The sequence below is a fragment of the Dermacoccus sp. NHGro5 genome (genome assembly GCF_017565385.1).
Taxonomy (GTDB): Bacteria; Actinomycetota; Actinomycetes; order Actinomycetales; family Dermatophilaceae; genus Dermacoccus; species Dermacoccus nishinomiyaensis.
On sequence record NZ_JAGEKQ010000006.1, the window covers coordinates 170216 to 226955 of the forward strand.

Sequence of the window (56740 nt, forward strand, 5' to 3'; positions counted from 1 at the left end):
GGTGAATTCGCCGGCCTCGGCCCGGGCGTACAGGCCCTTGACGTCGCGTCGCGCGCACTCCTCGAGCGACGTTGCGACGAAGACCTCGAGGTAGCGACTACCGCTGCGCTCGTGGCGTGCGCGGTTCTCGGCGCGTGCATCGGCGTACGGGGCGATGACCGGCACGATCGCCCACACACCGTTGCGGGCGAGCAGGTCGGCGACGAAACCGACGCGCGTCACGTGGGTGTTCCGGTCCGCCCGGGAGAACCCGAGGCCGGCGCTGAGGGAGGTGCGCAGTTCGTCGCCGTCGAGCAGTTCGACGCGTTCGCCCCGCTCGCGCAGGGTGGCGACGAGGCGCTCGGCGAGCGTCGACTTGCCCGCTCCGGACAGGCCCGTGAGCCACACGGTCGCGGCGCTCATGTGTTGATCCCGCATTCGACCTTGTCGCGGCCCGCCCAGCGTCCGGCGCGCGCGTCCTCGCCCGGCGCCACCCGGCGGGTGCACGTGGCGCACCCGATCGAGGGGTAGCCCTGGGTGAGCAGCGGGTTCGTGACGATGGCGTGCTCGGCGATGTAGGCCTCGACGTCGGCGTCGCTCCACGCGACGATCGGCGCGACCTTGATGCGTTCGCGGCGCTCGTCGAAGCTGACGACCGGTGTGTCGCGCCGCGTGATCGCCTCGCTGCGACGCACCCCGGTGGCCCACGCCTCGTAGCCGTCGAGGGCCTCGTCGAGCGGGTGGGTCTTGCGCAGCGTGCAGCACAGATCGGGATCGCGTTCGAAGAGGTTCGCTCCGTACGTCGCGTCCTGCTGCGCGACACTCTGGGACGGTTCGAGGGTGCGCAGCGTGACGTCGTACGTCGAGGCGACCGCGTCGCGGGTCTGCAGCGTCTCTTCGAAGTGGTACCCGGTGTCGAGGAAGAGCACGTCGACGCCGGGCAGGCTGCGCGACGCGAGATGCGTCAGCACGGCGTCCTGCATGGAGGTGGCCACGGCGAAGCGTTCCCCGAACTCCGCGGCCGCCCAATCGAGCACGGCGTCCGCCGGTGCACCGTCGAGCTGGCCAGCGGCCCGAATGGCGATCCGACGCAGCTCGTCGGGCTCGCGCACGACCTGCGTCATCGCAGCTCCTCCTCGTCGGCGCGGCGGGCCCAGTCGCCGAAGCTCTCGCCGCTCTCGCGTGCGGCTATGTACCGCGTCACGACGCGCTCGACGTAGTCGCCCAGCTCGCTCGCGGCGACCTTGTGGGCGCGCAGCTTGCGCCCGACGACGAGGTCCTCGCCCAGGCCACCGCCGAGGTGGACCTGGTAGCCGGGCACCTGCTCGCCGGCGGTGTCGGTGATGATCTGGCCCTTGAGACCGATGTCCGCCACCTGGATGCGGGCGCAGCTGTTGGGGCAGCCGTTGAGATGGATCGCGATGGGGTGCTCGAGCTGGTCGTCGAGGTGAGCGAGACGCTCTTCGAGCTCGGCGACGAGGTCGTGGGCTCGCTGCTTCGTCTCGACGATGGCGAGCTTGCAGAACTCCAGGCCCGTGCACGCCATCGTCGCGCGGCGCCACGGCGACGGACGCCCGTCGAAGCCCAGCGGCCGCATCGTCTCGAGCAGCGGCTCGACGGCGTCGTCGGGCACGTCGAGGACGACGAGCTTCTGGTAGGCGGTCAGGCGCAGCCGGTCGCTGCCGGCGGCCTCCATCGCGTCGGCGACGCCCGCGAGCGCCGCGCCGCTCGTGCGCCCTGCGATCGGCGCGAACCCGACGAGGTTGCGTCCGTCCTTCTGACGATGCACACCGACGTGGTCGATCGTGTGCTTCGGCGTGGGCGCGGCGGGCCCGTCGAGCAGGGGGCGCCCGAGGTACTCGCGCTCCAGCACCTCACGCGTCTTGTCGGCGCCCCAGTCCTCGACGAGGTACTTGAGACGCGCGCGGTTGCGCAGCCGGCGGTAGCCGTGGTCGCGGAACAGCTTGACGGTCGCGAGCCAGACCTCGGGCACCTCTTCGAGCGGCACCCAGGCACCGAGGCGCAGCGCGAAGAACGCCTTCGTCGACAGCCCTCCCCCGATCTGCAGATCGAAGCCGGGGCCGTGGTCGGGGTGGACGACGCCGACGAAGCTGATGTCGTTGATCTCAGGGGCGGCGTCGGGCAGCCACGCGATCGACGACTTGAACTTGCGCGGCAGGTTCGCGAGATCCGGGTCGCCCACGTAGTTGGCCTTGATGAAGTCGATCGCGGGGGTCGCGTCGATCACCTCGTCGGGGTGCACGCCGGCCACCGGCGAACCGAGCGTGGTGCGCGTGCAGTCACCGCAGGCCTCGAGCGTGTCGAGACCGACGGCCTCGAGACGGCGCCAGATCTCCGGCACGTCCTCGATCGCGATCCAGTGGTACTGGATGTTGTTGCGGTCGGTGATGTCGGCCGTACCACGTGCGAAATCGGTGGAGATGCTCGCGAGCACCCGCAGCTGCTCGCGGGAGAGCTGCCCGCCGTCGATGCGCACGCGCATCATGAAGTACTCGTCGTCGAGCTCCTCGGGCGCCAGCGTCGCCGTCTTGCCGCCGTCGATGCCCTGCTTGCGCTGGGTGTACAGGCCCATCCAGCGCATGCGGCCGCGCAGGTCAGTGCCCGAGATGCTGTCGAAGCCCTCGCGGGCGTACTGCTCGAGGATGCGGGCGCGCACGTTGAGGGGCGCGTCCTCGGCCTTGAAGACCTCGTTCGGGTTGAGCGGGTCGAACTCGCCCTTGGCCCACTGCCCCTCGGGCTTGGCCGTGCGCTGCGTGGCGCGGGGACGTTCACTCGTCGTCGTCATCGTCCGCTCCTTCGTGGTTTCTCTCGGGCTCGAAGTACATAACCTTGTCTTCGGTTCAGCAAAACTGCAAATGATGGATCACGGGGTGTTCATCCTGTGGGAAGGCACGTTGAGCCTGACGCGCCCACGGTGCGTGTGGCGTCACCGCCCGCCGGAACGCGCGGCCAGTGCGTGCCAGACTGTGCCCATGCCCGATGCTCGTCTCACCCGCCGCACCGCGCTCGCCGCCGTCGTCCTCACCACCACGAGCGCATGCAGGCTGCGCGTGGAGAAGGACGCGCCCCTGCCGGGGCCGACGGCGGCACCGGCGCCCGATTCGGGCCCCCTCGAGGCTGTGCGTCGTCACCTCGTGGTCGCGATGAGCGCGGCGAGCCAGGAGACGAACCACCGCCGGGAGGCCGCCGACGCGCAGGGCGCCCACGTCGCCGAACTCAAACGACTCGACGCGACGCTGCGCGGCATCGGCGCGACGTCGCTGCCCAGCGTCAGCGCCACTGCGGCGCCCAGCGTGTCGGCGTCAGCGTCTGCGTCGCCATGGGCGTCGGCGTCCGGAAAGAGCTCCCGCGCGAGCGCCCCGGCGTCGTCGCCCTCGGCGAGCAGCAGCCCCGCCGCGACGGCGTGGACCCGCGCCGAGAGCGACTGGGTCTCCCCCGCGCTGTGCGCGAGCCTGCAGAAGGTTTCGGCGACATCGAGGCCTCTCGCCCTGTCGATCGCCGCGCGCGGGCTCAGCTCGCTGCCGGGCGGCGTTTCCGTGCCGTGGTCCGCGACGGTGTCGGTGCCCTCGTCGTCGGCGCTGCTCGAGGCGAACGCGGTGACGATCCACGCGCTCGAGTGGTGGGCGGCGCGCACCGATCCCGACGATCGCGGCGACGTCCCCGGCCTGCTCGACGACCTCTACGCCGTGCGCTCGCTCGCGGAATCGTCGGCGTCATCGGGGTCGCCGTCGTCGTCATCGTCTGCTTCCGCGAGCCCCGCTGCGCCCGCGCGCCGCTACGACTCGCTCGCCGCGGCCCGCGCCGATGCGGGCAAGGCGGCCGCGGCTGTGATGTCGGCGTGCGCCGTCGCGGCGACGGGCACGCGCAGCGCCGATGATGTCAACGGGCTGCTGCTCGCGTGGTCGAGCGCGGCCCGCACAGTGCGCTTCGGTGGGGGCAGCGTCTCGCCGTTCCCCGGCCTCGCGACCTGAGCACGCCCGCGGAGAATAAACTCGTCCGCATGCGCATTCGGGGACGCGCGGCCGCCGCCGCACCACTGATCTCGCTGCTCGCTCTCACGGCCTGTTCGGGCAGCTCGCACGACACGGGCGGCGCTTCGAGCTCCGGGGCGTCATCGAAGGCCGGCGCGTCGAGCAGTTCCGGTGGGAGTGCGAGCCCCTCGGCGAGCTCTTCGGTCGCTCCCCCGGAGCCGGTCAAGAACAAGCCGGGCAGCATCACGATCGGCGCGTCGGGCGACCTCATCGTCCACCCGTCGATCACGCAGATGGCCCGTCGTGCCGCAGGCGGCACGGGGTACCGCTTCGACCAGTTCTTCGGCCAGATCTCCCCCGTCACGAAGGCGGGCGATCTACGCATCTGCCAGATGGAGAACCCGCTGTCGCGTGACGACACGAACCTGGCGCGCGAGCTGAGCTTCAACGCGCCCCACGAGTTCGCGACGACGGTGAAGTCCATCGGGTTCGACGGGTGTTCGACGGCCAACAACCACGCCTACGACCGCGGCCTCTCCGGGCTGGCGAGCACGCGCAGCGTCATGGCCGCGAACGGTCTGCAGGCGGCCGGCCCGGCCGCGTCTGCCGGCGAGAAGGGCCAGCCCGTGTTCTACGAGGCCAAGGGGTTCAAGGTCGCGCAACTGTCGTACAGCTACACGCTCGACAACCGCATCAACGGCGACCAGACGGGCACTCCCAAGGACGCGCCCTGGGTCGCGGACAACCTGTACGCGGTGCGCACCCCGGAAGGCATCGAGGCCGATGCCGCCGAAGCACGCAAGCAGGGCGCCGACATCGTCGTCGTGTCGATGCACTGGGGACGTGAGTACAAGCCGGTCTCGGCGGAGCAGAAGAAGTACGCGGACGCGTTGCTGCGCTCCGGGCAGGTCGACTGGATCATCGGCAACCATCCGCACATCGTGCAGCCGTGCCAGAAGATCGACGGACGATACGTCTCCTACGCCCTCGGCAACCTGTTCTCCGGCCAGCAGGCCGCATATCTGCCGGGCACGGCGGACGGCGCGTACGCGAGCGTCACCTTCACGCGCGACGCGGGCGGCAAGATCAGCCAATCTATGACGTACCAGCCCACCTATCAGGACCAGAAGACGCGCGTCGTCGAGCTGGCCACCCCGTCGCAGAACCCAGCATCCTACGCCAAGACGACCGCGACGATGGGTGCGTTCGGCTGCGACGCCAAGCCGGCGTCCTGACGGGTGACGGCACCCGCCGCCGTCGCCGGACGCTCGAGCCGTGGTAGCCGGTGAGGCGCCGGGCGCGGCTGAGCATCAGAGCAGGCCGAACTGCGCGGCGGTGTCGTAGCTGAGCTTGACGACGAAGGCCCCCACGACGACGACGAACACGGCGCGCACGAACCCGGCCCCCTTCGAGACGGCGGTCCGGGCGCCGAGATAGCCGCCCGCGAGGTTCGCGACGCCGAGCACGAGGCCGACACGCCAGGCCACCGCACCTGCCGGGATGAACACGACGAGGGCGGCGAGGTTCGTCGCGAAGTTGGCGAGCTTGGCCTTGGCGGAGGCCTCGAGGAAGCGGTAGCCGAGCAGGCTGACGAGCGCGAAGACGAAGAACGAGCCCGTCCCCGGGCCGAGCGCGCCGTCGTACAGGCCGACGCCCAGGCCGACGGCGCCCGCCGTCGCGTAATGGCGCCGGCTGCCGGCGTGCCGCAGGTTCTCGAGCTGCCCCATCGACGGCTTGAACAGCGTGTACGCGCCGACGGCGACGAGGACGACGAGGATGATCGGGTTGAACGCGCTGCGCGGGATGTGACTGGCGAGCGCCGCACCCGCCATCGAGCCGGCGAACGCCATCACGGCGAGCGGCAGCGCGGTGCGCAGATCGGGACGCACCCGCCGAAGGTACGTCGCCGAGCTCACCGACGTGCCGCAGATCGAACCCAGCTTGTTCGTCGCGAGCAGCTGGGCGGGCGCGGCGTGCGGAAACGCGACCATGAGGGCCGGCAACTGCACGAGCCCGCCTCCGCCGACGACGGCGTCGATCCATCCCGCGCAGGCCGCCGCGAGCGCCAGCAGGGTGAGGGTCAGGGTTCCCGGGTCGTTCACCCCGTCATCCTGGGCCGCGCGCCGCGTGCCCGCAAACGTCTCTCAGTTCGTGACCGTCGCGCCCGCGCCGCTCGTGACCGGGGCGGCGGCCGTTCGACGCGCGAGAGCCACCACGTCGGGCCGTGGTGGCTCTCGTGAAGCAGGGTCGGATCAGGCGCCGCGCACCTCGGAGAGCACCTCGGCCGCCACCTCGTCGACGCCGACGTCACGCGAGGTGCCCGAGCGGCGGTCCTTGACTTCGATCGTGCCGTCGGAGAGGCCGCGCCCGAGCACGACGATCGTCGGGACGCCGATGAGCTCGGCGTCCTTGAACTTCACGCCGGGGCTGACCTTCGGACGGTCGTCGAACAGGACGCCGAGCCCGGCCGACTCGAGGTCGGCGACGACCTGCTCCGCCTTCTCGAAGACCGCGGCGTCCTTGCCCGTGGCGACGACGTGGACGTCGAAGGGCGCGATGTGACGCGGCCAGATGAGGCCCTTGTCGTCGAGGTTGTCCTCAGCGATGGCGGCGACGGCGCGAGAGACGCCGATGCCGTAGGAGCCCATCGTCACCGTCACGAGCTTGCCGTTCTCGTCGAGCACCTTGAGCCCGAGCGCCTCGGCATACTTCGTGCCGAGCTGGAAGATGTGACCCATCTCGATGCCGCGCGCGAGCGTCAGGGGGCCCGAACCGTCGAGGGCCGGGTCGCCCTCCTTGATCTGCGCCGCCTGGATCGTGCCGTCGGCGGTGAAATCGCGGCCGTGGACGAGGTCGATGACGTGCTTGCCGCTGACGTCGGCGCCCGTCACCCACGCCGAGCCCTCGGCGATGCTGGGGTCGAGCAGGTAACGGATGCCGGAGGCCTTTTCCTCGCCGAGCACGCCCGGGCCGATGTAGCCCTTCGCGAGCATCGGGTAGGCGGCGAAGTCCTTCTCCTCGAACGCCTCGACGTCGGCCGGAGCGACCTGAGCCTCGAGGCGCTTGGCGTCGACCTCGCGATCGCCGGGCACGCCGATCGCGAGCGGTTCGCGCGTGCCGTCGGGGTGGACGAGCATGACGATGACGTTCTTCAGTGTGTCGGCAGCCGTCCACTCGCGTCCGTCGTCGCGCGGGTGATTCGCGTTGAGGGCCGCGACGAGCGTCTCGATGGTCGGGGTCTCGGGGGTGTCCTCGATGTGTGCGGGGCCGACGCTCACCTCGACGGGCTCGGCCTGCGGCACGACGACGGCCTCGACGTTCGCGGCGAAACCGCCGGGCGAGCGGACGAACGTGTCCTCACCGTGGCGGCTGACGGCGAGGAACTCCTCCGACGCCGAACCGCCCATCGCGCCCGAGTCGGCGTGGACGACGACGTACTCGAAGCCGAGGCGGTCGAAGATCTTGACGTACGCGCCGCGGTGCTTGGCGTAGCTCTCCTCGAGGCCCTGCTTCGTGTGATCGAAGGAGTACGAGTCCTTCATGATGAACTCGCGCCCGCGCAGCAGGCCGGCGCGCGGGCGGGCCTCGTCGCGGTACTTCGTCTGGATCTGGAACAGCGTCGTCGGCAGGTCCTTGTAGCTCGAGAACATGTCCTTCACCGTGATGGTGAACATCTCCTCGTGCGTCGGGCCGAGGAGCATGTCGACGCCCTTGCGGTCCTGCAGGCGGAACAGGTTGGGGCCGTACTCGTCCCAGCGGTTCGTCGCCTCATAGGGTTCGCGCGGCAGCAGCGCGGGGAAGCTCAGCTCCTGCGCGCCGATGGCCTCCATCTCCTCGCGGACGATGGTCTCGACGTTACGCAGCACCTTGAGCCCGAGCGGCAACCACGTGTACACGCCGGGCGCGGCGCGTCGGATGTAGCCGGCGCGCACGAGCAGCTTGTGGCCCGGCAGCTCAGCGTCCGCCGGATCCTCGCGAAGCGTTCGCAGGAACAGGTTGGACATGCGCTGGGCCACGGTCTCTCCTCGGGTCGTGTCGCGGTCGCTCCGCGTGACTCGGCCCCACACTATCCCGGCCCGCCCAGGGCGTGCACGGCCCGCATCCACCCGACGCTCGGGCCGCGAGGCCTTCCTGAGATCCATGCAGATTCGACGACGTCACAATCCGTCCTTCGCCGTCTCCCGTCTCCTGCGCACTCGCCCGGCGTGCAGATCTCCAGCAAGGCCGCCAGCGGCGGCATCATGAAGGGGCTCAAGCGCTCCGTGCTCTGCGGTGAGTCCTTCTTCTCGACGACGTACACCGCCCCCGCCGAGGGCGGGTGGGGCGACATCGCCGGCGTCCTGCCCGGCGGCATGCTGGCGCTCGAGATCCAGCCCGATCGCCCCTGCTTCGTCGCCCGCGGCAACTGGATGGCCAACAGCGAGGGCACGGAGGTCACCTCGCAGTTCGGTGGCATGACGAACCTCTTCGGCGGCGAGGGCGGCTTCGGCCTCGAGGCCAGCGGTCAGTGCCTCAGCGTCTACGGCGCGGTCGACGTCATGGACCTCGCTCCGGGCGAGCGTGACGTCATCCACACCGGGCACGTCATCGCCTACGACCTGGGGATGCAGTTCACAACGCGTCGGGCGGTCGAAGGACGCTCGATCCAGTCGATGAAGTCCGGTGAAGGGCTCGTTTCAACTTCGTCGGGCCCGGGCGCGTGCTCCTGCAGTCACGCAACCCGCAGGCGTTCGCGGAGTGGGCCGCCAAGCTCATGCCCTCGACGAACGAGCAGGGCGGCCTCGGCGGGCTGTTCACCTGACCGCCAGGGCGTCAGGGCCGCGGCGTCGCGCGTCGGGCGATGGCGGCGCTCGCGGCCGACGTGCCGAGGGTGCCGAACACGCCGCCCCACTCCCCCTGCACGCGGCTCGCGATGAACGCGTCGCTGACGCTCGACGGCGCGCTGCGCAGCAGCAGGCTCGCCTGGAGGACGACGGCCATTCGAGCGCTGATGTCGCGGGCGCGGTACTCCGCGTCGTCGGGCGTCAACGACACGACGTCGGCGAGCACCTGTTTCGTCGCGACGTCGAGCCCGGGGTGGTCGCCGCGGGTCACGTCGAGCTCGCGGCTGAAGGCCTCGAACGCCTCCGGCGAACGCGTCAGGGCGCGCAGGACGTCGAGGGCGTTGACGCTGCCCGAGCCCTCCCAGATCGAGTTGAGCGGCGACTCGCGGAACAGCAGCGGCATGCCCGACTCCTCGACGTACCCGTTGCCGCCGAGGCATTCGAGGGCCTCGGCGACGTGCATCGGCGTGCGCTTGCACACCCAGAACTTTGCGAGCGGCAGTGCGAAGCGACGGAACGCGCGCTCGTGCTCGCTGCCGGGATCGCCTGATTCGATACGGTCGACGCTCGCCGCGAGGCGCATGCCGAGCGCCGTCGCGGCCTCCGACTCGATCGCGAGATCGGCGAGGACGTTCTGCATCGCGGGCTTGTCGGCGAGGACGCCGCCGAAGGCATGCCGACGCGCGGTGTACCAGGCCGCCTCGCTCGTCGCGCGACGCATGAGCCCGGCCGAGCCGAGGACGCAGTCGAGCCGCGTCGCGCTCACCATCTCGATGATCGTGCGCACGCCCGCACCCTCGTCACCGAGGCGAGTGGCGTAGGCGTCGTGGAACTCGAGTTCGCTGCTCGCGTTGGAGCGGTTGCCGAGCTTGTCCTTGAGCCGGACGATGCGCAGCGCGTTGCGAGTGCCGTCAGGGTGCACGCGCGGCACGACGAAGCAGGTCAGCCCGCCGGGAGCCTGCGCGAGGACGAGGAACAGATCGTTCGTCGGCGCGCTCGTGAACCACTTGTGCCCGCGCAGCGAATAGACGGCGGCGCCGTCGTCGTCGAAACCCGACGGGGTGGCCTCGGTGACGTTGGTGCGCACGTCGGAGCCGCCCTGTTTCTCCGTCATCCCCATCCCCGCGAGCAGCCCCTCCTTGCTCGCCGCGGGCAGATCGCCGGGCTCGTAGACGCTCGCCGCGAGGCCGTCGGCGTAACGCTGCGTCAGCGCCTCGTCCGCGCGCAGGGCGGGGACGGCGGCATGGGTCATCGTCAGCGGACAGACGTGCCCGGGCTCGACACCGGACCACGTGATGAAGCCCGCTGCCCGCCGCAGGTGAGCGTCCGCCGACGCGTCCTGCCAGGGCGCGCCCGCGAGACCGAACTCGACGCCGCGGCGCATGAGCCAGTGCCAGGACGGGTGGAACTCGACGGCGTCGGTACGCGCGCCGAACCGGTCGACGGCGCGATGCCGCGGCGTGAACGTGTTCGCAGCCATGCCGTGTTCGCGAGCCTCCTCGCTGCCGGCCATGACACCGAGCTCGCGCAGGGGGCCGAGAACGTCGGCATGCTCGTGCGAGGCGAACGCGCTCGCCGCGTCCTTGAGCGCCTCGTCGGCGTCGACGGCGTCGAACCCGGCCATGACGTCGGCCTGATTGGTTGGTGTGAGCGCGAACACGTCAGTCATGCCGCCACTGTAGATCGCCGGCCCGGTGCCCGGGCGGCGTCTGCGCGCAGGAGTCTACGCCGACCGCACGGCGCGGGCCCGCCAATGCGGCGCGGGCCCATCAGTCCGGCGCGAACCGTCACCCACAGTGACGGCGACCCACGCACGGCGCACGGTCGGCCTCGCGAGCCCTCGTCAGCGGCGAGCGATGTCGAGGCTCGCCTTGATGAGCGGCCACTGCGCCGGGACCCGCGCGAGCATGCCGGCGAGGCGCGCCTGCTTGCCCGGCGTGGAGCGGCGTCGGACACTCGCCTGCGCCTGACGCGCCATCTCGACGTTCGCGGGCAGCACGGCGACGAGCAGGGCGGCAGAGGCGTAACCCGCGGCTCGGCGCGTCGCAGGGTTGACGAGACCCGCGGCGCAGACGAGTTCGGCGACACCGCTGAGGTAGACGAGTTCGCGCGCCTTGGGTAGCTGCGGCGGAATGGTCGGCTCGAACACCTGCGGGCGCACGAGGTGCGTCACGCCGGAGACGACGTACGCGCCGACGAGCCCGCGCATCAGGGGCGGAAGTTCACGAAGACCGGTGACAGGATTCATGCCCCCACCCCATCACATCGCCCTGACAACGCCGTTGAAACGGGTCGAAGTGCGGGGGCAGGGCGCTCGTCCCATCGATAAGCGGTGCCACCGCGTCGCCTCTGCGACGGCGCCGCCGCATCAGAGGATGACGGTCGCGAACGTCCCGACGCGTTCGAACCCGGCGCGTTCGTACGCACGCAGCGCGGGGGTGTTGTACCCGTTGACGTAGAGGCTGACGGTGGGCGCGAGCTCCGCCTCGACCAGGTCGACGACGCGCGCCATGCACGGTGCGGCGAGCCCGCGGCCGCGCCAGGCGGGGTCGATCCACACACCCTGAATCTGTGCCACGCCCGAGGCGAGCGATCCGACGTCGGCCTTGAACCGTACGCGCGCACCGTCCATCAGGACGAAGGTGCGCCCACCCATGACGAGGCGCTGCACCCCGGCGCGGTAGGCCGCGGCACTGCCGACGTAGGGCGCGTAGCCGATCTCCTCGGTGAACATCGCCGCGGCCGCAGGCACGATGGCGTCGACCTCGTCGAATCGGGCCAGGCGCACGCGCGGTTCGGGCTCGATGCCCTGACGCTCGCGCGCCTCCCGCGAGGCGACCATGAGCGGCTGCTCGGGGCGGAACGAGCGCGCCGGCGCGTACGAACGCGACACGAGCTGCCACAGCGGCAGCACCTGCTCGGCCGGCCCGAACAGCGAACTGACGCGGCGTCGCGCACACTTGACGCGGGCCGCGTAGCGTTCCAGATCGTCAGGGCTCGCCTCGACGGGGACGAGATTCGCCGACGCCCACAGCATCGAGCGCAGCGGCCGTTGACTGGACTCGAGCGAGCGAGCGCCGCCTCGACCCAGCCCGTCGGCATCGAACCCCGAAGAGTCCGCCCCTGCCGCGAGTGGCTGGCCAACGTCACCGTCGAGACCGAAGGCAGCGCTCGTCGAACCGAGCGCGCCCTCGTCGAGGCGGGCGGCGACGAAGACGTTCGTCACCGGGTCGAGGTCGCACAACGCCCGCGCGCCGGCGCGGTCGCCGGCGTCGAGGGCTCGCACCCCCGAACGTCGCAGCATGCCGGCGTCAGCCGACCGAGACGGTGGGGCCGGCGCCGTCGGCGCCCGCGTCCTCGCCCATCTCCTCGGCGATGCGCATCGCCTCCTCGATGAGCGTCTCGACGATCTGGCTCTCCGGCACCGTCTTGATGACCTCACCCTTGACGAAGATCTGGCCCTTGCCGTTGCCGGAGGCGACGCCGAGGTCGGCCTCGCGCGCCTCACCGGGGCCGTTGACGACGCAGCCCATCACGGCGACGCGCAGCGGCACCTCCATGCCCTCGAGGCCCTTCGTCACCTGCTCGGCGAGGGTGTAGACGTCGACCTGCGCGCGCCCGCAGCTCGGGCAGCTGACGATCTCGAGCTTGCGCGGCTTGAGGTTGAGCGACTGCAGGATCATGTTGCCGACCTTGACCTCCTCGACCGGCGGGGCCGAGAGGCTGACGCGGATCGTATCGCCGATGCCGCGGCTCAGCAGCGCGCCGAACGCGGTCGCCGACTTGATCGTGCCCTGGAACGCGGGCCCGGCCTCGGTCACACCGAGGTGCAGCGGCCAGTCGCCCCGCTCGGAGAGCATCTCGTAGGCGCGCACCATGACGACGGGGTCGTTGTGCTTGACGGAGATCTTGAAGTCGTGGAAGTCGTGCTCCTCGAACAGCGACGCCTCCCACACGGCCGACTCGACGAGCGCCTCGGCCGTCGGCTTGCCGTACTTCTCGAGCAGTCGCTTGTCGAGCGAACCGGCGTTGACACCGATGCGGATGGAGACCCCGGCGTCCTTCGCCTCCTTGGCGATCTGCTTGACCTGATCGTCGAACTTGCGGATGTTGCCCGGGTTGACGCGCACACCCGCACACCCCGCCTCGATCGCCGCGTAGACGTACTTCGGCTGGAAGTGGATGTCGGCGATGACGGGGATCTGCGCCTTGCGAGCGATGGCGGGCAGCGCCTCCGCGTCGTCCTGGCTCGGGCACGCGACACGGACGATGTCGCACCCGGTGGCCGTCAGCTCGGCGATCTGCTGGAGCGTGGCGTTGATGTCGGTCGTCGGCGTCGTCGTCATCGACTGCACCGAGATGGGGGCGTCTCCCCCGACCTCGACCTTGCCGACCTTGATCTTGCGCGTCTTGCGACGAGGAGCGATGACCGGCGCGGGCGCCGAGGGCATACCGAGAGAAACCGACATGAGCCCATCTTACGACTGCCGCGCGACGCCCTGGGCTGGGCCGAGACTCACTGGATGGTGATGGGTTTCACGACGTCGGCGTAGATGAGCAGCACCGACATCCCGATGAGGACGAGCGAGACGGCGTACGCGACCGGCAGCGCCTTCGTCACGTCGACGTAGACGGGGCCGGCGACGCCGCGCGCCCGCGCGATGGGCCGCTTGATCGCCTCCCACAGCGCACCCGCGATGTGGCCGCCGTCGAGGGGCAGCAGCGGGATGAGGTTGAACACGAACAACGCGAGGTTGAGGGAGGCGAGCAGGTTGAGCAGCAGCAGCACCTTCTGGCCGAGTTCGACCTTCGACGACTCGGCGACGTCGCCCGCGATGCGCGTCACCCCGACGACGGAGATCGGCCCGTTCGGATCGCGCGCCTCGTCGCTGAACGCCGCCTGCGCGACGCCCTTCATCTTCTCCGGTATGTGCAGCACGACGCCCGCCGTCTGCTTGATGCTCGTGCCGAGCATGCCGGGGACAGCACCCGGGCCCTGACGCTGCAACGTGTACTGACCGATCGACAGCCCGACGTACCCGGCGTCGATCATGACGTTCTGGCCACCCGCGTCGGTGACGGGGTTGCCGTCGGCGTCGAGTTTCGCCACCTTCGTCGTCCTCGGCGTGACCTGCAGCGTCTGCTGCCGGCCGTCACGCTCGACGACGAACGGGATCTTCTCGCCGCCGTGCGCGCGGATGACGCGGGTCGCCTCGAGATTGCTGTTCACCTTCTGCCCCGCGACCGAGATGATGACGTCATCGAGCTTCAACCCGCTCGAGGCCGCCGGCGCCTCCTGCCCCGTCGGGCACTTCTGACCGGGTTCGACCTTCGTCAGGCACGTCGTCAGCGACGTCACCTTCGTGCCGGTGAGCTTCGGCAGGCCGACGCCGCACACCATGACGGTCATGACGACCGCAGCGATGACGAGGTTCATGAACGGCCCACCGAACATGACGGTGACCTTCTGCCACGTCTTGAGCTTGTAGAAGACGCGGTTCTCGTCACCGGGGCGCAGCTCCTCGAAGGTCTGCTCACGCACCTCGTCGGCGAGCTGGCTGAACCGACCGGTCGACGAGGCGCGCACGGAGCCGTCCGGGTCGCCCGCCTTCGGCGGGTACATGCCGATCATGCGCACGTAACCGCCGAGCGGGATGCCTTTGACGCCGTACTCGGTCTCGCCGCGCTTCTTCGACCACAGCGTCGGGCCGAAGCCGATCATGTACTGCGGCACGCGGACGCCGAACTTCTTCGCGGGCACCATGTGCCCCATCTCGTGCAGCGCGATCGAGGCAGCCACGCCGACGATCATGAACAGCACCCCGAGGACGAACAGCATCAGCGCAGCCCCTTCTCGATCAGCGTGTGCGCGGTGCGGCGCGCCCATGTCTCTGCGGCGAGGACGGCGTCGACGTCAGGTTCGCCGCTCTCGGGCGCGTGCTGGTCGACGACCTTCTCGACGGTTTCGACGATGTCGAGGAAGCCGATGCGCCCGTCGTGGAAGGCCTCGACGCACTCTTCGTTGGCCGCGTTGTAGACGGCCGGGTACGTCGAGCCGGCCTCACCCACCTGACGGGCGAGGCGAACGGCGGGGAACGCCTCGTCGTCGAGAGGTTCGAACCGCCAGTCCATCGCCTTCGTCCAGTCGATCGGTGTCTCCACGCCCGCGATGCGGTGCGGCCAGTCGAGGCCCATCGCGATCGGCACGAGCATCGTCGGCAGGCCGAGCTGCGCGACGACGGCGCCGTCGACGAACTCGACCATCGAGTGGATGTACTGCTGCGGGTGCACGACCGTCTCGACACGATCGATCGGGATGTCGAACAGCAGGTGCGCCTCGATCACCTCGAGGCCCTTGTTGACGAGCGTCGCCGAGTTGGTGGTGATGACCTTGCCCATCGCGAAGTTGGGGTGCTTCAGGGCTTGTGCGGGTGTGACGTCGGCCAGCTCGGCGCGGCTCATGCCGCGAAACGGCCCTCCACTGGCGGTGACGACGAGTTTGCGCACCTCGTCGTGCGTACCGGAGGTGAGCGCCTGCGCGATGGCCGAGTGCTCCGAGTCGACGGGCACGATCTGCCCGGGCCTTTCGAGACGCTTGACGATCGGGCCACCGACGATGAGCGACTCCTTGTTCGCGAGCGCCAGTGTGCTGCCCGCCTCGAGCGCTGCGATCGTCGGGCGCAGACCGATCGAACCGGTGATGCCGTTGAGAACGACGTCCGCACCGACGCTCGCGACCTGCACCGACGCGTCGTCACCACTGACGACGCGGCTGACAACCTGCTTGCCTGCGCCCGACGCCGCATCGGCGATGAGCGTCTCGAGCCGTGCCGCGTCACCGGAGGCGATACCGACGAGCTCGACGTCGAACTCGACGGCCTGACGCGCGACGAGCTCGAGGTCACGCCCGCCGGAGCTGAGCGCGACGATGCGGAAGCGCTCGGGGTTGTTCCGCGCGATCTGGCACGCCTGGGTGCCGATCGAACCGGTGGAGCCGAGCAGGGAGACGGTGCGCTGGGTGGTCACGCCCCCATTGTGTACGAGACGTCTGACAACCGCCCCCGAGGCCGCTGCGACGAACCATCGCGCACGACGCGAGGCGTCGTCCCTCAGCGCCTCAGTGAGACGCGGTGACGGCCGCCGCTCGCCCGGACGTCAGCACTCGATGACGTTGACGGCCAGCCCGCCGCGTGCCGTCTCCTTGTACTTGACGCTCATGTCTCGGCCGGTCTCGCGCATCGTCTTCATCGCCTGGTCGAGGCTGACGGTGTGCTTGCCGTCACCGCGACGCGACAGGCGAGCGGCGTTGATCGCCTTCATCGAGGCGATCGCGTTGCGTTCGATGCACGGGATCTGCACGAGCCCGCCGACGGGGTCGCACGTCAAGCCGAGGTTGTGCTCGATGCCGATCTCGGCGGCGTTCTCGACCTGCTCGGGGTTGCCGCCGATGACCTCGCACAACGCACCGGACGCCATCGCGCACGCCGAACCGACCTCGCCCTGGCAGCCGACCTCGGCGCCCGAGATGGAGGCGTTCTCCTTGAACAGGATGCCGATGGCCGCAGCCGTCAGCAGGAACCGGACGATGCCGTCCTCATCGGCGCCGGGGACGAACTTGACGTAGTACTTGAGGACGGCGGGGATGATGCCGGCCGCACCGTTCGTCGGCGCGGTGACGACGCGGCCGCCCGCGGCGTTCTCCTCGTTGACGGCCATGGCGAACAGGTTGACCCAGTCCATGACATCGAGCGGGTCGATCGGGTAGCCGGGCTCGACCTGCTGCTGCAGCGCACGGTGGATGGCGGGGGCGCGGCGCGGCACCTTGAGCCCGCCGGGGAGGGTGCCCTCGGTCGAGAAACCGTTGGTGATGCACTGATCCATGACCGACCACAGGTGCAGCATGCCCGAGCGCACCTCCTCCTCGGTGCGCCACGACAGCTCGTTGCGCATCATGACCTCGCTGATCGGCAGACCCGTGCGCGCACAGATCTCGAGCAGTTCCTTGCCCGTGTTGAACGGGAACTCGACGGGCGTCGTGTCCTGCACGACACGGTCGGCGCCGAGCGCGTCCTCGTCGACGACGAACCCGCCTCCGACGGAGTAGTAGACGCGCTCGAGAAGCACCGATCCGTCAGCGCCGAGCGCCCGAGCGATCATGCCGTTCGGGTGCCCGGGCAGCGTCTTGCGGCGGTGCAGGACGAGGTCGTCGTCGTCGAGGGGCACCTCGCGCAGGCCGCCGAGCAGAAGGCGGTGGGTCTCCTTGACCGCGTGGAAACGCGCGTCCGCGGTGTCGGTGTCGACCGTCTCCGGGTCCTCACCCATCAGGCCGAGGACGACCGCCTTGTCGGAGCCGTGCCCGTGGCCGGTCTGCCCGAGCGACCCGCACAGTTCGACCTGGACGCGCGCGACGTCGTCGAAGAGCCCTGCCTCGCGCAGAGATTCGAGGAACCGCCCCGCGGCTCGCATGGGACCGACGGTGTGGGACGACGAGGGTCCGATACCGATCGAGTACAGTTCGAATGCACTCAGCGCCATGCCACACCATCCATCATGCGGACAGATTCGCACACAATGTGGCCACACGAGTAATCGAGGCCCCCCTCAGGTATGTGGGCAGCGCAGGTGACTCACCGGTAGCCTGCGGAGCATGACTGATACGACGCGAGAATTCGACATCGTCCTCTACGGCGCGACCGGGTTCGTCGGCCGGCTCGTCGCGAAGCACCTCGCCGAGCACGCGCCGAATGACATCCGCATCGCCCTCGCCGGACGCACCGCCTCGAAGGTCGAGAAGGTGCGCGACGACCTGAGCACCGAGGCCGCAGCCGCCGCCGGTTGGGGCATCGTGACAGCCGACTCCGGCGACGAGGCGTCGCTGCACGCCCTCGCGAACCGGGCACGCGTCGTCATCTCCACCGTCGGCCCGTACGCGCGCCACGGCCTGCCGCTCGTCGGCGCCTGTGCCGAGGCCGGCACCCACTACGTCGACCTCACCGGCGAGGTGCTCTTCGCCCACGACTGCATCGACCGCTACGACGCGACGGCCCGCGCGAACGGCGCACGTATCGTCAACTCGTGCGGCTACGACTCGGTGCCCTCCGACCTCGGCGTCTTCCTGCTCGCCCAGACGGCGCGTGAGGCCGGTGACGGGGAACTCACGGCGACGACCGAGTACGCGTCGATGAAGGGCGGCATGAGCGGCGGGACGATCGCCTCGGCGATGCAGCAGGCCGACGACATCGCCGACGACCCCGCTCGCCGCAAGATCGCCGGCGACAAGTTCTCCCTCTCCCCCGACCGCTCGCGCGAGCCGAGCGGCGAGTTCAAGGACTCGCTGTCGGTGTGGTACTCCGACGACGTCGACGCGTGGGTCGCGCCGTTCCTCATGGCCTCCTACAACACGCGCATCGTGCGCCGCAGCAACGCGCTGCTCGGCCACGTGTACGGCTCGGGTTTCCGCTACCGCGAGGTGATGAAGGCCGGCAAGGGCGTCAAGGGTCGCGCGATGGCGTACGCCGTCGCGGGTGCGCTGGGGGCGGGCTTCGGCGCGATGGGCGTCAAGCGTCTGCGCCCGCTGCTCGAACGCCTCGTCCCCGCGCCGGGCAGCGGCCCGAGCGAGGAAGCGCGCGAGAAGGGCTTCTTCCGCATGGACATCCGCTCGACGACGACGAGCGGCGCCCGCTACCGCTCGATCGTCGCCTCGCAGGGCGACCCGGGCTACAAGGCGACGGCCGTCATGCTCGGCGAGGCGGCCGTGACGCTGGCGCTCGGCGACCTGCCGACGCTGCCCGGCGAGGCGGACGGCGGCGTCCTCACGCCCGCAGTCGCCCTCGGGGCGCCGTACGCCGAGCGCCTGCGTCAGCACGGCGTGACGCTCGAGGTGACGAAGCTCGGCTGATTTCGAAAGCTCGGCTGAGTTCGAGTGACGTAGCGTTCGTCCCCGGGACCGATGCGGTGCCGGGGACGAACCGTTCTCGGCATGCGCCGAGATCGGCAGCCGCCGCGCCGAGGTGCAGCACCAGCTCGTCATAGCCGGCGCGGACGACGCCGCGCGGCGTCGCGAACGTCACGAGTGGTGGCGCAGCACCTCACCGAGAGCGTCGAGGACGCTGGCATCCTCGATCGTGCCGGGCACCTGGGGCGTCTCACCGTCGGCCATCTGGCGCATCGTCTTGCGCAGGATCTTGCCCGATCGCGTCTTCGGCAGGGCCTGGACGACGTCGACGTCGCTGAGCGAGGCGAGCGCCCCGACCTCGGCGCGCACGCGCGCCTTGAGTTCGTCGCGGACGGTGAGCAACTCGTCGTCGGTGTACTCCCGCCCGGCCTTGAGCACGACGAGCGCCCGCGGCACCTGGCCCTTGAGCTGGTCGGCGACCCCGATGACGGCGCACTCGGCGACGGCGGGGTGCCCCGCGAGCGCGGCCTCGAGGGCGCCCGTCGACAGGCGATGCCCCGCGACGTTGAGCACGTCGTCGGTGCGGCCCATGACCCACACGTACCCGTCGTCGTCGATGTAGCCGCCGTCACCGGTGAGGTAGTAGCCCTCGAACGCGGACAGGTAGGAGCTGACGTAGCGCTCGTCGCCACCCCACAGCGTCGCGAGCGTACCGGGCGGCAGCGGCAGCTTGAGGCACACGGCACCCTCGACGCCTGGTTCGACGGGCGAGCCGTCGGGCGCGAGCACCTGCACGTCGTAGCCGGGCAGGGGCTTGGTCGCCGATCCGGGCTTCGGCGCGAACGACTCGATGCCGACCGGGTTCGCGACGATGGGCCACCCCGTCTCCGTCTGCCACCAGTTGTCGACGACCGGCACCCCGAGCTTGTCGTGCGCCCAGGCGTAGGTGTCGGGGTCGAGGCGCTCACCGGCGAGGAAGAGCGTCCGCAACGACGACAGGTCGTGCCCGGCGATCAACGAGCCGTCCGGATCCTCCTTCTTGATCGCGCGGATCGCCGTCGGCGCCGTGAACAGGCCCGCGACGCCGTACTGCTCGACGATGCGCCAGAACGCGCCGGCGTCCGGGGTGCCGACGGGCTTGCCCTCGTACAGCACCGTCGTCAGGCCCGCGAACAGCGGCGCGTAGACGATGTAGGAGTGGCCGACCACCCAGCCGACGTCGCTGGCCGTGAACCACACGTCACCGGCCTCCATGCCGTAGACGTGCTTCATCGACCACGTCAGGGCCACGGCGTGGCCACCGTTGTCACGCACGATGCCCTTCGGCCGCCCCGTCGTGCCGGAGGTGTAGAGGATGTAGAGCGGGTCGGTGGCCGCGACGGCGACGCAGCCGGCGGGCTGCACCGCACCGGGCGCCATGACCTGCGCCCAGTCGAAGTCCTTCTCTCCCAGGCTCGCCTCGCACTGCGGGCGCTGCACGATGACGCAGTGCCCCACCTCGTGCGACGCGCGGGCGAGTGCCGCGTCGAGCATCGGCTTGTACTCGATGACGCGGGTGCGCTCGACGCCGCAGCTCGCGGACAGCACGACCTTGGGCTGGGCGTCGTCGATGCGTGCGGTCAGCTCGGTGGGCGCAAAGCCGCCGAACACAACCGAGTGCACCGCCCCGATGCGCGCGCAGGCGAGCATCGAGATGACGGCCTCCGCGATCATCGGCATGTAGATGACGACCCGGTCGCCCTTCTCCACCCCGAGCGCCTGGAGCACCCCGGCGAGGCGGGCGACCTCGTCGAGCAGTTCGGCGTAGGTGTACGTGCGGCTCGTGCCGGTGACGGCGCTGTCGTGGATGAGCGCCGGCTGATCGGCGCGGCCGGCGATGACGTGCCGGTCGAGCGCGTTGTAGCAGGTGTTGAGCCGCGCGTCGGGAAACCAGCGGTACAGCGGGGCGCTCGAGGCGTCGAGCGCCCCCTTGGGTCGGGTGATCCAGTCGACGCCGCTGGCGGCCTCGAGCCAGAACCCCTCGGGGTCGTCGAGGCTGCGCACGTGGAGTGAGGCGTGGTCGAACGTGACGTCGGTCATACACCCATCTTGCCTCGTGATCGCGAGGTTCCGGGTGAGTTCGCCGCCGTGCTCGGCGACGAATCGCTCGTGTGCCACGCTTGGCCTCATGCTTCGTGAGATCCACTCGGCCGACGAGCTGCTCGCCCATCTGCAGGACGGCGGAACCGTCAGCGGTCTGCGGCTGCAGGGCGTCGACCTCGCCAGCGCTGCCGGCGAGGCGTTGATCGCTCTGCCGAACCGCTTCGACGGTCTCGTCGTGCTCGGCGGCCACGTGCCGGCGTCCACGGCTCGGACGTTGACCGACCGCGGCGCCATCCTGTTTCCCAGCGATCCGCACCTGCCGATCGACCCCTACCGCGCGCGTCTCTACTCCGCCGGCGAGCTCTATGCTGGCCTCGAGCGCGGCTACGAACACACCCCTGACGCGCAGGCGTATCGCTGGTCGCGTGACTGCCGCGTGGCGCATGACGCCTATGCGGGCGCCATGCGCGGGCTGCACGACGAGTCGATGCGCGACGCCCTGCACGAGAGCCTCGAGGGCCGACGCACCGTCGGCATCATGGGTGGTCACGCGATGGGACGCACGAGTACCGCGTACGCCGAGATCGCCCGGTTGGCGCGCGATCTCGCCGACGGCGGCCACGTCGTCCTGACCGGCGGCGGGCCCGGCGCGATGGAGGCTGCGAACCTCGGCGCGGCTGACCGCGTCGGCGGCCTCGACGCGGCGCTGGAGTGCCTGGCGGGCGTTGAGTCGTTCCGTCCGAGCATCGACGCCTGGGCGCACAGCGCTTTCGCGGCGCGGGAGCTGCTGGGCGTGGCTGATGGCGCCGGTGACGACGTGCGCAGCGTCGGCATCCCGACGTGGTTCTACGGCCACGAGCCGCCCAACGTCTTCGGCGACGTCATCGCCAAGTTCTTCTCCAACGCCCTGCGCGAGGACGGCCTGCTCGCCGGCGCCAGCGGCGGCATCATCGTCCTCGAGGGCGCCGCGGGCACCGTGCAGGAGATCTTCCAGAGCGTCACGCCGCTGTACTACGCCGCCGACGACGTGCCGCTGCCGCACCTCGTCCTCGTCGGGCGCGCACAGTGGACGGACGTCGTCCCCGTCTGGCCGGCGCTCACCGCGCTCGCGGCGGGGCGACGCTTCGCCGACCACCTCCACCTCGTCGAGACGCCCGCGGAGGCGTTCGCAGTGTTGACGGGCGCCTGAGCTCATCGCAGCCTCAGGCTTGACGCATCATCGGCCCAAACGCATCACGAATGACGCATTTGGGGCGATGATCGGGGCGAGCTGCTCGTGTCAGGCCGTCTTGGCGGCGAGCTGCCCGCACGCTCCGTCGATGTCGGAACCACGCGTGTCGCGCACCGTCGTCGGGATGCCGCCCGCGCGTAGGCGCTCGACGAAGTTCTGCTCGACGCCCTTGCGCGACGCCGTCCACTTCGAGCCCGGCGTCGGGTTGAGCGGGATCGGGTTGACGTGCACCCACCCCTTGCCACGCGCGTTGAGCTTCTTCGCGAGCAGATCCGCGCGCCAGCCCTGGTCGTTGATGTCCTTGATGAGCGCGTACTCGATGCTGACGCGACGCCCCGTCGCCTCGAAGTAGCGATGCGCCGCATCGAGGGCCTCGTCGACGCTCCAGCGCGTGTTGATGGGCACCAGCTCGTTGCGCAGTTCGTCGTCGGGCGCGTGCAGCGACAGCGCCAGCGTCACCGGAATGCCCTCGGCCGCGAGCTTGTCGATGGCCGGCACGAGACCGACCGTCGACATCGTCACGCCGCGAGCCGACATGCCGAGCCCCTCCGGGGCGGGCGAGACGAGCCGCTTGATCGCGTCGATCGCCTGGCGGTAGTTGGCGAGCGCCTCCCCCATGCCCATGAACACGACGTTGCTGACGCGCAGCGGCGTCTCGCGCTCGTCGTCGTCGAGGCCGGGCAGCTCGCCGGAGCGCAGCAACCGCGCGCCGGCGACGACCTGCTCGACGATCTCCGCCGTCGTGAGGTTGCGCGTCAGCCCTTCCTGCCCGGTCGCGCAGAACGGGCAGTTCATGCCGCAGCCGGCCTGGCTGGAGATGCACATCGTGACGCGGCCGGGGTAGCGCATGATGACGCTCTCGACGAGCGCGCCGTCGAACAGGCGGTGCACCTGCTTGAGCGTGTTACCGCCGTCGGCGACGAGCGTCTTGATGCTCGTCAGCAGCGTCGGCATGAGCTGCGCGACCATCTCCTCGCGCCCGTTCTTCGGCAGGTCCGTCATCTCGGCAGGGTCGGCGACGAAGCGTTCGAAGTAGTGGTTCGACAGCTGCTTGGCGCGGAACGCGGGCAGCCCGAGCTCCTTCGCTAACGCCTGACGCCCGGCGAGGTCGAAGTCCGCCAGGTGCTTCGGCGGCTTGCCGCGCCGCGGCGCGGTGAACGTCAGCTGGCCCGGAACGGGACGCTTCGCCGTCGGCTCGGGCAGGTCGGTCGTGGTCGATTCGGTGGTGCTCAATGGAAGAACTCCTCGCCTCAGCTGGCGAACGCGGTGAGAACGGCCCAGGTGACGGGGGCCGCGAGAACGAGCGAGTCGAGACGGTCCATGAGACCGCCGTGACCCGGGATGAGGTTGCTCATGTCCTTGATGCCGAGATCGCGCTTGATCATCGACTCGCACAGATCGCCGACGGTGGCCGCGACGACGACGATCGAGCCGAGCAGGATGCCGACCCAGAACGGCGCGTGCAGGATGAGGGTCACCGTCAGCACGCCGATGACGACGCAGCTCAGCCACGACCCGGCGAAGCCCTCCCACGACTTCTTGGGGCTGACGGTCGGCGCCATCGGGTGCTTGCCGAACAGCACGCCGGCGACGTAGCCGCCGATGTCACTGCCGATCGTCACGAGGATGAACGTGATGATGCGGCTGACGCCGTCATCAGCATGCAGGAGCATCATCGCGAACGACACGAGCGCCGGCACGTACAGCGCGATGAGCGCCGCCGACGCGGTGTCGGGCGCGAGGCGGTTGCTCGCCGCACCCCAGACGATGAAGACGAGGACGCTGCCGACGAGCGCCGCGAGCATCGCCGACGGCCCGAGCAGATACGCCGCGACGGGGATGACGGCCGCCGAGGCGAGCGCGGGGATCCACGGCGGGCGGAACTTGGCCGGCGGCATCGCCATGAGCAGCTCGCGCGTGCCGACGACGGACGCGGCCGTCGCGAGGACGACGAACGCCTCCTTGCGGATGAGCAGAGACGCGAGGACGAGCACGCCGAGCACGAGTGCGGCCGTGATGGCGGCCTTGAGGTCGCGCCCGGCCTTGTTCTTCTTCGCGGGGGCGGGCGCGAGCGTCTCGGACACGACCTTCGAGCCCACCCCCGGCGGGGGTGGGCTCGAAGGCTGCGCCGAAGCGGGCATGCCGAATGCGAGCGTGCGTCGAGGTCAGACCTCGAGCAGCTCGGCCTCCTTGCCCTTGAGCAGCGCGTCGACGGTGTCGACGCGCTTCTTCGTCATGGCGTCGAGGTCCTTCTCGGCGCGGGCGCCGTCGTCCTCGCCGACCTCCTTGTCCTTGACCAGCTTGTCGATGTCCTGGTTCGCCTTGCGGCGCACGTTGCGCACGCTGACGCGGCCGTTCTCGGCCTTGTCCTTGGCCATCTTGATGTAGTCCTTGCGGCGCTCCTCGGTGAGGGCGGGCAGGATGCAGCGGATCTGGTTGCCGTCGTTGCTCGGGTTGACGCCGAGGTCGGAGTCGCGCAGCGTCTTCTCGATCTCGGAGATGGCCGACTTGTCGAACGGGATGATGAGGATCGTGCGCGCCTCGGGCGTCTGGAACGACGCGAGCTGCTGCAGCGGCGTCGGCGCACCGTAGTAGTCGACCGTCAGGCGGTTGAACATCGCCGCGTTCGCACGGCCGGTGCGGATCGAGGCGAAGTCCTCCTTCGTGGCCTCGATCGCCTTGTCCATCTTCTCCTCGGCCTCGAGGAGGATCTCGTCAATATCCATGGTTTCGCTCTCGTTTCTCGGACGTTCTCGGGAACAGCCACGTTCGGCCCCGCGTCAGGACGCGGAGACCACCGTGCCGATCTTCTCACCCTGCAGGGCGCGGGTGATGTTGCCTTCACCCTCCATGCCGAACACGACCATCGGCAGCTTGTTGTCCATGCACAGGCTGAACGCTGCGGCGTCGACGATCTTGAGCCCGCGCGCCAACGCGTCGGCGTGCGTGACGACATCCAGCTTCACCGCGTCGGGGTTCTTGCGCGGGTCATCGGAGTAGACGCCGTCGACACCGTTCTTCGCGACGAGCACGGCGTCGCATTTCGTCTCGAGCGCACGCTGCGCGGAGACGGTGTCGGTCGAGAAGTACGGCATGCCCGCGCCGGCACCGAAGATGACGACGCGGCCCTTCTCCATGTGACGGATCGCACGGCGCGGGATGTACGGCTCGGCGACCTGCGTCATCTCGATGGCCGACTGCACGCGCGTGTCGATGCCCTCCTTCTCGAGGAAGTCCTGCAGCGCCAGGCAGTTCATGACGGTACCGAGCATGCCGATGTAGTCGGCACGCGCACGATCCATGCCCTTCTGCTGCAGCTCGGCACCGCGGAAGAAGTTGCCGCCACCGACGACGACCGCGACCTGGATGCCGCTGCGCACGGCCGGCGCGATCTGGCGAGCGATGCCCCGCACGACGTCGGGGTCGACGCCGACGCTGCCGCCGCCGAAGACCTCACCGGAGAGCTTGAGCAGCACTCGGTCGTACCTGGGGATCGCCGGGGAGGCGTTCACCCTCTCGCTCGCGTCGGTGTCGCTCACTTCGCCTCCTGGCGCTTCGTCGGGCATGAGTCGGCCAATCTTTTCACACTGCTGAGGGCAGCCGAAAAACTTCAGTCTGCGAGCGGAGCGTACGTCGCGCCCAGTGCTGTGTCTTGCCCGGGGGTGAGGGTGACGGCGTCGTCCTTGATCGTGGCCGCCTCGACGCAGACGAACCGCGGCCACGCGTCGTCGGGCACGTCCGCGAGCGAGGCGGTCTTCTGCTGGGCGGGGTTCCACACGACCGCATCCGGCAGATTCTCGCGCTCGATGCGGTAGATCGGCGTCCGCCCCTCCGTCCGCCCCTGGACGACAGTGATGGGCTGTTTCGGCGCCGTGACGACGACGTCGACCTCGCCGTCGAACGTCAGGGCACCCTCGACGCGTGAGCGCTCCCCGCTGGCCTGATCGAGCATCGACGCACCCGTCAGCCCTTCGACACGCACCGTGCGCACGTCGTCGACCGCGAGATACGTGTGCAGCGCTGCCTCGAACGTCAGCGGGTCTGAGCCCTCGTTGCGCACGACGAGGCGCAGCCCGAGAGCATCGCCGAACGTGATCTCGAGGGTTGCGAACAGCCCCGGCGGCCAGTGCTCGGCGCCGTCGAGCTGCGCGACCGCCTCGGGAGTGACCACGAGCGAGACGATGACCGCCTCGCCCTCCTCGCGCACCGAGTGCAGCCTCCACCGCGCCCGACGCGCCAGGCCGTGCGACGGCGACAGCCCGCCGTCACGGCCCGCACCGAACCACGGGAGACACACCGGGACGCCGCCGCGGATCGCCGTCGACGGACCCGCCTGTGCCAACGGACTCAGCCACAACAGCTCACGCCCACCACGCGGCACGAAACTCGTCACCTGACCGCCGTGCAACTGCACGACACCCGACGACCGCGGCCCTAACACCTCCAGCGCCGGCAGGCCCGAGACCCCCTCGACGCGACGCACGCACTCCGGCAGATCCACCATGAAGCCACTCATGGACACACGCTAGTCCCTCCAGCGACGTGACGAGCCCCCACCTCACGCCGCGAGGCCCGGACGCGCTGCGCGCGATCCGGGCCTCGTCTGGCGCCATGCGGTGAGTTGAACGAGCGGTGCCAGACGCCATTCTTTCTGGCGTCTGACTTCGCGCTCACCTACGGCCGAGGCCCGGACGCGCTGCGCGCGTCTGGGCCTCAACCTCCGGTTCCCGCTCGGTCACACACCGACCTTGAACCGCGCAAAGCCCGAAACCTCCGCGCCTGCCTCATCAGCGACCTTCTTGACCGTCTTCTTCGCGTCCTTCGCGAACGGCTGCTCCAGCAGCACGTTCTCCTTGAAGTACCCGTTGACACGGCCCTCGATGATCTTCGGCAGAGCAGCCTCCGGCTTGCCCTCCTCCTTGGCCGTGGCCTCAGCGACACGACGCTCGTTCTCCACGACCTCGGCGTCGATCTCGTCGCGCGTCAGCACCGACGGGGAGAACGCGGCGATGTGCATCGCGATGTCACGAGCCGTCGCCTCGTCGCCACCCTTGAGTGCCACGAGAACACCGATCTGCGCCGGCAGGTCAGGGCTCGTCTTGTGCAGGTACGCCGTCACGTTCTCGCCCTCGAGACGCGCCACACGACGCACCTCGATCTTCTCGCCGATCGTCGCGTTGGCCTCGTCGAGAACCTCCGCGACCGTCTTGCCGCCCATGTTGCTCTTCAGCAGCGCATCGGCGTCAGCGGCCTCGACCGCGACAGCCTGGTCGAGAACCTGCTCGGCGAGGGCGATGAACTTGTCGCCCTTCGCGACGAAGTCGGTCTCGCAGTTGACCTCGACCAGCGTGCCGACTCCGTTCTCGACCTTCGCGGCGACGAGGCCGTTCGAAGCGGAACGACCCTCGCGCTTCGTCACGCCCTTGAGGCCCTTGACGCGCAGGATCTCGGTGGCCTTGGCCTTGTCGCCGTCAGCCTCGTCGAGTGCCTTCTTGACGTCCATCATGCCGGCGCCGGTAGCTTCGCGCAGCGCCTTGATGTCAGCGGCGGTGTAGTTCGCCATGAGTGTTTCGCTCCTCTGAGTCGAAAGAATGCAGGGGGTTTACGCTCCCCCGGCGCCGACACTGCCACGAGCAGTGCCGGCGCCGGGGGAAGACGTCATGAACGTCGAGCCAGTTTCTCAGGCCTGGGAGTCGGCGACCTCGGTCGCCGTCTTCTCGTCGACCTCGGCCACGGCAGCGGCCTCGTCAGCGTTCGTCGAGTCAGCGGCAGCCGTCTCGTCAGCAGCCTTCTTGATCGACGACGGACCCGTCTCGGTGTCCGTGTCAGCGGCGGCCTTCGCGCCGGCGTCGGAGGCGAGCAGCTCGCGCTCCCACTCGGCCATCGGCTCGGCGGCCGACTCGCCCGACTTGCCGGACGATCGGGCGACGAGGCCCTCGGCGACGGCGTCGGCGATCACGCGGGTGAGGATGCCGACCGAACGGATGGCGTCGTCGTTGCCCGGGATCTTGTAGTCGACCTCGTCGGGGTCGCAGTTCGTGTCGAGGATCGCGATGACCGGCAGGCCCAGCTTGCGCGCCTCGTCGACGGCGAGGTGCTCCTTCTTCGTGTCGACGATCCAGACGGCCGACGGGATCTTCGACATCTCACGGATGCCGCCGAGGACGAGCTCGAGCTTCGCCTTCTCACGCGACAGGAGCAGCAGCTCCTTCTTCGTGTAGCCGGAGCCGGCGACGTCGTCGAAGTCGAGAGCCTCGAGCTCCTTCAGGCGCGCGAGGCGCTTGCTGATCGTCTGGAAGTTCGTGAGCATGCCACCGAGCCAACGGTGGTTGATGTACGGCATGCCGACGCGGGTGGCCTGCTCGGCGATCGACTCCTGAGCCTGCTTCTTCGTGCCGACGAACAGGATCGTGCCGCCGTGGGCGACCGTCTGCTTGACGAACTCGTAGGCGTCGTTGATGTAGGTCAGCGACTGCTGGAGGTCGATGATGTAGATGCCGTTGCGCTCCGTCATGATGAAGCGCTTCATCTTCGGGTTCCAACGACGGGTCTGGTGTCCGAAGTGGACGCCGCTCTCGAGGAGCTGGCGCATGGTGACGACGGCCATGCCGAAGTCCCCTTTCATGTCGAGGTTTCAGTTCGTGCAGCCGGATTGCTGCCCTGGCGGCCCGACCATCACCCACCGTCGGCCATTCCCCTCACAGAGGTTCACGATCGACGGACCGAAGGGCGAGGGCCCGCGACGTACGCCCTGCGAGAGCAGGATGTACGAGGCGTGAGGCCACGCGAATTCGTCTCGCGGCCCGCCCACACATCACCTCTGCTCGACCCGGCTCTCGAGACGGAACTCGAAGCCGGAGGTGCGATCAGGTGGGCGACGCGCATCAGGGCACACAAGACGTGCCTCCAGTCTACCGGCTCGAGGGGGCAACCCGAAATCGCCGCCAGGGGTCCTAGATTGGAGCGATGAGCGACTCGACGACGCCAGCACCGCAGACCTCGCCCGCGCCCCGTGCGGGCCGACGCAGCGCCATCCGCCCCGCCGGCGGGCAGACGATCTTCTCGCGCATGACGGCGCTCGCGGCCGAGACCGGCGCGCTCAACCTCGGCCAGGGCTTCCCCGACGCCGACGGCCCCGAGGCCGTGCTCGCAGCGGCCCGCCAGGCCATCGCCGACGGCGCGAACCAGTACCCGCCGGCGCGTGGTGAGCGGACGCTGCTCGAGGCGATCGCCGCGCACCAGCACCACTGGTACGGGCTGGAGGTCTCCCCCGACACCGACGTCCTCGTCACCGTCGGAGCGACGGAGGCGCTGGCGAGCGCGATCCTCGCGTTCGTCGAACTCGGCGACGAGGTCGTCGTGTTCGAACCCACCTACGACTCCTACGCCGCTGACATCGCGCGTGCCGGCGGCGTGCGGCGCACGGTGCCGCTACGTTTCCCCGACTTCGCGCTCGACGAGGACGCCCTCGCCGCGGCGTTCAGCGAGCGCACCGCGCTCGTCCTGCTCAACACGCCGCACAATCCGACCGGCAAGGTCTTCACCGCGGCGGAGTGCGCGACGATCGCCGAGCACGCCGCGCGCCACGACGCCGTCGTCATCAGCGACGAGGTGTACGAACACCTCGCGTTCGCGCCGCACGAGCACATGCCCTTCGCGAGCACCCCCGGCATGCCCGAGCGCACGCTGACGATCAGTTCGGGTGGCAAGACGTTCAGCACGACGGGGTGGAAGATCGGGTGGGTCAGTGGCCCTGCCGACCTCGTCGCCGCGGTGGCGAGCGTCAAGCAGTTCTTGACCTTTGCGAGCGGCACGCCGCTGCAGCACGGCATCGCGGCCGGGCTGTGCCTGCCCGACGCGTTCTTCGCCGAACAGCGCGCCGAGATGGCGGCCCGCAGTGCTCTGCTCGTCGACGGACTGACGCGCGCCGGGTTCGACGCCGTTGCGCCACAGGGCGGCTATTTCGTCCTTGCCGACGCGGCGCCCCTCGGCGTCGACGACGCAGCCGAGTTCGCGCTGCGCCTGCCGACGGAGGCGGGGGTCGTCGCGATTCCGGCGTCGGCGTTCTGCGACGATCCGGACGCCTCCGGCATGACGAGTGTGCTGCGCTTCGCGTTCTGCAAGCAGCGCTCCGTCATCGACGCTGCGATCGAGCGGCTTGTGGATACCTACGGCCGCAGCGCGCGAACGACGTGATCTGCAGGCCCGTCCACAGGGTCTCGGGCTGACGCCGCGGCCCCACGGCGTGTGCGCTGCAGACTGCCGACATGGCCATCCTGCGCATCGTCTCGTCCCTGCTCGCCGTGGGTTCCGCCGGCCTCGTGGGGTTCGCCGTGGTGAGCCCGTCGGTGGTGGGATCGTCGGTGGTGGGCCCCTCTGTGGTGGGCGGGGCTGAGAAACCGAGGGCCTCGATGCCCGTCCGGCCGCGGCTCACCCGGCCAAGGGTCGAACGCCCGGGCGTTGCGCCGCTGCCGCCACGACGTTCGGCACCACCGCAACCGTCGCTGGAGCCCATGGCGGTCGTCGGCACGCACCGCGGAGAGCCCATCACGCAGGCCCTCACTCAGGCGAGCGTCGACACGAGCCGGAAAGCAACCACCGCGCAAGCGCTCGCCCGACCCAGCGTCGGCGCGCTGGACGATGCGCCCAGTGCCGGGTTCGCCTGGCCGGTCACGCCGCACGAGGTCGTGCGTCGCTTCGACCCGCCGGAGGTCGTGTGGGGCGCCGGTCACCGCGGCGTCGACCTGCGCTCGTCACCGGGAGCACCCGTCGTCGCGCCCTCTGACGGGGTCGTCACCTTCAGCGGCAGTGTCGCCGGGCGCGGCGTGCTGACGATCCGTCACCCCCAGGGGTTCGACACGACCTACGAACCTGTCAGTCACCAGGTGTCCAAGGGGGCGAGCGTGCATCGCGGGGAGCACGTGGCCGATCTCGAACCCGGGCACTGCGAGCCGGCATGCCTGCACTGGGGTTACAAGGTGGGGCCGAAGAGCTACCGCGACCCGCTGACGCTCATCGCGCACCGACGCCCCGTACTTCTTCCGCCCCTGTGAGCATCTGGCCTCGTCGGCGGCGCCGACACGTCAGGGGGCTTGGGTTGGCCCCCGCGGCACCAGAGACGCGGTTTCTCGACACGCGCGCCTCACGCGCGTGGGTGGGCCTGTTCGAACCCGGCCCGGAGGCGTTCGGCGGAGACGTGGGTATAGATCTGCGTCGTCGCGAGCGAGGCATGGCCGAGGTATTCCTGGACGGTGCGCAGGTCGGCGCCGCCCTCGACGAGGTGCGTGGCGGCACTGTGTCGCAGAGCGTGCGGCGACAGCGTCGGCGCGCCGTCGACGGACGCTGTCGCGCGGTTGACGAGTTCCCGGACGATGCGTTGGTCGATCCGACGCCCCCGCACCCCGACGAACAGGGCTCGCTCCCCATCGGCCGCGAGCGCCCCACGGCACCTCAGCCACCGTTCCAGTGCCTCCCGCGCAGGCAGACCGTACGGCACCATCCGTTCCTTGCGGCCCTTGCCCATGACACGCACGAGCTGGTTCGCCTCGTCGAGCGCACTCACGTCGAGGGAGGTCAGCTCGCCCACGCGCATGCCGGAGGCGTAGAGCAGTTCGAGGACGGCGGCGTCCCGAGCCCTGACGGCGCGCTCTTCGGGACCGGCCGCATGTGTCGGTGCTGACTGATGGGGCGAGACGTTCTCCGTCGGCGCTGCCCCTGCCTCACCCGCTTCGGAGCCGACGTCGACGGCCGCCTCAACCGACTGGCGTGTGGCGGAGCCGGCATCAGCGGCTGTTTCACCGCAGCCGCGTGCGGCGGGGACGGCCGCGGCCGCTGCCTCGTCCGCCGCATCGAGGATCGCGGCGGCCTGATCGACTCGCAACACCTCGGGCAGTGACGTCATGCGGCGCGGCGCGCTGAGTCGCACCGACGGGTCGGTCGCGATGACGCCCCTGCGGCGCGCCCAACGACAGAACGTCTTGACCGTCGACACCCGTCGAGCCAGGGTGCTGCGCGAGTTGCCCGCCTCGCTCTGCGCGGCCAGCCAGCTGCGCAGGTCGTTGAGGGTGAGGTCGGACCACGAGGCGACGCCGGCCTCCGTCAGGTGGAGGCGCAGGGACGCCAGGTCGACGGAGTAGGCACGCACCGTGTTGGTCGAACGGTCGCGTTCGGCGCTCAGGTGATCGAGGAACTGCTCGATCACCCGTTCACTCGGCCCACGTGGCTGGCTCGGTCCACTCACCCGACGAGAGTACGTCCCGCCGCGTCACACCGCTCGCAGCACACGTCGCAGGAAGCGCGCCTCGCCCCTGGTCCCGCGCCGGGGGCGTTCCCACGAACGACCGCGAAAGTGGCGTTCGCGATCCCCTGGTGCCGTGTGGGTGGGCGATCCGTTCACGCCTTGCGCCACCCTCCGTCCTCACGCGCTGCCAGACCGGCTGCGAGCAGCTCCCCGAGGGCTGAGACGACCTCGCGCTCCGGGCGTCCCGCGGTGCGCGCCACCCGTTCCAGGGAGGTCGGCTCACGCAGCGGCAGCGCGTCCCAGACCAGGCGCGCCCGCGGGCCGACGGCGTCCTCGGGCCGCGCGAGCACGGGCAGCGTGTCACGTGTCGTGGCGCGCGGGCCGTAGGAGCCGACGAGTTCCATGACGTCCTCCGCCCCGGTGACGAGCACGGCGACTCCGTCACGCACGAGCTCGTGGCAGCCGGCGCTCGCCGCTGACGTGACCGGGCCGGGCACCGCGCCGACGACGCGGTTGAGTTCCTCCGCTCGCCGGGCCGTGCTGAGCGATCCGGAACGCAGCCCCGCTTCGACGACGACCGTCCCGGGAGCTAGCGCGGCGATGAGCCGGTTGCGATGAAGGAAACGCTGGCGCATCGGCGCGAATCCCAGGGGCATCTCGCTGACGATGACGCCGCGCTCCCTGACGCGCGCGAACAGTTCTTCGTGCGCCGTGGGATACACGCGATCCACGCCTCCCGCGACGACGCAGACGGTGTCGGCGTCTCCGGCGAGCGCCCCGCGGTGCGCCGCGGCGTCGATGCCGAAGGCTCCCCCGGACACGACGCTCACCCCGTGCGCGCCGACGCCCAGCGCGATCTGCGCCGCGATCCGCTGCCCGTAGTGCGTCGCGGCGCGCGCCCCGACGAGCGCGACGGAACGTTCTGCGGCGCAGGCGAGATCCCCCTCCCCGATGACGAAGAGTGCGTGCGGCGTCTCGGGTAGCTCGTCGAGCCCGGTGGGCCACTCCTCGTCGCCGGGTACGAGCACCCGCGCTCCCACAACGTCGAGGCGCCGGCGTTGCTCGTCGAGGTCGAGGGCGCGTAGCCGCGTCGTGAAGTTCTCCCATTTGTCAGGGGATTCCTCGACGGCGGAGAGCGCCTCCTCGTGCCCGAGGGCGTCGACGAGGGCGTGAGCCTTGGGATCGCGCGGTTCCGCGATGTGGGCCCACACGAGGCGCGCCGCCCGCTCGCCCGCACTCATGGCCGGGGCCGGCGCATCGTCGCGCGCCCCCGCTCGATCCGCTCGCGCAGCCGCGTGGGCAGGGCCGGGATCGAGGCAGGCCCCCGGGGTTGTCGACTCGGTGATGGAGAACAACGCCCCGCCCAGGGGCGCGGCGCGCCGGGTTTGGGGATCGAGCATCGAGGCATCGAGCGTCGCAGCGCCGAACGCCGAGATGCCGTCGTCGGGAACAGGGTCGAGATCGGTCATGACTCGGGGTGTCCTTCTCTGAGGGTGAGGGCCGTGAAGACGTCCTCACGGGTGGGGCGGTTCGCTCCACGCAGGTCGCACAGCGTCCACGCGAGCCGCAGGATGCGGTCGTAGCCACGCAACGTCAGGGAACCGGTGTCGAGCGCCTGGTCGAGCACCGCGATGTCGCCCGCCTCGAGCGCCCAGGGTGACGAACGCAGCACGGCGCCCGGAACCTGAGCGTTGAGGCGGTGCCCGAGCGGCGCCCATCGGGCGGCGGATCGCTCGCGCACCTCGAGGACCCGGTCGGCGACGCTCGCGCTCGCTTCCCCCGGCCCGGCCGCGAGGTCGCTGCGGGTGACCGCGTTGACCTGGAGGTGGACGTCGATGCGATCGAGCAGCGGGCCGGACAGTCGTTTGAGGTAGGTGCGGCGCGCCTTCGACGTGCACGTGCAGGCCGCGCCGCGGCCGATGTAGTGCCCGCAGGGGCACGGGTTGCTCGCAAGCACGAGCTGGAAGCGGCACGGATAGCGCACGACCTGCTCCGACCGCGCGATCGTCACGCTGCCGCGTTCGAGTGGCTGGCGCAGGCTGTCGAGCACCTCGCGACGAAACTCGGGGGCCTCGTCGAGGAAGAGGACGCCGGCGTGTGCCTGCGTCACCGCCCCGGGCCGTGGGCGCCCTGGCCCACCGCCGATGAGGGCGGGCATCGTCGTGCCGTGGTGCGGCGCGACGAACGGAGGTTTCGCGACGAGCGGCCCGCCGCGGAAGACGCCCATGACGGACTGAATGCTCGTCACGGCCATCGCCTCCTCCCGCGTCAGGGGCGGCAGGATGCCCGGCAGCCGGCTCGCGAGCAGCGTCTTGCCAGCACCGGGCGGTCCGATGAGCGAGACGTTGTGCCCGCCGGCCGCCGCCACCTCGAGGGCGGTTCGCGCCTCGTACTGGCCGACGACGTCGCGCATGTCGTCGCTGGGCGGGGCCTCGACGTCGTCGTCGGCGGGCTCCGGCCAGGGCAGGTCGAGAGTGCGTCCTTCGGCCCTGACTCGGTGGAACGCCACGACGTCCGACAGCGAGCGCACCGGGTGGATTCTCAGCCCCCACACGAGAGCGGCCTCGGCCGCGTTCGCCGTCGGCACGATCACCTCCCGCTGCCCGGCCTCCAACGCCGCGAGGCAGGCCGGGAGCACACCGTGGACGGGCCGCACCGTGCCGTCCATCCCCAACTCACCGATGTGCATGACGCCGGCCGCCTCGGCAGGACCCACCTGCCGGGTCGCGGCGAGCACGGCCACACCGATCGCGAGGTCGAGCCCGGCACCGGCCTTGGGCAGCGACGCGGGCGCGAGGTTGATCGTCAGGCGCGTGTCCGGAAAGGCGAGCTCCGACTGGATCATCGCCGAGCGCAAACGGTTCGGCGACTGCGAGATCGCCGTGTCCGGCATCCCGGAGATGATGACGCGGGGCAACCCCTGCCCGACGCTCACCTCGACGTCGACGACGGTGCCCTCGATGCCGGAGACGACGACGCCCTTCGTCATCCCGAAGCTCACAGGATCACCCGCCGACGATGGTCGACGCGGACGCCGGTGGCCAGCACGTCGACGCCGATGACGTCGATGCGCACCGCGGCGGCGGACACCTCGCGCTCGCGGAGCCACAGGCAGGCCAGGCGGCGCAGACGCAGGTGCTTCTCGTGCGTCACCGCCTCGACCGCGGGCCCGAAGCGTTGCGAGCGTCGCGTCTTCACCTCGACGACGACGATCTCGCGCCCGTCACGCGCGACGACGTCGATCTCACCCTCGCTGCATCGCCAGTTCGTCTCGAGGATCTCGTAGCCGAGCGAGGCGAGGTAGGCACAGGCATGACGCTCGCCCTGCGCACCGAGCGTGCGCCGCGGGTCCGGCGGTGATGCGGCGCCCGTCGAGGGGGTCGAACGGGCCGCGGCCGGGGCCTCGCGCGTGGGTCGCGCCCGCCCGGCAGGTCGGGCGAGTTCGTGCTCAGTCGTGGTGCTCCCGGCGCGTGGCCGCGTCGAATTGTCGGTCATGGTGACCACCTCCGCACCCCAGCGAAGCGGGTGCGGGCACCTCAGCGCTCGTCGCCGGAGGCCACCCTGTGGAACAGGGGTGCAGCACGGTCCGATCAGCCCCTGCAGCCGTCACCGTCCCCAGGAGCGAGACGCGCCAGGCCGCCGACCCGCCCGTCGACACCGGCGCCACGCGAGCGGCGGCGCACAGCGCGAGCGCCATAGGGTCCAGGCCGGGCGGTTCAGTTCGTGAAGCCCGGCCCGTCGGGGATCTCGAGGTCGTTCTTGGCGAGTTCTTCGACGTTGACGTCCTTGAACGTCACGACGCGCACGTTCTTGACGAACCGCGCAGGGCGGTAGATGTCCCACACCCACGCGTCCTGCATCGTCACGTCGAAGAACACGTCGGCGCCCTCACCGCGCACCGTCATGTCGACGGCGTTGCAGAGGTAGAAACGTCGCTCGGTCTCCACGACGTAGCGGAACAGGCCGACGACGTCGCGATATTCGCGGTACAGCGCCAGTTCCTGCTCGTTCTCGTACTGTTCGAGATCCTCAGCACTCATCGGGATCTCACTCCTCGTCGCTCGTCGGGGCGGGCACCGCGCCCGTGTCGCGGAAAGTCTTCCACGAGCGTCGATGCAGGTCGCATGCGCCGTGCGCGGCGATGGCCGCGAGGTGGTCGGGCGCGGAGTATCCCTTGTTGATCCCCCAGCCGTACACCGGGTGGTCGCGGGCCGCGTCGACCATCATGGCATCACGCTCCACCTTGGCGAGCAAACTGGCTCCGGCCACCGACGAGCACCGCATGTCGGCCTTGATCTGGGTGACGACGTGCCACGTCGGGGCGCTCTCCGGCTCGAGCAGGCCCAGCAGTCCGACCGTCTCGGGCTCGCTCAGCCAGTCGTGCTTGCCGTCGAGGATGACGACGTCCGGGCGCACGCTCAGCTGCGCGAGGGCGCGGGTGCCGGCCAGGCGCAGCGCGCGCGTCATGCCGAGCGCGTCGATCTCGGCGGGCGAGGCGTGGCCGACGGCGCCGTCTAACGCCCAGCGCCGAACGCGGCGCGCGAGATCGGGGCGCCTCGGCTCGGGCACGAGCTTGGAGTCCTTGACACCCTGCGGCACCGTCGACGTCGCCGCATCGACGACGCTGACGCCCACGCTGACGGGGCCCGCGAGCGCACCGCGTCCTACCTCGTCCATGCCTGCGACAAGTGTGTACCCCGTGCGCAGCAGCTGACGTTCGAGGCGCAGGGTCGGGGTCGAACTCGTCATGCGTGCGTTCCCGTCATCGATCGTGCCGTCTCATCGTGCGCTCCAGTACGTGCCGGCGACGGTGCCGATCACGGATTCGAGTGGGACGAACCCTCCACCCGGGTCACCGAGGTGTCCGCGGGAGTCATCCGAGAAGTCGCGGTTGTCACCGAGGACGAACAGGTGATCGGCTGGGACCCGCACCGAGAACGGCTCCGCCGAGGCGCGTCGCTGCCCCTGGGGCAGATACGGCTCGTCGACGACGCGCCCGTCGACGCGCAGCCTACCGTCGTGGCCGACGCTCACCGTGTCTCCGCCGACCCCGATGACGCGCTTGAGGTAGTCCTGGTCGTTCGGGCGGAACCCCAGCCACCCCGCGGCGGTGTCGAGTGCGCCGAGCACCCCGTCGCGCGGTGTCTGCTCGTAGAACACGTCGGCACCGGAGAAGACGATGACGTCACCCCGCCGTGGATGATCGTGCAGCTTGTCCACCACGATGCGATCCCCCACCTGATACGACGGCTGCATCGAACGCGACGGCACGGTGAACGTCTCCGCGACGAACGCGTGGACGAGCAGCAGCGCGACGAGGACGCCCGACAACACCCACCCGAGCACGCGCCGCAGCGAACGAGGACGCAGCGAACGCGTGCGTCGGGATGCGCCGAAGGCGCGGCCCCGCGTGGGGGTCGCGCCTTCGGGGTGATGCTCGTCGTCCATGGACGTCATGAGCCGTCTGGGAGCTGTGCGCGTTCTCAGGCCTTCTTGGCGGGAACCGCGTCGCGCTTCTCCTTGATCTTGGCTGCCTTGCCGCGCAGGTCGCGCAGGTAGTACAGCTTGGCGCGGCGCACGTCACCGCGCGTCACGACCTCGATCTTCTCGATCACGGGCGTGTGGACGGGGAACGTGCGCTCCACACCGACGCCGAAGGACACCTTGCGGACGGTGAAGGTCTCGCCGACGCCGCCGCCGTGGCGACGGATGACGACGCCCTTGAACACCTGGACACGCGAACGCGTGCCTTCGATGACCTTGACGTGGACGTTGAGCGTGTCGCCGGCGCGGAATTCCGGGACGTCGGAGCGCAGGCTCGCCGCTTCGATCGCGTCGAACTTGTTCATGTCGATCTCTCGTATCTGTGGCACGCGCAGGTTGCCACGGTCAGTTCCGGCCATGGTGGCCGGAAAGCTGTTCGGAACGTGCGGCATGTCGAGTCTCATGACCCGCGTGATCGGCGAGGTGATGCCCGGGATGATCTACATCGAAACCCCGGGGGTACCTGCCGCACGAGTCACTCCCCCTGCGGCGGGGACTCATGGCGACATGACGCAAGGGTTCATCCTGCCAGGAACGGCTGCCATGAGGAAATCCGCAGCCCCGGCGCCCCGGCGAAAGATGCCCCCCTGCCCGCCGGGCAGGCAGGGACGTGGGTACATGGAGAGGCGCGGTACGACGCTCAGCGCCCCCGGCGACGCTTGGTGAACACGACCGTCGTGCCGTTCGGCTGCACGACACCGCGGAACCCGGCCTTCTTGTAGAGCTTGAGGTTGTGCTCGCTGCCCGTTCCGGTGAAGAGCTCGAACCGCGTCGCGTCGCTCGGGGCGACCTCCTGGATGAACTCCAGCAACGCGCGCCCCAGGCCGCGTCCGTGCAGGTCGGGCACCACCATGAGCCGGCCGATGTGCCAGGTGTCGTCGACGAGCTTGCCCCGCACCGAACCGATGAACCGGCCGTCATGACGCAGGACGTACGTGTCCCACTCATGGAGCGACGCCATGAGCGATTCGACCGTCTCGTGCTGTGCGGGGATCGTCAGCGTGTCGTTGAGGATGCCCTCACGCAGCCAGCACGCGTGCGTGCACGTCAGCAGATCGCCGACGTCGGCGGGCGTCGCCTTCGCGATCAGGGCACCGCCCCAGCGATCGTCGACGCCACCGGGCGTCAGGGCCGAGGAGGCGTGCAGCAGGTCGGGACGACGCGCGGCCGTCCGCTCGAGGCGCTGCTGGTGTCGCCACGCGGCGACCTTGCCGTGATCGCCGGAGAGCAGCACCGGCGGCACCTCACGTCCCTGCCAGGTCGCGGGTTTCGTGTAGACGGGGTACTCGAGCAGACCGTCCTCGTGCGACTCCTCGACGAGCGACTCTGCGTTGCCCATGAACCCCGGCAGCAGCCGGGCCGCGGCCTCGATCATCGCGAGGACGGCGACCTCTCCCCCGTTGAGCACGTAGTCACCGAGGGAGATGACGCGCACCGGCATGACGTCGGCCGCAGCCTCGTAGACGCGTTCGTCGATACCCTCGTATCGGCCGCACGCGAAGATCAGCCAGTCCTCGTCTGCGAGTTCGCGCGCGAGCCGCTGCGTCAACACCTCACCACCGGGGCCGGGGACGATGAGCGTCGGCGTGCCGTCGCCCAGGGTGCGCACATGCTCGAGCGCTTCCCACCACGGCTGCGGCTTCATCACCATGCCGGCCCCACCGCCGTAGGGCGTGTCGTCGACGGTGCGGTGACGGTCGTGCGCGAAGTCGCGCAGGTCGTGCACGGCCACGTCGAGCAGGCCCTTGCGCTGCGCCTGACCGGGCAGGCTGAGCTTCAGCGGTTCGAGGTATTCAGGGAAGATCGAGATGATGTCGCAGCGCACGAGTTCAGTTCGCCTCCGCCGGATCGGTGGCCTCGAGCGCGGCGCTGTCGTCGGGGGCGTCGGGCGCATCGGGACGTGCGAGATCGAGCAGCCCCGGCGGGGGCGTGACGACGACGACGCGCGCGTCCTCGTCGATCTCGGGCACGATCTCCTCGACGAACGGCACGAGGATGTCGTAGCCCTCGACACCGTCGACGACGAGCAGATCCTGCACCTCGCGTGATTCGAGCGCCTTGACGACGCCGACCTTCTCACCGGCGACGACGACGTCGAACCCGAGCAGGTCCTCCTCGTACCAGGCGTCGTCCTCGTCGAGGTCGTCGGCCTCGGCGAGCAGCTTGATGCCGCGCAACCCTTCGGCGGCCGTGCGATCGGGCGCCTCGTCGAAGGCGAGCAGGTGGAGGCCGTTGTGAACGCGCGCCGAGCGCAGGGTCAGCGGGCCGCGTGAGGCCGGTTCCGTCTCGAACGTTTCGCCGGGCACGAACCGCTGCTCCGGCGAATCCGTGTGCAGCTGCACGGTCACCTCGCCCTTCAACCCGTGAGCCTTGCCGATCCGTGCCACGACGACGTCATCCATGCCGCCTATTGTCGCATCGCACCAGCACAGCCCTGGCGCCCGTGTCGCGGGCGCACCCCGCAGGTCCGCCACCGGCCCGACGCGCCCAAGCCCTTCGCGGCGCGACCACACCCCGGCCGCTCGCCCGGCCGACGCATCCGGCAATACGAAACCGCCCCCACCGTGACGGCGGAGGCGGTTTCGTCGGTGCGACAGCTCAGCGGGCGCGGTCGGTGTCGACGATGTCGACACGAACCGGGCGACCGCCGGCCAGCGCGGAGACCACGGTGCGAAGGGCGGAGGCGGTGCGACCGGAGCGGCCGATGACGCGCCCCAGGTCGTCGGGGTGCACGCGAACCTCGAGGAGTTCGCCGCGGCGCCCGTCCTTGTGACGCACGACGACGTCGCCGTCGTGGTCAACGATGCCCTTGACGAGGTGCTCCAGTGCTTCTTCGAGCACGAGGATCAGGCCTCTTCGGTCTTCTCGGCCTCGACAGCCGGAGCGTCAGCGGCGGGGGCCTCGGCGGCGGGCGCCTCGGCCTTGGGGGCGTCAGCCTTCTTCTTGGCCGTGGTGGCGCCGTCCTTCGAGGAGTCCGTCGCGTTCTGCGCAGCCTTGAGAGCGGCCTCGTAGAGGGCCTTCTTGTCGGCCTTCGGCTCGGCCTTCTTCAGCGTGCCCTCGGCACCCGGCTCGCCCTTGAACTTCTGCCAGTCACCCGTGATCTTGAGCAGCGCGGCGACCTGCTCGGTCGGCTGCGCGCCGACGGAGAGCCAGTACTGCGCACGCTCGGAGTCGATCTCGATGAGGCTCGGCTCCTCCTTGGGGTGGTACTTGCCGATCTCCTCGATCGCGCGGCCGTCACGCTTCGTCCGGCTGTCCATGACGACGACGCGGTACTGGGGCTGACGGATCTTGCCGAGGCGCTTGAGGCGAATCTTGACTGCCATGGTGGCGGTCTCACTTTCTGTTCGTGTGAACCACGGCAAGACCGAAGGGGGTGTGACGGCGAGCGTTGTACGGACGCACACCGAACCTCGCGGGGAACCGTGACTCGGGGTAGGCGCGCATCTGCGGTGGCAGACACACGGGTACCCCGCCATTCTGCCAGAGGGCGCCAGCTACGCCCAATCGCCGCGTTCCCTCGTGATGTTGCCCGGGTTCTCGGACGCGGGCGCCCGAAAACCCGGGCGACATCAGGAAGGGACGTCAGCTCTCGCGCGCGTGGCGTTCGAGGAACTGGTACACCTCGGTGTCGTCGACGCCCGGAAACGTGCCGGGCGGCATCGCGGCGAGCAGGTGCGAATGCACGCGAGCGCTCGGCCAGGCGTGCCCGCCCCAGCGCGCCGTCAGCTCCCCCGGCGGCTGCGTGCAGCACGACGGGTCGGGGCATCGCGACTGCGAGCGCGACGTCGTCTCGCGCCCGCGGAACCACTTCACGTGCTGGTACGGAGTCCCGACGTTGACGCTGAACAAGCCCGACGAGGTGCGATCGACGAACGCCGAGCACCAGTACGTGCCCGAGCGCGTGTCCGTGTATTGCTGGTACGAGCGCGACAGATCGGGCTGGTCGAACACGACACGCGCCGTCCAGTGCTTGCACACCCGCTGGCCCTCGATGGCGCCCGTCGCGTCCGCCGGGAAGACGATGCCGTCGTTCTCGTACGCCTTGTAGATGACGCCGTCGGCGCTGATGCGCATGAAGTGGACGGGGATGCCGAGCACCTTCGTCGCGAGGTTCGTGAACCGGTGCGCGGCCGTCTCGTAGGAGACGCCGTATGCGTCGCGCAGGTCCTCGATCGAGATGTCCTTGGCCGCCTTGGCCTCGAGCAGCCGCACCCCCAGCTCCTTCTCCGGCATGAGGACGGCCGCCGCGAAGTAGTTGATCTCGACGCGCTGGGAGAGGAACTCGGCGTAGTCGGCCGGCACCTCGTGGCCGAGGACGAGGTGCCCGAGCGCCTGCAACGCGAGCGAACGCGCGTCGTGCTGGCCCGCCTCCGGCTGCGGCAGGTAGATCCGGCGATTGGCCAGATCGCTGACGGTGCGCGTCGAGTTCGGCAGATCCGAGGTGTGCACGAGCGAGAACCCGAGGTGCTCCGCCATCCGATCGACGGAGGTGCGCGAGACCGGCCCGCCCGCATGCCCGACGCCGGCGAGCAGGTCGGCGGCTGCCTGCTCGATGTCACCGAAGTAGTTGTCGGCCTCCCGCATGCGCGTGCGGAGTTCGGCGTTCGCACGCCGGGCGTGCTCGGGCGTCGCGGCGCGCTCGCTCTGCATCGACGCGAGCGCCTCGTGCATCCCGACGAGCGCCTCGAGCGCCTCCGTCGGCAATCGCGGCCCGACCCGAACCGTCGGCAGCCCGAGCGCCGAGTACTGCTCGGCGCGCTGCGCGCGTTCGAGTCGGATCTCCAGCGCGGCCCGCCGTGACGGCGGCGCGGTCGCGAGCAGGTCGGCGAGGGGGACGTCGAGCACCTCGGCCAGCGACGTCAGCACCGACAGTCGCGGCTCGCGCTTGCCGTTCTCGATGAGCGAGAGCGCCGACGGGCTCATGCCGACGGCGGCCGCGACGTCTCCGAGCGTCCGCTCGGCGCCCTGACGTACGTGACGCAGGCGCCGTCCGATCGTCAGGGCGTCGGGTGCGGCGCGCTCGGGTCGGGTGGCCGTCTCGGTGGAGACGCGGGGGCGCGACAGCCGCCCCTCGCGCGGTGCGCTCGTGTCGCTCATACCGTTCACCTTCGCCCGCGCCATGCGTCACCTCGTGCTCACTCGGAGCCAAAGACCCCGAAAAACCTGTCGAGGTGTCAATAATCGCAGATCTTTATCGGAAAACTCTTGTTACTTGCCAGTTCGATCGGCCAGAGTGGACACATCGAGCCCCACCGCCACCCGGCTGAGGCTTCACCGAGGAAAGGACCAGGAGCCATGACTGGCGAGAACATCCAGGCACGCGCCGCCGAGATCCAGAAGGACTGGGACACCAACGAGCGCTGGAAGAACGTCAAGCGTGACTACAGCGCTGAGGACGTCGTCCGTCTCCAGGGCAGCATCCAGGAGGAGTTCACCCTCGCCAAGCACGGCGCCGAGAACCTCTGGGAGAAGCTGCACACCGAGGACTTCGTCAACGCCCTCGGCGCGCTGACGGGCAACCAGGCCGTCCAGCAGGTCAAGGCCGGCCTCAAGGCCATCTACCTGTCCGGTTGGCAGGTCGCCGGTGACGCGAACCTCGCCGCCCAGACGTACCCGGACCAGTCGCTCTACCCGGCCAACTCGGTGCCGCAGGTCGTCCGCCGCATCAACAACGCCCTGATGCGCGCCGACCAGATCGAGTTCTCTGAGGGCATCAAGAGCGTCGATGAGTGGCTCGTGCCGATCGTCGCCGACGCCGAGGCCGGCTTCGGTGGCCCGCTCAACGCGTACGAGCTCATGAAGTCGATGATCGCCGCCGGCGCCGCCGGCGTGCACTGGGAGGACCAGCTGGCCTCCGAGAAGAAGTGCGGCCACCTCGGTGGCAAGGTGCTCATCCCGACGAAGCAGCACGTTCGTACGCTGAACGCCGCCCGCCTCGCCACCGACGTGTCGAACACGCCGACCGTCGTCATCGCCCGTACGGACGCCGAGGCCGCGACGCTCATCACGTCCGACGTCGACGAGCGCGACCAGCAGTTCCTCACCGGCGAGCGCACGAACGAGGGCTTCTACAAGGTCAAGAACGGCATCGAGCCCTGCATCGAGCGTGCGAAGGCCTACGCGCCCTACGCCGACCTCATCTGGATGGAGACGGGCACGCCCGACCTCGAGCTCGCGAAGAAGTTCGCCGAGTCCGTCAAGGCCGAGTTCCCCGACCAGATGCTGGCGTACAACTGCTCGCCGTCGTTCAACTGGAAGAAGCACCTCGACGACGACACGATCGCCAAGTTCCAGCGCGAGCTGGGCGCGATGGGCTTCAAGTTCCAGTTCATCACCCTCGCCGGCTTCCACGCTCTCAACTACTCGATGTTCGACCTGGCCCACGGCTACGCCCGCGAGCAGATGAAGGCGTACGTCGAGCTGCAGGAGCGCGAGTTCGCCTCCGAGAGGCGCGGCTACACGGCCACGCGTCACCAGCGCGAGGTCGGCACGGGCTACTTCGACCTGGTCGCCACGACGCTCAACCCCGAGTCGTCGACGACCGCGCTGAAGGAGTCGACGGAGAGCGCTCAGTTCTGAGCTGCTCCCGCCACTGAACCGGCCCCCACCCCCCGCGCGATCACCTGGCTCCGATCGCGTGGGGGTGGGGGCTCACCCCTACCCCCGTCGCGCCGCGCACCCTGATCGCCCGATCCCGCGACCATGCGTGCCGCGGCCGCCGTGTCCGCGTCGCGAGCGCCGCCCGCCCGGGCGTCGCGATCGGTCATGATGGAGTCCAAGCCCAGCCCAGCCGTCGCCCCGACGACGCCCACAGCGCACCCGAAGGAGGGCTCATGAGCTCTTCCCCCACCGTCCGCGGTCAGCTGCACCCTCGGTTCGAGGAGATCCTGACGCCCGGCGCCCTCGCCTTCCTCGGCCGGCTCGACGGAGCGTTCGCCGGGCGTCGCGCCGAACTACTCGCTCAGCGTCGCGACCTGTCACGCCGCATCAACACGGGCACCGACCTCGACTTCGACCCCGCGACGCAGTCCGTGCGTGACGACGCGTCGTGGCAGGTCGCGCCCGCCGCGCCGGGGCTGCTCGATCGCCGCGTCGAGCTCGTCTCCCCCGTCACGCGCTCGATGACGCAGCACGCGATGGAGTCGAACGCCTCGACGTGGCTCGCGGACCTCGAGGACGCGACGTCACCGACGTGGTTCAACATGATCGAGGGCCAGATCGTGCTCGCCGACGCGGTGCGCGAGTACCGCGCGCACCCGGAGCGCAAGCGTCCAACGCTCATCATGCGCCCGCGCGCGTGGCACCTGTGCGAGAAGCACCTGACGGTCGACGGCCGCCCGATCTCGGCGACGCTCGTCGACTTCGGCCTGTTCTTCTTCCACAACGCGCAGACTCTCATCGACGCCGGGTTCGGCCCGTACTTCTACCTGCCGAAGATCGAGTCGGCGGCCGAGGCGCGCCTGTGGAACGACGTCTTCGTCGAGGCTCAGGACGCCCTCGGCATCGAGCGCGGCACGATCCGTGCGAGCATCCTCATCGAGACGCTGCCCGCCGCGTTCGCGATGGAGGAGATCCTCTACGAACTGCACGAGCATGCCGCCGGTCTCAACGCGGGCCGCTGGGACTACATCTTCAGCTACGTGCGTACCTACGCCCACCGCGGCGACGAGTACGTCCTGCCCGACCGCGAGCGCATCACGATGACGACGCCGTTCATGCGCGAGTTCACCGAACTGCTGGTCGCGACGGCGCACAAGCGCGGCACGCACGCGATCGCCGCGCCCGCCGCGAACAACCCGACGCTGCAGGACGACGACATGCGTCACCGCGTCCTCAACGTCGTCCACACCGAGAAGGAGCGCGAGGCCGAGGAGGGTTTCGACGGTTCGTGGGTCGCCCACCCCGCGATGGTCGACACGGTGCTGTCCGCCTTCACCCACGTCCTCGGCGACAAGCTCGACCAGATCGACGTCAAGCGCCCGCAGCGCTTCGACGCGGCGGCCCTCGTCAGCCTCGAGGGCACGATGCAGACGACGAGCCTGCAGGGCGTGCGCCACAACGTCAGCGTCGCGCTGCAGTACCTCGCGGCGTGGATCGACGGCAAGGGCGCCGTCGCCATCGGCAACTTCATGGAGGATGCGGCGACCGTCGAGATCTGCCGCGCCCAGCTATGGCAGTGGCTGCACCACTCGACGCAGCTCGCCGAGGGCCCGCAGGTGACGCGGGAGCTGCTCGGGCGCGTCATCGACGAGGAGATGACCAAGCTCAAGCGCACCGCCGACGCCGACGAGTCCGAGCGCCTCGACGAGGCCCGCGAGGTGCTCGAACGCAGCGCGCTCACCGACGAGCTGCCCGGATTCTTCTCCAACTACGCCTACGTCCGCTTCCTGCTCGACGAGGGGCTGCGCATGCCGCGCAGCATTGACTCCGACGACCTTCGTCAGTCGGAGAAGGTCGACGAGGTCGCCTGAGCTCGGCCGTGTGACGCAGACGGGTACGGCGAGCGATCTGCGTGCGCGTGAGCGCGTCGAGCCGTCGCCCGGGGGCGTTGTCGGTATGAGGTGATAGAAAGATGACGTGGCGTCGCGCAGGTGCACGCCACGTCATCGTCACGTCCAGCGGGCGCACTCGAGAGGTACTCACCATGATCTTCATCGTTGTCAAGTTCGACGTCCGCCCCGACAAGGTCGACGGGTGGATGGACCACGTCGCCGACTTCACCGCGGCCACGCGCGCCGAGGCGGGCAACCTGTGGTTCGAGTGGAGCCGCAGCGTCGAGAAGCCGAACGAGTTCGTGCTCGTCGAGGCGTTCCAGGACGACGCGGCGGTGGCGCACGTCTCCTCGGACCACTTCAAGGCCTTCACGTCGTCGACGGCTGAATGGCTCACGGCCACGCCCAAGATCGTCTCGCGTCAGGTCGAGGGCGACGGCTGGGACGAGATGGGCGAGATCAGCGTCGACTGACGCCGATCACGAGGGGGGCGACCTCGCCTGCGCGACCACGGTCAAACCGGGACGCAAGGTGAAGATGCGTGTGCTCAAGGACGGCGAGGAGCTGACGTAGCAGACCGGCGACGTCGGCAAGCCGGGTTCGGACGGCGAGGTCGCACTGAGCGGCGACATCGGCGTCGCTCCGCCCGCCATGCCCGCCAGCATCTACGCGTGCGAGTTCACCGTCGACGGCGCCAAGCCGGTGAGCGGCTCCGTCAAGGTCAAGGGCCCACAGGGCGCCGACGGCGCCAGCCAGGTGCGCATGTGCACCCAGATAAAGGACACCCCGGGGCACAAGAAGAAATCGCTCTCGTGCGCCGAGACCTCTGATGTGATCCAGCTCGAGCGCGGCAAGGGCCTGCAGTGCTCCGCCGTCGTCGCGGGGGCGAAGGGGTCGCCACTGCGCGTCCGGATCCGCAAGGGCACGCGGGTGTTCGACTTCCCGTTCGAGGCAGGGCGCGTCGACAAGAACCTCGGGGTGGTGACGGCGAGCATCACCGTCGCGGGCAGCGATGACGCCCGCTGCGAGGTCTACAAGGGCGAGAAGCTGCTCGTGCGGCGCGACTTCCGGGTCGTCGTGAACGGCTGAGACCAGGCCGCATTCAGGATCTATCGAGGCTCCATGAATTCTTTGCTCCGAGATGGAACCGGATCCGGGTCCAACGCATCAGGATGATGACACCGACAACCAGGAGGAAGCCATGAAGATCAGCCGAACCATCGTCCCGACGCTCGCACTGGCCTCGCTCACGCTTGCAGGATGCAGCACCGTCGAGAGCGGCGGCAGCTCATCGTCGGGCGCCGCTGTGCCGAGCAACCCCATGTCGTCGAGCCCCACGGCCGCCCAGTCGCAGGCCACGTCGGCTGCGCCCGAGACGTCGAGCGCCGCTGAATCGTCGCCCGAGTCGTCGCCCGCGACCTCGGAGACGAGCTCGTCAGCATCGACCGACTCGTCTTCGTCGCCCAGCTCGCAGGCAGCCAGTTCTGCAAAGGTGACGAAGAGCGACATCATCGGCTTCGCCTCGAGCCACGAGACGCGTTCGTGCCTCAGCAAGAACCTGGCTTACGTGTCGTCGGCTCAGTTCTGCAAGGAGGACGCGAGCAGCATCGACGCCTCGTACAAGGGCCAGCGGGTCTACTTCACGACAGCCGTGCAGTTCAAGTCCAGCGCGAAGTACAGCTATGAGATCTCGAACGGTTCACAGTCGAAGAAGGGCACGCTCGACTCCAAGGGCACCTCGAACGCTGACGGCCAGGCTGTCACGCTGACCGTCAAGGTACCGATGGAGCAGTCGGGCACCTACTCGATCAAGTTCCTCGAGAACGGCTCGCAGTTCGCTTCGGACTCGGTGAACGTCACCGTCAAGTGACGCGCTGACCGAGCATGCTGCCGGGCCCTCACCACACGCGTGGTGAGGGCCCGGCAGCATGCTCGGTGTGGCGCGACCTCAGCGTGGCTCGACGTCCGGTGTGGTTCGGCGGGGAACGCTCGAAGCGGTGGTCAGCTGAGACGCGGACGCAAGTTCAGCGCCTGCTGGACGAAGGCTCGCGCATCGTGGGGACTGTCGTTGAGTTTCCGCAGTTGCGCGGCAGTGACGTCATCGGGCCGCGCGGCGCGCACGCCGCGAGCCGTCAGATCGACGAGGGCGCGCTCAGCTGAGGAACCCGCGCACCACACGATCGGCGCACCGGCGTACGCAGCGACGTCGAGGGCCGCCGCGTAAGGCAGTCCGAACAGGGCCACCGCCGTCAGCTCACGCGCCAGCGCAACGGCGATCAGTTCACTGATCGCGTCGTCGAGGACGATGACGCCGGCCGGAGAGTCATGCTCGGCGTAGGCGCGTGCCGGCCATTCTTCGCGGGTGATCGCGTAGGAGTCGTGATCGCGCCAGGCGTTGGCGCCCGACGGGCCGTCGGCGAGCCACAACATGCGGCGGACGGTGCGTTCGCGTCTGAAACCGAGCGACCGCAGGACGCCCGCCGACGTCGCGTTGGCCGTGCGCACGTTCGCCTCGACGCGGTGCAGGCCCATGCCCGACGGGGTGGGGCGCAGAGCGATGTCGACGACGAGCGCGAGACCTTCGCGGAACAGCCCCCGCCCGACGTACGGGTCGAATGCGTTGTACCCCATCGTCGCGCTCATGAACCGCCCCTGCACGACGTTCGACACGTTGACGCAGCCGACGAGACCGGCCGTGTCGTGCGGGGCGCGCACGTCGTCATGGGCGCGGATGAGGAAGGTGCGGTGCTTCTCGGATTGCGCCGCGAGGTGGTGGACGAGATCGCCCGGATTGACGGGGTTCCATGAGCCGATGCGTGCCGCGGAGCGCGTCATCGCGCGTCGGTAGGGCTCGATGTCGGCTCGCCGGGCAACGCTGACGCTGACACGTTCGCCGTTGGCGTGGAGGAATTCGGCGCTGCTCATGCGTTCGGCCTCACTCGACGATGCGTCCGCGCAGGACGACGTGGCGCGGCGCGGCGAGGACGCGCACGTCGTCGCGCGGGTCAGCGTCGAGCATCACGATGTCGGCCGGCGCACCCTCCGTCAGGCGTTCGTGGCCGAGCCATTCGCGCGCGCCCCACGTCGCCGTCGCGAGTGCTTCGCTGTTGCTCATCCCGGCGTTCGTCATCTCGGCGACCTCGCTCGCGATGAGGCCGTGCGGCAGTTGACCGCCCGCGTCGGTGCCGGCGTAGATGCGGATGCCGGCGTCGCGGGCCGCGCCGATCGTGGTGTACCGGCGGGCGTGCAGGTCGCGCATGTGCGCCGCGTAGGCGGGAAACTTGGCCTCGCCGGCAGCGGCGAACGTCGGGAAGTTGTCGAGGTTGACGAGGGTCGGGACGATCGCGATGTCGCGCTCGGCGAACAGTGCGATGGATTCCTCGGTGAGGCCGCTCGCGTGCTCGATGCAGTCGACGCCGGCGTCCGCGAAGTCGAACAATGACTGCTCGCCGAAGCAGTGCGCGGTGACGCGCGCGCCCTCGGCGTGGGCGGCGTCGATGGCGGGTTTCAGTGCCTCTGCGGGCCAGCACGGGGTGAGGTCGCCGGCGTCGCGATCGATCCAGTCGCCGACGAGCTTGACCCAGCCGTCACCGCGGCGCGCCTCCTGCCGCACGTACGCGACGAGATCTTCGGGCTCGATCTCGTGGGCGTAGTTGCGGATGTAGCGCTTGGTGCGGGCGATGTGGCGGCCGGCGCGGACGATGCGGGGCAGGTCGTCACGTTCGTCGATCCAGTGCGTGTCGACGGGTGAGCCGCAGTCGCGCAGCAGGAGCGCGCCGGCCGCGCGGTCGGCGAGGGCATGCTCTTCGGCGCGTTCGGGCGGCACTCCCCCATGCGACTCGAGCCCGACGTGGCAGTGCGCGTCGACGAGCCCCGGCAGGAACCAGCCGTCGAGCTCGACGGCGTCGTCGAGGTTCGTCTCGGGACGCGCGTAGGTGATGCGTCCGTCGACGACCCAGGCCTCCCCCACCTCATCGTCAGGCCCGGCCAGGATGCAGCCGGTGAGGTGAAGCACATCGTCATTCATGAACCGACACTATCGCGCGACGTCGGCGCTGATCGCCCGAGAGGTCGTGCATGTTCGCGATACCGGTCGCACGAACCTGCACAACTCCTCCGGGCCGAAGGATGACCGACGCGGTTAGTCCTTGTCCGCCCCCGGGCCGAGGAACTTCTCGAAGCCCTTCGGCAGCTTCATGTTCGAGTAGTCGGGCTCGTCGTTCATCTGGCCGAAGGCGTTCTCCATCGCGGCCGCACGCGCCGCTTCGGCCTTGGCCGCTGCGGCCGCCTCTTCCTGCGCACGCTTGGCGGGGTTGCCGCTCTTGCCCTTCTTCTTCGGCTGGCTCTTCGCCTTCTTGCCACCGCCGCCACCAGGCATCGCACCCATGCCCGGCATGCCCGGCATGCCGCCGCCACGCTTCAGCTGACGCATCATCTTCTGCGCCTCGCCGAAACGCTGCAGCAACTGGTTGACCTCGGAGACCGAGACGCCCGAACCTCGCGCGATGCGCGCGCGTCGCGAACCGTTGATCTGCTTCGGGTGCGTGCGTTCGAACGGCGTCATCGAGCGCACGATGGCCTCGACACGGTCGAACTCGCGCTCGTCGAGCGAGTTGAGCTGGTCACGCATCTGACCCATGCCCGGCATCATGCCGAGCAGGCCCTTGATGTTGCCCATCTTCTTGATGGCCGACATCTGCTGGAGGAAGTCGTCGAACGTGAAATCCTCCTCGTCCATGAACTTGCGCGCCATCTCGGCGGCCTGGCGCTTGTCGAACGCGCGCTCCGCCTGCTCGATGAGCGTCAGCACGTCACCCATGTCGAGGATGCGGCTCGCCATGCGATCGGGGTGGAAGACCTCGATGTCCTTCACGCCCTCGCCCGTCGAGGCGAACATGATCGGGCGACCCGTCACCGAGGCCACCGAGAGGGCGGCACCACCGCGGGCGTCACCGTCGAGCTTCGACAGGACGACACCCGTGAAGTCGACGCCGTCCTGGAACGCGATCGCCGTCTCGATGGCGGCCTGACCGATCATCGCGTCGATGACGAAGAGCACCTCGTTCGGCTGGATCGCCTCACGGATGTCGGCGGCCTGCTGCATGAGGTTCTCGTCGACAGCGAGACGACCCGCGGTGTCGACAATGACGACGTCGTACTGGCGTACCTTCGCCTGTGCGACACCGGCCTGGGCAACCCAGACGGGGTCGCCGTGGCTGCGTGTGCCCTCGCCCGTCTCCGAGACCGCGTCGTGGCCACCCTCGTTGCCACGCTCGGGCGCAAACACCGGCACGCCCGCACGCTCACCGACGACCTCGAGCTGACGCACGGCGTTCGGACGCTGCAGGTCGGCGGCGACGAGCACCGGGAAGTGACCCTCGTCGCGCAGCCGACGCGCGAGCTTGCCCGCGAACGTCGTCTTACCGGAACCCTGCAGACCGGCGAGCATGATGACGGTCGGGCCCGTCTTCGCGTACTGGATCGACCGCGTCTGGCCGCCGAGGATCGCGACGAGCTCCTCGTTGACGATCTTGACGACCTGCTGGCCGGGGTTCAGCGCCTGGCTGACCTCCGCACCGAGCGCACGCTCACGCACCCCCCGCGTGAACTGCTTGACGACGGGCAGCGCGACGTCGGCATCGAGCAACGCCATCCGGATGTCACGGATGGTCGCGTTGATGTCTGACTCGGTGAGACGCCCCTTGCCCTTGAGGTTGGCGAAGGTCGCTGTCAGGCGGTCTGAGAGGCTATTGAACACCGGCCCAGATTACCCGCTCCCATGCGGCCCCGTCAGATCGACCGTGCAGTGGCGCCGATGCCGAGCCCGTCGCGTCGGCGTTCGTCGATGTCGACGCTCGGTCTCGGCGGGAATGCCCTCGAGGAACGACGCATCGTGGCGACTGTCCCCATCTGCGATGCTCGTCCACATGGGCGTAGATGCAGATGTAGACGAAAATCGCAGAGGGGGACGGGATTCGCGGATGGGGATGCAGATCGTCGATGGGGACGGGTGCCGGAGTTCCTCGAGGTAGCGGTTCGAGCGAAGAGATGCGTCAGCCGGCGGTGCCGACGGCGTCGAGCACGGCGCCAATGACGCGCGCCGCGTGCGGTGGCGCCAGCGGCGAGCCCTGCTCGTCCGTGACGTAGAAGGTGTCGGCGCTGCGTCCCGCATATGTCGCGATGTGCGCGGAGCGCACGGAGACCCGCTCGGCGGCGAATGCCGACCCCACGTCGAACAACAATCCGAGACGGTCGGCGGCGCGCACCTCGATGACGGTCGCGTGCTGCGATGCACCCGGGACGACGAACGCGGACGCCCGCGGCATCGTCGCGCGTGACGGCCCCGCGGCGGCGCGACGGCGCGCGTCCGCCTCGAGGGCACGCAGCGGCAGGCGCTCGCCCTCGCGCAACGTTCGCAGCGACCGCGCCAGGTCGCTCGTGCGCGGCACGTCGCCGTGCGGCACCTCGACGACCCACGTGTCGACGGCGAGGCCGTCGATCGTCCGCAGGTTCGCCGACCGCACGGACGTGCGTCGCAGCCCGAGCACGCCCGCCATGTCGGCGAAGAGGCCGAGCCGGTCGACGTCGACGATGCGGACGGTCACAACGCCGCTCACGCCCTCCAGCGGCTCGATCTCGACGACCACCTCCCCCGCCGCGACGCGTCCCCGCTCGTCCGCGCTCACGATGCCCGACGGGCTGCCAGCGTCGACCTGCGCCTGCACCCCGTCGCCTTCCGCGACCGAATCGGTCTCGCCCAGGGCCTGGGCTGACGCCGCGGGGGCGCGACTTGAGGGTCGCGAGACCGCAGGAAGAGAAACGGCGCGTCCGGTCGCCACGTCCTCGGACGGCCGCTGCTCGGCCGTCGCCCCGGGCGATGACCTGTCGGGGGACGAGGCACCCTCGAAGGTCGCGGCAGGTGCGGGCACGCCTGCGACCGTCTCCCCCGACGCGAAACGCCTGCGTGCTCGCGCGGCGAGGTCGCGCACGAGGCCGGCGCGCCACGTCGTCCATGCCTGTGGTCCCGCTGCTCGCGCGTCGGCCTCCGTCAGCGCGTCGAGCAGGTCGAGGCCTTCGGCGCTGCCGGCCGCCTCGCAGAGCATCCTGACGGTCGCAGGGTCGTCGGGGTCGCGTTTCGTCGCCAGATCGACGAGCGTGAGGTGTTCGCGCACGAGACGTTCGACGAGGTCGCAGTCGGCGCGATCGAAGCCCATGCGCTGGCAGATCGCGCGCGTGACGGGTGCGCCCTCCGCGCTGTGGTCACGCGCGCCTGCGACCTTGCCGATGTCGTGCAGCAGCGCGGCGACGAGGAGCAGGTCGGGCCGTGCCACGTGCTCGCGCAGGCCCGCCGCGATGACGACGGCCTCGATGCTGTGTCGGTCGACGGTGAACTGGTGGATCGCGTTTCGTTGCGGGCGCGAACGCACCGTCGACCACTCGGGCAGCCAGACGTCGACGATGCCGCTCAGATCGAGGCCCTCCCACACGTCGACGATGCCGGGCCCGCTCGCGAGGAACCCCACGAAACCCTCCCGGATCTCTCGCGGCCACGGGGCGGGCAGCGGCCCGCAGCTCGCGACGAGGTTCGCGAGGGTCGCCGGCCCGATGAGCGCACCCCGCGAGGCCGCCGCAGCGGCGGCGCGCAGCAACGTCAGGTGCCCGCCGTCGCGGCGCCCCGCGCCGAGGACGACCTCGCCGTCGTGCAGGTGCAACCCGTGCCCGAGCGACGTCAGCGACGGTCGGCGCGGCCCGACGCGCAACGCCCGGGCTCGCTGCGACTGGCCGGCCGCGCGCACGGCCGCGTCCGTCACGTACGTGATCGTGCGCGCCGCGTCGACGACGCGCGTCAGCAACTCGTCGCTGTCGGAGCACCCGAGCAGCGCCGCGACGGCGTCCTGATCCTGCAGGCTGAGCCGCTCCCGACCCCGCCCGGTGACGACGTGCAACGCGTCGCGCACGTCGAGCAATTGCGCTCGGGCGCGTTCTGCGCTGGCGCGGTGAGGGTCGGCGAGCCACGCCGTCGTCAGCGCGCCGACGAGGCTGAGGTCGCGCAGGCCTCCCCCGGATTCCTTGAGGTCCGGATCGAGCGTCGTCGCGATGTCACCGAAACGCGCGTGCCGCGCCCGCAACGACTCGACGACCTCCGGCAGCCGCTTGCGCGCGGCACCGCGCCAGTCGGCGGCGATCGCCTGGCGTACCCCGGCGACGAGGACGTCGTCACCGGCCACGGACGCGATGTCGAGCATGCCGACCGCAGCGGCGAGGTCTGCGGACGCGGCCTGGCGGCACTGCGCCAGCGTGCGCACGGAGTGATCGAAGCGCACCCCTGCATCCCACAACGGGTACCACAGGGCGCCCGCGAGCTCGGTGATGCGTTTCGAGCCGACGCTGCGCCCGTCGTGCAGGAGGACGAGATCGTAATCGCTCAACGGCCCCGCATCGCCCCGGGCCTGCGAGCCGACGACGGCGAGCGCCACACCGCTCTGACGCTCGGGCAGCCCCGTCGCCGCACACGCATCGCGCCAGGCCTGCGCCATGAAGGCATGGGCCGACGCCGCGAGCCGCTCCCGACGTGCGGGGCCCGCGCCGGGTTGCTCGAACTCGCGCGTGCGCGCGAGGTCGAGACGTGCGGCGTAGTGGGCGGAGACGGCGCTCATGGCTGCATCGTCCTCTCTGGGAGGGCTGGGCGGGGGTTCTGCGCCGTCGATGGCTGGGGTTGTGCGTCTACGGCGACTACGACGGCGTGGCGCGCGGCGCGGTGCGCCTCACGAAGCGGGACGGACGCCGACGAACGCCGGGCCGGCGATCCTCGCGTAGCGACGGCGTTCGTCAGGGTCTCGACCGAACCGGGGCGGCCGACCGTCACCGTCGGCACTCGGGCCACGAGGACTCGTACGCCACGTCGGCGAGGCTCACGTCGTCGAGGCTCACGTCCCAGGGGCGCTCAGACCGCGGCAGCGCCGGTCTCGCCGGTGCGCACGCGCACGATGTCGTCGACGGGAACGGTCCACACCTTGCCGTCACCGATGCGTCCCGTCTGAGCGGCACGCACGACGGCGTCGACGACGGCGGGCGCGTCGGCATCGTCGATGACGACCTCGATGCGCAGCTTCGGCACGAAGTCGACGCTGTACTCGGCGCCGCGGTAAACCTCGCTGTGGCCGCGCTGGCGGCCGTAGCCGCTGACCTCGCTCACCGTCATCCCGGCGATGCCAAAGGCCTCGAGGGCTTCCTTGACGTCGTCGAGCTTGAACGGCTTGATGATGGCGGTGACGAGTTTCATGCCTGCACTCCTCGCGGGTCGTTGTGTTCTGCGCCGGTGGTGCTGCCACCGAGGGGGCCGTGGCCGGACGGCAGTAGGCCGTGGCCGACGCGGGTACCGGAGGCGAACCCACCGAAATCGTAGGCGGATTCGGCGTGCTCGGCGGAGTCGATGCCCGCGAGCTCGTCGTCGTGGTCGATGCGCCAGCCCATCGTCGCCTTGAGGGCGAGACCGATGACGGCGGTGAGCACGCCCGTGAACGCGACGCAACCGAGCGCGATGACGATCTGCACGACCGTCTGCTCGTAGCCCTTGCCGTAGAGCAGGCCGTTCGTCGTCGACAGCAGGCCGGCGCCGATCGTGCCCCACAGGCCGGAGACGAGGTGGACGCCGACGACGTCGAGCGAGTCGTCCAGGTTGAACTTGAACTTCAGGCTGACGGCCAGGGCGCTGAGGATGCCGGCGACCGCGCCGAGAATGAGCGAGCCGACGGGGCTGAGCGCACCACAGGCGGGGGTGATCGCGACGAGACCGGCTACGACGCCGGAGGCGGCACCGATCGACGTCGCCTCACCGTCCTTGATCTTCTCGACCGCGAGCCAACCGATCATCGCCGCACACGTCGCGGCGGCCGTGTTGACCCACACGAGGGCCGCCGAACCGTCTGCGGCGAGCTCGGAACCCGCGTTGAACCCGAACCAGCCGAACCAGAGCAGACCGGCGCCGAGCATGGTCAGCGGCACGTTGTGGGGGCGCATGGGCACGCGGCCGAAACCGGCGCGGCGCCCGACGATGAGAGCGAGGACGAGGCCCGCCATGCCCGCGTTGATGTGCACGACGGTGCCGCCCGCGAAGTCGATCGGTGCGAACGTGGCCTTGCCGTCGGTCGAACCGAACATCGTCGCGGCGACGCCCTGGTCGGTGCCGCCGAGGAACCCGCCGCCCCACACCATGTGCGCGATCGGGAAGTACACGATCGTCGCCCAGATCGCGGAGAAGACGAGCCACGTCGAGAACTTCACACGGTCGGCGATGGCGCCGGAGATGAGCGCGACCGTCAGGCCCGCGAAGGTGAGCTGGAAGCCCACGAACGCGAGCTCGGGGATGTTTCCGTAGCCCTCGTACCCGAACGAGTTGAACACGTCGGCGACGTTGTGCAGACCGAACTTGTCACCCGGGTTCGCGATCAGCCCGGCG

The 56740-nt window shown here is 69.9% G+C and carries 52 protein-coding genes (2 of these 52 cut by a window edge); 11 read left to right on the forward strand and 41 right to left on the reverse strand.

What is annotated here, in order from left to right:
- The 3 genes in view from cysC to J4Z35_RS03445 are tightly spaced (each overlapping or abutting the next) and all read right to left on the reverse strand, a layout consistent with a single transcriptional unit that may run on beyond the window.
- Positions 1-402: the 5' portion of an adenylyl-sulfate kinase gene (gene cysC, locus J4Z35_RS03435; RefSeq protein ID WP_050786489.1), read on the reverse strand. Its footprint begins 135 nt before the window's first position; the window shows 402 of its 537 coding nt (coding positions 1-402); the start codon lies at positions 400-402; its stop codon lies beyond the left edge, outside the window.
- Positions 399-1103 carry a phosphoadenylyl-sulfate reductase gene (locus tag J4Z35_RS03440; protein ID WP_006944887.1) on the reverse strand — a complete coding sequence of 235 codons (705 nt, stop codon included), beginning with the start codon at positions 1101-1103 and terminating at the stop codon, positions 399-401. Before J4Z35_RS03440 ends, cysC begins: the two co-directional genes overlap by 4 nt.
- Positions 1100-2785, reverse strand: a complete 1686-nt coding sequence (locus J4Z35_RS03445) for a nitrite/sulfite reductase (protein WP_006944918.1) — start codon at positions 2783-2785, stop codon at positions 1100-1102. The genes J4Z35_RS03440 and J4Z35_RS03445 overlap by 4 nt, the downstream gene beginning before the upstream one ends.
- A 187-nt stretch (positions 2786-2972) precedes the next feature.
- Here J4Z35_RS03445 and J4Z35_RS03450 point away from each other — a divergent pair, with 187 nt between their 5' ends.
- Both J4Z35_RS03450 and J4Z35_RS03455 read left to right on the forward strand, forming a co-directional pair.
- Positions 2973-3971: a hypothetical protein gene (locus tag J4Z35_RS03450; protein ID WP_143181196.1), complete on the forward strand. Its 999-nt coding sequence runs from the start codon at positions 2973-2975 to the stop codon at positions 3969-3971.
- A gap of 29 nt (positions 3972-4000) precedes the next feature.
- A complete protein-coding gene (locus J4Z35_RS03455; RefSeq protein ID WP_143181195.1) occupies positions 4001-5206 on the forward strand; it encodes a CapA family protein in 1206 nt (401 codons plus the stop codon).
- Between the two features lie 75 nt (positions 5207-5281).
- Here the strand turns inward: J4Z35_RS03455 and J4Z35_RS03460 are convergent, their stop codons facing one another.
- The 10 genes from J4Z35_RS03460 to J4Z35_RS03505 all read right to left on the reverse strand — a co-directional run bounded on the left by J4Z35_RS03460 (position 5282) and on the right by J4Z35_RS03505 (position 17329).
- Positions 5282-6073 carry a TSUP family transporter gene (locus J4Z35_RS03460; RefSeq protein WP_006944901.1) on the reverse strand — a complete coding sequence of 264 codons (792 nt, stop codon included), beginning with the start codon at positions 6071-6073 and terminating at the stop codon, positions 5282-5284.
- Positions 6074-6223: 150 nt separating this feature from the next.
- Positions 6224-7987, reverse strand: a complete 1764-nt coding sequence (locus J4Z35_RS03465; RefSeq protein WP_006944902.1) for a proline--tRNA ligase — start codon at positions 7985-7987, stop codon at positions 6224-6226.
- A gap of 141 nt (positions 7988-8128) precedes the next feature.
- The gene (locus tag J4Z35_RS14370) at positions 8129-8545 is read right to left on the reverse strand and encodes a hypothetical protein (protein ID WP_231729456.1); all 417 of its coding nucleotides are present in this window, start codon (positions 8543-8545) and stop codon (positions 8129-8131) included.
- A 238-nt stretch (positions 8546-8783) separates the two neighbouring features.
- Positions 8784-10463, reverse strand: a complete 1680-nt coding sequence (locus J4Z35_RS03475; protein WP_006944872.1) for an acyl-CoA dehydrogenase family protein — start codon at positions 10461-10463, stop codon at positions 8784-8786.
- A 174-nt stretch (positions 10464-10637) separates the two neighbouring features.
- Positions 10638-11042: a hypothetical protein gene (locus J4Z35_RS03480; RefSeq protein ID WP_006944879.1), complete on the reverse strand. Its 405-nt coding sequence runs from the start codon at positions 11040-11042 to the stop codon at positions 10638-10640.
- Positions 11043-11162: 120 nt separating this feature from the next.
- Entirely contained in the window at positions 11163-12098 is a 936-nt protein-coding gene (locus J4Z35_RS03485; RefSeq protein ID WP_074039834.1) for a DUF4081 domain-containing GNAT family N-acetyltransferase, read from the reverse strand.
- 7 nt (positions 12099-12105) lie between these two features.
- Positions 12106-13263 carry a flavodoxin-dependent (E)-4-hydroxy-3-methylbut-2-enyl-diphosphate synthase gene (ispG, locus tag J4Z35_RS03490; protein ID WP_062257398.1) on the reverse strand — a complete coding sequence of 386 codons (1158 nt, stop codon included), beginning with the start codon at positions 13261-13263 and terminating at the stop codon, positions 12106-12108.
- A gap of 47 nt (positions 13264-13310) precedes the next feature.
- Positions 13311-14633 carry a site-2 protease family protein gene (locus tag J4Z35_RS03495; RefSeq protein WP_074039832.1) on the reverse strand — a complete coding sequence of 441 codons (1323 nt, stop codon included), beginning with the start codon at positions 14631-14633 and terminating at the stop codon, positions 13311-13313.
- Positions 14633-15820: a 1-deoxy-D-xylulose-5-phosphate reductoisomerase gene (gene dxr / locus J4Z35_RS03500; RefSeq protein WP_074039831.1), complete on the reverse strand. Its 1188-nt coding sequence runs from the start codon at positions 15818-15820 to the stop codon at positions 14633-14635. The genes J4Z35_RS03495 and dxr overlap by 1 nt, the downstream gene beginning before the upstream one ends.
- 129 nt (positions 15821-15949) lie before the next feature.
- The gene (locus tag J4Z35_RS03505; RefSeq protein WP_074039830.1) at positions 15950-17329 is read right to left on the reverse strand and encodes an L-serine ammonia-lyase; all 1380 of its coding nucleotides are present in this window, start codon (positions 17327-17329) and stop codon (positions 15950-15952) included.
- A gap of 112 nt (positions 17330-17441) precedes the next feature.
- Here J4Z35_RS03505 and J4Z35_RS03510 point away from each other — a divergent pair, with 112 nt between their 5' ends.
- Positions 17442-18692: a saccharopine dehydrogenase NADP-binding domain-containing protein gene (locus tag J4Z35_RS03510; RefSeq protein ID WP_006944880.1), complete on the forward strand. Its 1251-nt coding sequence runs from the start codon at positions 17442-17444 to the stop codon at positions 18690-18692.
- A gap of 168 nt (positions 18693-18860) precedes the next feature.
- Here the strand turns inward: J4Z35_RS03510 and J4Z35_RS03515 are convergent, their stop codons facing one another.
- A complete protein-coding gene (locus J4Z35_RS03515) occupies positions 18861-20768 on the reverse strand; it encodes an acetate--CoA ligase (protein ID WP_074039966.1) in 1908 nt (635 codons plus the stop codon).
- A gap of 88 nt (positions 20769-20856) precedes the next feature.
- Here J4Z35_RS03515 and J4Z35_RS03520 point away from each other — a divergent pair, with 88 nt between their 5' ends.
- A complete protein-coding gene (locus J4Z35_RS03520) occupies positions 20857-21960 on the forward strand; it encodes a Rossmann fold nucleotide-binding protein (protein ID WP_074039828.1) in 1104 nt (367 codons plus the stop codon).
- Between the two features lie 90 nt (positions 21961-22050).
- Here the strand turns inward: J4Z35_RS03520 and rlmN are convergent, their stop codons facing one another.
- The 7 genes from rlmN to rpsB all read right to left on the reverse strand — a co-directional run bounded on the left by rlmN (position 22051) and on the right by rpsB (position 28609).
- Positions 22051-23235, reverse strand: a complete 1185-nt coding sequence (rlmN, locus tag J4Z35_RS03525) for a 23S rRNA (adenine(2503)-C(2))-methyltransferase RlmN (RefSeq protein WP_006944853.1) — start codon at positions 23233-23235, stop codon at positions 22051-22053.
- 17 nt (positions 23236-23252) lie between these two features.
- Positions 23253-24086 (reverse strand): phosphatidate cytidylyltransferase, encoded by an 834-nt coding sequence (locus J4Z35_RS03530; protein WP_074039965.1) that lies wholly within the window; start codon positions 24084-24086, stop codon positions 23253-23255.
- Positions 24087-24167: 81 nt separating this feature from the next.
- A complete protein-coding gene (gene frr, locus J4Z35_RS03535; protein ID WP_006944866.1) occupies positions 24168-24728 on the reverse strand; it encodes a ribosome recycling factor in 561 nt (186 codons plus the stop codon).
- 54 nt (positions 24729-24782) lie between these two features.
- Positions 24783-25541, reverse strand: coding sequence for a UMP kinase (gene pyrH / locus J4Z35_RS03540; RefSeq protein WP_006944885.1), 759 nt, complete (start codon positions 25539-25541; stop codon positions 24783-24785).
- A gap of 71 nt (positions 25542-25612) precedes the next feature.
- Positions 25613-26518: a D-hexose-6-phosphate mutarotase gene (locus J4Z35_RS03545; RefSeq protein WP_074039826.1), complete on the reverse strand. Its 906-nt coding sequence runs from the start codon at positions 26516-26518 to the stop codon at positions 25613-25615.
- A gap of 219 nt (positions 26519-26737) precedes the next feature.
- The gene (gene tsf / locus J4Z35_RS03550) at positions 26738-27565 is read right to left on the reverse strand and encodes a translation elongation factor Ts (protein WP_038568786.1); all 828 of its coding nucleotides are present in this window, start codon (positions 27563-27565) and stop codon (positions 26738-26740) included.
- A 117-nt stretch (positions 27566-27682) separates the two neighbouring features.
- Positions 27683-28609: a 30S ribosomal protein S2 gene (gene rpsB, locus J4Z35_RS03555; RefSeq protein WP_062256714.1), complete on the reverse strand. Its 927-nt coding sequence runs from the start codon at positions 28607-28609 to the stop codon at positions 27683-27685.
- 359 nt (positions 28610-28968) lie between these two features.
- Here rpsB and J4Z35_RS03560 point away from each other — a divergent pair, with 359 nt between their 5' ends.
- The gene (locus J4Z35_RS03560; protein WP_074039824.1) at positions 28969-30198 is read left to right on the forward strand and encodes an aminotransferase class I/II-fold pyridoxal phosphate-dependent enzyme; all 1230 of its coding nucleotides are present in this window, start codon (positions 28969-28971) and stop codon (positions 30196-30198) included.
- A 317-nt stretch (positions 30199-30515) separates the two neighbouring features.
- Complete coding sequence (locus J4Z35_RS03565) at positions 30516-31055, forward strand: M23 family metallopeptidase (RefSeq protein ID WP_006944892.1); 540 nt, start codon at positions 30516-30518, stop codon at positions 31053-31055.
- A gap of 89 nt (positions 31056-31144) precedes the next feature.
- On the opposite strand, the gene J4Z35_RS14680 is transcribed toward J4Z35_RS03565, so the two are convergent.
- The 13 genes from J4Z35_RS14680 to J4Z35_RS03630 form a co-directional block, all read right to left on the reverse strand.
- The gene (locus tag J4Z35_RS14680; RefSeq protein ID WP_143181194.1) at positions 31145-32203 is read right to left on the reverse strand and encodes a tyrosine recombinase XerC; all 1059 of its coding nucleotides are present in this window, start codon (positions 32201-32203) and stop codon (positions 31145-31147) included.
- A 191-nt stretch (positions 32204-32394) separates the two neighbouring features.
- Complete coding sequence (gene dprA, locus J4Z35_RS03575; RefSeq protein WP_208065349.1) at positions 32395-33711, reverse strand: DNA-processing protein DprA; 1317 nt, start codon at positions 33709-33711, stop codon at positions 32395-32397.
- On the reverse strand, positions 33708-35243 hold the full coding sequence (locus J4Z35_RS03580; protein WP_171969825.1) for a YifB family Mg chelatase-like AAA ATPase: 1536 nt from the start codon (positions 35241-35243) through the stop codon (positions 33708-33710). The genes dprA and J4Z35_RS03580 overlap by 4 nt, the downstream gene beginning before the upstream one ends.
- Positions 35240-35737 (reverse strand): YraN family protein, encoded by a 498-nt coding sequence (locus tag J4Z35_RS03585; protein WP_006944876.1) that lies wholly within the window; start codon positions 35735-35737, stop codon positions 35240-35242. The genes J4Z35_RS03580 and J4Z35_RS03585 overlap by 4 nt, the downstream gene beginning before the upstream one ends.
- 221 nt (positions 35738-35958) lie before the next feature.
- A complete protein-coding gene (locus J4Z35_RS03590) occupies positions 35959-36282 on the reverse strand; it encodes a DUF2469 domain-containing protein (protein WP_006944864.1) in 324 nt (107 codons plus the stop codon).
- Positions 36283-36289: 7 nt separating this feature from the next.
- Positions 36290-36991, reverse strand: coding sequence for a ribonuclease HII (locus J4Z35_RS03595; RefSeq protein WP_074039817.1), 702 nt, complete (start codon positions 36989-36991; stop codon positions 36290-36292).
- A gap of 30 nt (positions 36992-37021) precedes the next feature.
- A complete protein-coding gene (gene lepB / locus J4Z35_RS03600) occupies positions 37022-37699 on the reverse strand; it encodes a signal peptidase I (protein WP_083603827.1) in 678 nt (225 codons plus the stop codon).
- A gap of 26 nt (positions 37700-37725) precedes the next feature.
- Positions 37726-38091, reverse strand: coding sequence for a 50S ribosomal protein L19 (rplS, locus tag J4Z35_RS03605; RefSeq protein WP_038571206.1), 366 nt, complete (start codon positions 38089-38091; stop codon positions 37726-37728).
- A gap of 335 nt (positions 38092-38426) precedes the next feature.
- Positions 38427-39611: a tRNA (guanosine(37)-N1)-methyltransferase TrmD gene (gene trmD / locus J4Z35_RS03610; protein ID WP_074039816.1), complete on the reverse strand. Its 1185-nt coding sequence runs from the start codon at positions 39609-39611 to the stop codon at positions 38427-38429.
- A 4-nt stretch (positions 39612-39615) separates the two neighbouring features.
- Complete coding sequence (rimM, locus tag J4Z35_RS03615; protein WP_062256701.1) at positions 39616-40188, reverse strand: ribosome maturation factor RimM; 573 nt, start codon at positions 40186-40188, stop codon at positions 39616-39618.
- A 196-nt stretch (positions 40189-40384) separates the two neighbouring features.
- Entirely contained in the window at positions 40385-40627 is a 243-nt protein-coding gene (locus J4Z35_RS03620; protein ID WP_006944891.1) for an RNA-binding protein, read from the reverse strand.
- Positions 40628-40632: 5 nt separating this feature from the next.
- Complete coding sequence (rpsP, locus tag J4Z35_RS03625) at positions 40633-41112, reverse strand: 30S ribosomal protein S16 (protein ID WP_038568814.1); 480 nt, start codon at positions 41110-41112, stop codon at positions 40633-40635.
- 259 nt (positions 41113-41371) lie between these two features.
- Positions 41372-42886 carry a helix-turn-helix domain-containing protein gene (locus J4Z35_RS03630; RefSeq protein ID WP_074039959.1) on the reverse strand — a complete coding sequence of 505 codons (1515 nt, stop codon included), beginning with the start codon at positions 42884-42886 and terminating at the stop codon, positions 41372-41374.
- 198 nt (positions 42887-43084) lie between these two features.
- Here J4Z35_RS03630 and aceA point away from each other — a divergent pair, with 198 nt between their 5' ends.
- The 4 genes from aceA (at position 43085) to J4Z35_RS03650 (ending at position 47370) form a co-directional block, all read left to right on the forward strand.
- Positions 43085-44368, forward strand: a complete 1284-nt coding sequence (gene aceA, locus J4Z35_RS03635) for an isocitrate lyase (protein ID WP_074039814.1) — start codon at positions 43085-43087, stop codon at positions 44366-44368.
- Between the two features lie 254 nt (positions 44369-44622).
- Positions 44623-46260 carry a malate synthase A gene (aceB, locus tag J4Z35_RS03640; protein WP_074039812.1) on the forward strand — a complete coding sequence of 546 codons (1638 nt, stop codon included), beginning with the start codon at positions 44623-44625 and terminating at the stop codon, positions 46258-46260.
- 173 nt (positions 46261-46433) lie between these two features.
- Positions 46434-46754 carry a putative quinol monooxygenase gene (locus J4Z35_RS03645; protein WP_038568821.1) on the forward strand — a complete coding sequence of 107 codons (321 nt, stop codon included), beginning with the start codon at positions 46434-46436 and terminating at the stop codon, positions 46752-46754.
- A 178-nt stretch (positions 46755-46932) separates the two neighbouring features.
- Complete coding sequence (locus J4Z35_RS03650) at positions 46933-47370, forward strand: hypothetical protein (protein ID WP_040014553.1); 438 nt, start codon at positions 46933-46935, stop codon at positions 47368-47370.
- Positions 47371-47448: 78 nt separating this feature from the next.
- On the opposite strand, the gene J4Z35_RS03655 is transcribed toward J4Z35_RS03650, so the two are convergent.
- Entirely contained in the window at positions 47449-47790 is a 342-nt protein-coding gene (locus tag J4Z35_RS03655) for a hypothetical protein (RefSeq protein ID WP_208065350.1), read from the reverse strand.
- On the opposite strand from J4Z35_RS03655, the gene J4Z35_RS03660 reads away from it, so the two are divergent.
- Positions 47774-48151: a hypothetical protein gene (locus J4Z35_RS03660; protein WP_038568827.1), complete on the forward strand. Its 378-nt coding sequence runs from the start codon at positions 47774-47776 to the stop codon at positions 48149-48151. The genes J4Z35_RS03655 and J4Z35_RS03660 overlap by 17 nt on opposite strands.
- Positions 48152-48282: 131 nt before the next feature.
- Here J4Z35_RS03660 and J4Z35_RS03665 read toward each other — a convergent pair whose 3' ends face one another.
- The 6 genes from J4Z35_RS03665 to J4Z35_RS03690 all read right to left on the reverse strand — a co-directional run.
- Positions 48283-49206 carry a GNAT family N-acetyltransferase gene (locus J4Z35_RS03665; RefSeq protein ID WP_074039810.1) on the reverse strand — a complete coding sequence of 308 codons (924 nt, stop codon included), beginning with the start codon at positions 49204-49206 and terminating at the stop codon, positions 48283-48285.
- Positions 49207-49216: 10 nt separating this feature from the next.
- Positions 49217-50308, reverse strand: coding sequence for an amidohydrolase family protein (locus J4Z35_RS03670; protein WP_062256681.1), 1092 nt, complete (start codon positions 50306-50308; stop codon positions 49217-49219).
- 114 nt (positions 50309-50422) lie between these two features.
- Positions 50423-52039, reverse strand: a complete 1617-nt coding sequence (ffh, locus tag J4Z35_RS03675) for a signal recognition particle protein (RefSeq protein WP_006944856.1) — start codon at positions 52037-52039, stop codon at positions 50423-50425.
- Positions 52040-52334: 295 nt separating this feature from the next.
- A complete protein-coding gene (locus J4Z35_RS03680; protein WP_074039809.1) occupies positions 52335-54938 on the reverse strand; it encodes an ACT domain-containing protein in 2604 nt (867 codons plus the stop codon).
- A 287-nt stretch (positions 54939-55225) separates the two neighbouring features.
- Positions 55226-55564 carry a P-II family nitrogen regulator gene (locus J4Z35_RS03685; protein ID WP_006943278.1) on the reverse strand — a complete coding sequence of 113 codons (339 nt, stop codon included), beginning with the start codon at positions 55562-55564 and terminating at the stop codon, positions 55226-55228.
- A protein-coding gene (locus tag J4Z35_RS03690; protein ID WP_074041203.1) for an ammonium transporter crosses the window boundary here: on the reverse strand, positions 55561-56740 show its 3' portion. 242 nt of this gene lie beyond the right edge of the window; the window shows 1180 of its 1422 coding nt (coding positions 243-1422); the start codon falls outside the window, past its right edge — the gene reads right to left on this strand; it ends in the stop codon at positions 55561-55563. Before J4Z35_RS03690 ends, J4Z35_RS03685 begins: the two co-directional genes overlap by 4 nt.

What these genes read in the sequence shown, in the direction of transcription:
- tsf (WP_038568786.1), bottom strand. Translation starts at nt 27,565, where the DNA reads ATGGCGAACTACACCGCCGCTGACATCAAGGCGCTGCGCGAAGCTACC.
- J4Z35_RS03650 (WP_040014553.1), top strand. Translation starts at nt 46,933, where the DNA reads ATGCCCGCCAGCATCTACGCGTGCGAGTTCACCGTCGACGGCGCCAAG.
- J4Z35_RS03495 (WP_074039832.1), bottom strand. Translation starts at nt 14,633, where the DNA reads ATGCTGTTCGTCCTCGGGGTGCTGTTCATGATCGTCGGCGTGGCTGCC.
- J4Z35_RS03630 (WP_074039959.1), bottom strand. Translation starts at nt 42,886, where the DNA reads ATGAGCGACACGAGCGCACCGCGCGAGGGGCGGCTGTCGCGCCCCCGC.
- J4Z35_RS03560 (WP_074039824.1), top strand. Translation starts at nt 28,969, where the DNA reads ATGAGCGACTCGACGACGCCAGCACCGCAGACCTCGCCCGCGCCCCGT.
- J4Z35_RS03510 (WP_006944880.1), top strand. Translation starts at nt 17,442, where the DNA reads ATGACTGATACGACGCGAGAATTCGACATCGTCCTCTACGGCGCGACC.
- J4Z35_RS03545 (WP_074039826.1), bottom strand. Translation starts at nt 26,518, where the DNA reads ATGAGTGGCTTCATGGTGGATCTGCCGGAGTGCGTGCGTCGCGTCGAG.
- J4Z35_RS03455 (WP_143181195.1), top strand. Translation starts at nt 4,001, where the DNA reads ATGCGCATTCGGGGACGCGCGGCCGCCGCCGCACCACTGATCTCGCTG.
- rpsB (WP_062256714.1), bottom strand. Translation starts at nt 28,609, where the DNA reads ATGGCCGTCGTCACCATGCGCCAGCTCCTCGAGAGCGGCGTCCACTTC.
- frr (WP_006944866.1), bottom strand. Translation starts at nt 24,728, where the DNA reads ATGGATATTGACGAGATCCTCCTCGAGGCCGAGGAGAAGATGGACAAG.
- J4Z35_RS03505 (WP_074039830.1), bottom strand. Translation starts at nt 17,329, where the DNA reads ATGGCGCTGAGTGCATTCGAACTGTACTCGATCGGTATCGGACCCTCG.
- rpsP (WP_038568814.1), bottom strand. Translation starts at nt 41,112, where the DNA reads ATGGCAGTCAAGATTCGCCTCAAGCGCCTCGGCAAGATCCGTCAGCCC.
- J4Z35_RS03445 (WP_006944918.1), bottom strand. Translation starts at nt 2,785, where the DNA reads ATGACGACGACGAGTGAACGTCCCCGCGCCACGCAGCGCACGGCCAAG.
- J4Z35_RS03515 (WP_074039966.1), bottom strand. Translation starts at nt 20,768, where the DNA reads ATGACCGACGTCACGTTCGACCACGCCTCACTCCACGTGCGCAGCCTC.
- J4Z35_RS03655 (WP_208065350.1), bottom strand. Translation starts at nt 47,790, where the DNA reads ATGTCGCTCTTCGTCACCTTTGCAGAACTGGCTGCCTGCGAGCTGGGC.
- aceB (WP_074039812.1), top strand. Translation starts at nt 44,623, where the DNA reads ATGAGCTCTTCCCCCACCGTCCGCGGTCAGCTGCACCCTCGGTTCGAG.
- J4Z35_RS03485 (WP_074039834.1), bottom strand. Translation starts at nt 12,098, where the DNA reads ATGCTGCGACGTTCGGGGGTGCGAGCCCTCGACGCCGGCGACCGCGCC.
- J4Z35_RS03670 (WP_062256681.1), bottom strand. Translation starts at nt 50,308, where the DNA reads ATGAATGACGATGTGCTTCACCTCACCGGCTGCATCCTGGCCGGGCCT.
- ispG (WP_062257398.1), bottom strand. Translation starts at nt 13,263, where the DNA reads ATGTCGGTTTCTCTCGGTATGCCCTCGGCGCCCGCGCCGGTCATCGCT.
- J4Z35_RS03685 (WP_006943278.1), bottom strand. Translation starts at nt 55,564, where the DNA reads ATGAAACTCGTCACCGCCATCATCAAGCCGTTCAAGCTCGACGACGTC.
- rplS (WP_038571206.1), bottom strand. Translation starts at nt 38,091, where the DNA reads ATGAACAAGTTCGACGCGATCGAAGCGGCGAGCCTGCGCTCCGACGTC.
- J4Z35_RS03585 (WP_006944876.1), bottom strand. Translation starts at nt 35,737, where the DNA reads ATGACCGACAATTCGACGCGGCCACGCGCCGGGAGCACCACGACTGAG.
- J4Z35_RS03440 (WP_006944887.1), bottom strand. Translation starts at nt 1,103, where the DNA reads ATGACGCAGGTCGTGCGCGAGCCCGACGAGCTGCGTCGGATCGCCATT.
- J4Z35_RS03450 (WP_143181196.1), top strand. Translation starts at nt 2,973, where the DNA reads ATGCCCGATGCTCGTCTCACCCGCCGCACCGCGCTCGCCGCCGTCGTC.
- aceA (WP_074039814.1), top strand. Translation starts at nt 43,085, where the DNA reads ATGACTGGCGAGAACATCCAGGCACGCGCCGCCGAGATCCAGAAGGAC.
- J4Z35_RS03475 (WP_006944872.1), bottom strand. Translation starts at nt 10,463, where the DNA reads ATGACTGACGTGTTCGCGCTCACACCAACCAATCAGGCCGACGTCATG.
- J4Z35_RS03565 (WP_006944892.1), top strand. Translation starts at nt 30,516, where the DNA reads ATGGCGGTCGTCGGCACGCACCGCGGAGAGCCCATCACGCAGGCCCTC.
- dprA (WP_208065349.1), bottom strand. Translation starts at nt 33,711, where the DNA reads ATGACCGATCTCGACCCTGTTCCCGACGACGGCATCTCGGCGTTCGGC.
- rimM (WP_062256701.1), bottom strand. Translation starts at nt 40,188, where the DNA reads ATGGATGACGTCGTCGTGGCACGGATCGGCAAGGCTCACGGGTTGAAG.
- J4Z35_RS03680 (WP_074039809.1), bottom strand. Translation starts at nt 54,938, where the DNA reads ATGAGCGCCGTCTCCGCCCACTACGCCGCACGTCTCGACCTCGCGCGC.
- J4Z35_RS03590 (WP_006944864.1), bottom strand. Translation starts at nt 36,282, where the DNA reads ATGAGTGCTGAGGATCTCGAACAGTACGAGAACGAGCAGGAACTGGCG.
- J4Z35_RS03665 (WP_074039810.1), bottom strand. Translation starts at nt 49,206, where the DNA reads ATGAGCAGCGCCGAATTCCTCCACGCCAACGGCGAACGTGTCAGCGTC.
- J4Z35_RS03520 (WP_074039828.1), top strand. Translation starts at nt 20,857, where the DNA reads ATGCTTCGTGAGATCCACTCGGCCGACGAGCTGCTCGCCCATCTGCAG.
- J4Z35_RS03595 (WP_074039817.1), bottom strand. Translation starts at nt 36,991, where the DNA reads ATGACGAGTTCGACCCCGACCCTGCGCCTCGAACGTCAGCTGCTGCGC.
- lepB (WP_083603827.1), bottom strand. Translation starts at nt 37,699, where the DNA reads ATGACGTCCATGGACGACGAGCATCACCCCGAAGGCGCGACCCCCACG.
- J4Z35_RS03480 (WP_006944879.1), bottom strand. Translation starts at nt 11,042, where the DNA reads ATGAATCCTGTCACCGGTCTTCGTGAACTTCCGCCCCTGATGCGCGGG.
- J4Z35_RS03645 (WP_038568821.1), top strand. Translation starts at nt 46,434, where the DNA reads ATGATCTTCATCGTTGTCAAGTTCGACGTCCGCCCCGACAAGGTCGAC.